At 32.5% G+C, this 57,671-nt stretch carries 58 protein-coding genes, 1 tRNA gene, 1 riboswitch and 2 other annotated features (1 of these 62 running past the window's edge); of the genes, 4 read left to right on the top strand and 55 right to left on the bottom strand.

The window, feature by feature from the left end; all coding sequences use genetic code 11:
* The 39 genes from J2Z35_RS04035 to J2Z35_RS03845 form a co-directional block, all read right to left on the bottom strand.
* Nucleotides 1-1,722, bottom strand: partial view of a peptidase U32 family protein gene (locus J2Z35_RS04035; RefSeq protein ID WP_209659661.1) — the 5' portion only. The gene continues 597 nt to the left of window position 1, outside the view; 1,722 of the gene's 2,319 nt are visible here — the first part of the coding sequence; its start codon is at nucleotides 1,720-1,722; its stop codon lies beyond the left edge, outside the window.
* Nucleotides 1,723-1,809: 87 nt separating this feature from the next.
* The gene (gene zapA, locus J2Z35_RS04030) at nucleotides 1,810-2,325 is read right to left on the bottom strand and encodes a cell division protein ZapA (RefSeq protein ID WP_209659659.1); all 516 of its coding nucleotides are present in this window, start codon (nucleotides 2,323-2,325) and stop codon (nucleotides 1,810-1,812) included.
* Between the two features lie 194 nt (nucleotides 2,326-2,519).
* Nucleotides 2,520-4,892, bottom strand: coding sequence for a phenylalanine--tRNA ligase subunit beta (gene pheT / locus J2Z35_RS04025; RefSeq protein ID WP_209659657.1), 2,373 nt, complete (start codon nucleotides 4,890-4,892; stop codon nucleotides 2,520-2,522).
* Between the two features lie 12 nt (nucleotides 4,893-4,904).
* Complete coding sequence (gene pheS / locus J2Z35_RS04020; protein ID WP_209659655.1) at nucleotides 4,905-5,924, bottom strand: phenylalanine--tRNA ligase subunit alpha; 1,020 nt, start codon at nucleotides 5,922-5,924, stop codon at nucleotides 4,905-4,907.
* Nucleotides 5,925-6,216: 292 nt separating this feature from the next.
* Nucleotides 6,217-6,987: a TrmH family RNA methyltransferase gene (locus J2Z35_RS04015; protein WP_209659653.1), complete on the bottom strand. Its 771-nt coding sequence runs from the start codon at nucleotides 6,985-6,987 to the stop codon at nucleotides 6,217-6,219.
* Nucleotides 6,988-7,638 carry a potassium channel family protein gene (locus J2Z35_RS04010; RefSeq protein WP_209659651.1) on the bottom strand — a complete coding sequence of 217 codons (651 nt, stop codon included), beginning with the start codon at nucleotides 7,636-7,638 and terminating at the stop codon, nucleotides 6,988-6,990.
* Between the two features lie 9 nt (nucleotides 7,639-7,647).
* The gene (locus J2Z35_RS04005) at nucleotides 7,648-8,997 is read right to left on the bottom strand and encodes a TrkH family potassium uptake protein (RefSeq protein WP_209659649.1); all 1,350 of its coding nucleotides are present in this window, start codon (nucleotides 8,995-8,997) and stop codon (nucleotides 7,648-7,650) included.
* Between the two features lie 133 nt (nucleotides 8,998-9,130).
* Entirely contained in the window at nucleotides 9,131-10,141 is a 1,011-nt protein-coding gene (locus tag J2Z35_RS04000) for an electron transfer flavoprotein subunit alpha/FixB family protein (RefSeq protein WP_209659647.1), read from the bottom strand.
* A gap of 37 nt (nucleotides 10,142-10,178) precedes the next feature.
* A complete protein-coding gene (locus tag J2Z35_RS03995) occupies nucleotides 10,179-10,964 on the bottom strand; it encodes an electron transfer flavoprotein subunit beta/FixA family protein (RefSeq protein WP_209659646.1) in 786 nt (261 codons plus the stop codon).
* Nucleotides 10,965-10,976: 12 nt separating this feature from the next.
* Entirely contained in the window at nucleotides 10,977-12,116 is a 1,140-nt protein-coding gene (locus J2Z35_RS03990; protein ID WP_209659643.1) for an acyl-CoA dehydrogenase, read from the bottom strand.
* A 53-nt stretch (nucleotides 12,117-12,169) separates the two neighbouring features.
* Complete coding sequence (locus J2Z35_RS03985) at nucleotides 12,170-12,583, bottom strand: MaoC family dehydratase (protein ID WP_209659641.1); 414 nt, start codon at nucleotides 12,581-12,583, stop codon at nucleotides 12,170-12,172.
* 318 nt (nucleotides 12,584-12,901) lie between these two features.
* The gene (rplT, locus tag J2Z35_RS03980) at nucleotides 12,902-13,261 is read right to left on the bottom strand and encodes a 50S ribosomal protein L20 (RefSeq protein WP_209659639.1); all 360 of its coding nucleotides are present in this window, start codon (nucleotides 13,259-13,261) and stop codon (nucleotides 12,902-12,904) included.
* Between the two features lie 32 nt (nucleotides 13,262-13,293).
* Complete coding sequence (gene rpmI, locus J2Z35_RS03975) at nucleotides 13,294-13,491, bottom strand: 50S ribosomal protein L35 (RefSeq protein ID WP_209659637.1); 198 nt, start codon at nucleotides 13,489-13,491, stop codon at nucleotides 13,294-13,296.
* A gap of 29 nt (nucleotides 13,492-13,520) precedes the next feature.
* Nucleotides 13,521-14,039: a translation initiation factor IF-3 gene (gene infC, locus J2Z35_RS03970; protein WP_209659635.1), complete on the bottom strand. Its 519-nt coding sequence runs from the start codon at nucleotides 14,037-14,039 to the stop codon at nucleotides 13,521-13,523.
* A 26-nt stretch (nucleotides 14,040-14,065) separates the two neighbouring features.
* Nucleotides 14,066-14,198, bottom strand: a sequence feature (ribosomal protein L20 leader region).
* Between the two features lie 50 nt (nucleotides 14,199-14,248).
* Nucleotides 14,249-15,004: a GNAT family N-acetyltransferase gene (locus tag J2Z35_RS03965; protein WP_209659633.1), complete on the bottom strand. Its 756-nt coding sequence runs from the start codon at nucleotides 15,002-15,004 to the stop codon at nucleotides 14,249-14,251.
* Nucleotides 15,005-15,054: 50 nt separating this feature from the next.
* Nucleotides 15,055-16,959, bottom strand: coding sequence for a threonine--tRNA ligase (thrS, locus tag J2Z35_RS03960; protein ID WP_209659631.1), 1,905 nt, complete (start codon nucleotides 16,957-16,959; stop codon nucleotides 15,055-15,057).
* Between the two features lie 50 nt (nucleotides 16,960-17,009).
* Nucleotides 17,010-17,217 (bottom strand) — a binding site (T-box leader).
* 78 nt (nucleotides 17,218-17,295) lie between these two features.
* Nucleotides 17,296-17,943, bottom strand: a complete 648-nt coding sequence (locus tag J2Z35_RS03955) for a CoA transferase subunit B (RefSeq protein ID WP_209659629.1) — start codon at nucleotides 17,941-17,943, stop codon at nucleotides 17,296-17,298.
* Nucleotide 17,944: 1 nt separating this feature from the next.
* Nucleotides 17,945-18,595 carry an acetate CoA-transferase subunit alpha gene (atoD, locus tag J2Z35_RS03950; RefSeq protein ID WP_209659627.1) on the bottom strand — a complete coding sequence of 217 codons (651 nt, stop codon included), beginning with the start codon at nucleotides 18,593-18,595 and terminating at the stop codon, nucleotides 17,945-17,947.
* A gap of 162 nt (nucleotides 18,596-18,757) precedes the next feature.
* A complete protein-coding gene (locus J2Z35_RS03945) occupies nucleotides 18,758-19,708 on the bottom strand; it encodes an ABC transporter permease (RefSeq protein WP_209659611.1) in 951 nt (316 codons plus the stop codon).
* On the bottom strand, nucleotides 19,708-20,799 hold the full coding sequence (locus tag J2Z35_RS03940) for an ABC transporter permease (protein WP_209659609.1): 1,092 nt from the start codon (nucleotides 20,797-20,799) through the stop codon (nucleotides 19,708-19,710). Before J2Z35_RS03940 ends, J2Z35_RS03945 begins: the two co-directional genes overlap by 1 nt.
* Nucleotides 20,792-22,318, bottom strand: a complete 1,527-nt coding sequence (locus tag J2Z35_RS03935) for an ABC transporter ATP-binding protein (RefSeq protein WP_209659607.1) — start codon at nucleotides 22,316-22,318, stop codon at nucleotides 20,792-20,794. The genes J2Z35_RS03940 and J2Z35_RS03935 overlap by 8 nt, the downstream gene beginning before the upstream one ends.
* A 128-nt stretch (nucleotides 22,319-22,446) precedes the next feature.
* Nucleotides 22,447-23,562 carry a BMP family lipoprotein gene (locus tag J2Z35_RS03930; protein ID WP_209659605.1) on the bottom strand — a complete coding sequence of 372 codons (1,116 nt, stop codon included), beginning with the start codon at nucleotides 23,560-23,562 and terminating at the stop codon, nucleotides 22,447-22,449.
* A gap of 179 nt (nucleotides 23,563-23,741) precedes the next feature.
* On the bottom strand, nucleotides 23,742-24,917 hold the full coding sequence (gene grdD / locus J2Z35_RS03925; protein WP_209659603.1) for a glycine/sarcosine/betaine reductase complex component C subunit alpha: 1,176 nt from the start codon (nucleotides 24,915-24,917) through the stop codon (nucleotides 23,742-23,744).
* 16 nt (nucleotides 24,918-24,933) lie between these two features.
* Entirely contained in the window at nucleotides 24,934-26,469 is a 1,536-nt protein-coding gene (grdC, locus tag J2Z35_RS03920; protein WP_209659601.1) for a glycine/sarcosine/betaine reductase complex component C subunit beta, read from the bottom strand.
* A 176-nt stretch (nucleotides 26,470-26,645) separates the two neighbouring features.
* Nucleotides 26,646-27,956, bottom strand: a complete 1,311-nt coding sequence (gene grdB, locus J2Z35_RS03915; RefSeq protein WP_209659599.1) for a glycine reductase complex selenoprotein B — start codon at nucleotides 27,954-27,956, stop codon at nucleotides 26,646-26,648.
* A 19-nt stretch (nucleotides 27,957-27,975) separates the two neighbouring features.
* The gene (grdA, locus tag J2Z35_RS03910) at nucleotides 27,976-28,452 is read right to left on the bottom strand and encodes a glycine/sarcosine/betaine reductase complex selenoprotein A (protein WP_209659597.1); all 477 of its coding nucleotides are present in this window, start codon (nucleotides 28,450-28,452) and stop codon (nucleotides 27,976-27,978) included.
* 49 nt (nucleotides 28,453-28,501) lie between these two features.
* On the bottom strand, nucleotides 28,502-29,788 hold the full coding sequence (locus J2Z35_RS03905; protein WP_209659595.1) for a glycine/sarcosine/betaine reductase component B subunit: 1,287 nt from the start codon (nucleotides 29,786-29,788) through the stop codon (nucleotides 28,502-28,504).
* Between the two features lie 22 nt (nucleotides 29,789-29,810).
* On the bottom strand, nucleotides 29,811-30,128 hold the full coding sequence (trxA, locus tag J2Z35_RS03900) for a thioredoxin TrxA (protein ID WP_209659593.1): 318 nt from the start codon (nucleotides 30,126-30,128) through the stop codon (nucleotides 29,811-29,813).
* Nucleotides 30,129-30,234: 106 nt separating this feature from the next.
* Complete coding sequence (trxB, locus tag J2Z35_RS03895; protein ID WP_209659591.1) at nucleotides 30,235-31,188, bottom strand: thioredoxin-disulfide reductase; 954 nt, start codon at nucleotides 31,186-31,188, stop codon at nucleotides 30,235-30,237.
* A gap of 16 nt (nucleotides 31,189-31,204) precedes the next feature.
* Nucleotides 31,205-31,564, bottom strand: coding sequence for a GrdX family protein (locus tag J2Z35_RS03890; protein WP_209659589.1), 360 nt, complete (start codon nucleotides 31,562-31,564; stop codon nucleotides 31,205-31,207).
* An 82-nt stretch (nucleotides 31,565-31,646) separates the two neighbouring features.
* Nucleotides 31,647-31,747: riboswitch (glycine riboswitch) on the bottom strand.
* Between the two features lie 112 nt (nucleotides 31,748-31,859).
* A complete protein-coding gene (locus J2Z35_RS03885; RefSeq protein ID WP_209659587.1) occupies nucleotides 31,860-32,330 on the bottom strand; it encodes a tRNA (cytidine(34)-2'-O)-methyltransferase in 471 nt (156 codons plus the stop codon).
* 17 nt (nucleotides 32,331-32,347) lie between these two features.
* Nucleotides 32,348-33,160: a Cof-type HAD-IIB family hydrolase gene (locus tag J2Z35_RS03880; protein WP_209659585.1), complete on the bottom strand. Its 813-nt coding sequence runs from the start codon at nucleotides 33,158-33,160 to the stop codon at nucleotides 32,348-32,350.
* Between the two features lie 5 nt (nucleotides 33,161-33,165).
* Nucleotides 33,166-33,759, bottom strand: a complete 594-nt coding sequence (locus J2Z35_RS03875; protein ID WP_209659583.1) for a histidine phosphatase family protein — start codon at nucleotides 33,757-33,759, stop codon at nucleotides 33,166-33,168.
* Nucleotides 33,744-34,508, bottom strand: coding sequence for an adenosylcobinamide-GDP ribazoletransferase (gene cobS, locus J2Z35_RS03870; RefSeq protein ID WP_209659735.1), 765 nt, complete (start codon nucleotides 34,506-34,508; stop codon nucleotides 33,744-33,746). The genes J2Z35_RS03875 and cobS overlap by 16 nt, the downstream gene beginning before the upstream one ends.
* 29 nt (nucleotides 34,509-34,537) lie before the next feature.
* A complete protein-coding gene (cobU, locus tag J2Z35_RS03865) occupies nucleotides 34,538-35,095 on the bottom strand; it encodes a bifunctional adenosylcobinamide kinase/adenosylcobinamide-phosphate guanylyltransferase (protein WP_209659581.1) in 558 nt (185 codons plus the stop codon).
* 51 nt (nucleotides 35,096-35,146) lie between these two features.
* Nucleotides 35,147-36,535 (bottom strand): VanW family protein, encoded by a 1,389-nt coding sequence (locus tag J2Z35_RS03860; protein WP_209659579.1) that lies wholly within the window; start codon nucleotides 36,533-36,535, stop codon nucleotides 35,147-35,149.
* Between the two features lie 11 nt (nucleotides 36,536-36,546).
* A complete protein-coding gene (gene nth / locus J2Z35_RS03855; RefSeq protein ID WP_209659577.1) occupies nucleotides 36,547-37,173 on the bottom strand; it encodes an endonuclease III in 627 nt (208 codons plus the stop codon).
* Nucleotides 37,174-37,182: 9 nt separating this feature from the next.
* Entirely contained in the window at nucleotides 37,183-37,464 is a 282-nt protein-coding gene (locus J2Z35_RS03850) for a DUF503 domain-containing protein (RefSeq protein ID WP_209659569.1), read from the bottom strand.
* A 62-nt stretch (nucleotides 37,465-37,526) separates the two neighbouring features.
* A complete protein-coding gene (locus J2Z35_RS03845) occupies nucleotides 37,527-38,429 on the bottom strand; it encodes an epoxyqueuosine reductase (protein ID WP_209659567.1) in 903 nt (300 codons plus the stop codon).
* A gap of 66 nt (nucleotides 38,430-38,495) precedes the next feature.
* On the opposite strand from J2Z35_RS03845, the gene J2Z35_RS03840 reads away from it, so the two are divergent.
* Nucleotides 38,496-38,900 (top strand): RusA family crossover junction endodeoxyribonuclease, encoded by a 405-nt coding sequence (locus J2Z35_RS03840; protein WP_209659565.1) that lies wholly within the window; start codon nucleotides 38,496-38,498, stop codon nucleotides 38,898-38,900.
* A 145-nt stretch (nucleotides 38,901-39,045) separates the two neighbouring features.
* Here J2Z35_RS03840 and rpmF read toward each other — a convergent pair whose 3' ends face one another.
* The 9 genes from rpmF to J2Z35_RS03795 all read right to left on the bottom strand — a co-directional run bounded on the left by rpmF (nucleotide 39,046) and on the right by J2Z35_RS03795 (nucleotide 47,063).
* Entirely contained in the window at nucleotides 39,046-39,222 is a 177-nt protein-coding gene (gene rpmF, locus J2Z35_RS03835) for a 50S ribosomal protein L32 (protein WP_209659563.1), read from the bottom strand.
* Nucleotides 39,223-39,245: 23 nt separating this feature from the next.
* On the bottom strand, nucleotides 39,246-39,752 hold the full coding sequence (locus J2Z35_RS03830; protein ID WP_209659562.1) for a YceD family protein: 507 nt from the start codon (nucleotides 39,750-39,752) through the stop codon (nucleotides 39,246-39,248).
* A 172-nt stretch (nucleotides 39,753-39,924) separates the two neighbouring features.
* Nucleotides 39,925-41,121, bottom strand: a complete 1,197-nt coding sequence (locus J2Z35_RS03825) for an acetate/propionate family kinase (RefSeq protein WP_209659560.1) — start codon at nucleotides 41,119-41,121, stop codon at nucleotides 39,925-39,927.
* A 95-nt stretch (nucleotides 41,122-41,216) separates the two neighbouring features.
* Nucleotides 41,217-41,313, bottom strand: a tRNA-Sec gene (locus J2Z35_RS03820).
* Between the two features lie 79 nt (nucleotides 41,314-41,392).
* Nucleotides 41,393-43,270, bottom strand: coding sequence for a selenocysteine-specific translation elongation factor (selB, locus tag J2Z35_RS03815; protein WP_209659558.1), 1,878 nt, complete (start codon nucleotides 43,268-43,270; stop codon nucleotides 41,393-41,395).
* A gap of 12 nt (nucleotides 43,271-43,282) precedes the next feature.
* The gene (gene selA / locus J2Z35_RS03810) at nucleotides 43,283-44,686 is read right to left on the bottom strand and encodes an L-seryl-tRNA(Sec) selenium transferase (protein ID WP_209659555.1); all 1,404 of its coding nucleotides are present in this window, start codon (nucleotides 44,684-44,686) and stop codon (nucleotides 43,283-43,285) included.
* Between the two features lie 8 nt (nucleotides 44,687-44,694).
* On the bottom strand, nucleotides 44,695-45,750 hold the full coding sequence (gene selD, locus J2Z35_RS03805) for a selenide, water dikinase SelD (protein WP_209659553.1): 1,056 nt from the start codon (nucleotides 45,748-45,750) through the stop codon (nucleotides 44,695-44,697).
* 133 nt (nucleotides 45,751-45,883) lie between these two features.
* Entirely contained in the window at nucleotides 45,884-46,396 is a 513-nt protein-coding gene (gene tpx, locus J2Z35_RS03800; RefSeq protein WP_209659551.1) for a thiol peroxidase, read from the bottom strand.
* Nucleotides 46,397-46,460: 64 nt separating this feature from the next.
* Nucleotides 46,461-47,063, bottom strand: coding sequence for a helix-hairpin-helix domain-containing protein (locus J2Z35_RS03795; RefSeq protein ID WP_209659549.1), 603 nt, complete (start codon nucleotides 47,061-47,063; stop codon nucleotides 46,461-46,463).
* A gap of 171 nt (nucleotides 47,064-47,234) precedes the next feature.
* Between J2Z35_RS03795 and J2Z35_RS03790 the strand changes: the two genes are divergently transcribed.
* Nucleotides 47,235-48,542, top strand: a complete 1,308-nt coding sequence (locus J2Z35_RS03790; protein WP_209659547.1) for a D-alanyl-D-alanine carboxypeptidase family protein — start codon at nucleotides 47,235-47,237, stop codon at nucleotides 48,540-48,542.
* Between the two features lie 88 nt (nucleotides 48,543-48,630).
* Complete coding sequence (locus J2Z35_RS03785) at nucleotides 48,631-49,062, top strand: hypothetical protein (RefSeq protein WP_209659545.1); 432 nt, start codon at nucleotides 48,631-48,633, stop codon at nucleotides 49,060-49,062.
* 136 nt (nucleotides 49,063-49,198) lie between these two features.
* Here the strand turns inward: J2Z35_RS03785 and sdaAA are convergent, their stop codons facing one another.
* The 7 genes from sdaAA to J2Z35_RS03750 all read right to left on the bottom strand — a co-directional run bounded on the left by sdaAA (nucleotide 49,199) and on the right by J2Z35_RS03750 (nucleotide 56,121).
* Nucleotides 49,199-50,071 carry an L-serine ammonia-lyase, iron-sulfur-dependent, subunit alpha gene (sdaAA, locus tag J2Z35_RS03780; protein ID WP_209659543.1) on the bottom strand — a complete coding sequence of 291 codons (873 nt, stop codon included), beginning with the start codon at nucleotides 50,069-50,071 and terminating at the stop codon, nucleotides 49,199-49,201.
* Between the two features lie 27 nt (nucleotides 50,072-50,098).
* Nucleotides 50,099-50,764, bottom strand: coding sequence for an L-serine ammonia-lyase, iron-sulfur-dependent subunit beta (gene sdaAB, locus J2Z35_RS03775; protein ID WP_209659540.1), 666 nt, complete (start codon nucleotides 50,762-50,764; stop codon nucleotides 50,099-50,101).
* Between the two features lie 21 nt (nucleotides 50,765-50,785).
* Nucleotides 50,786-51,466 (bottom strand): response regulator, encoded by a 681-nt coding sequence (locus J2Z35_RS03770; RefSeq protein WP_209659538.1) that lies wholly within the window; start codon nucleotides 51,464-51,466, stop codon nucleotides 50,786-50,788.
* Entirely contained in the window at nucleotides 51,463-52,740 is a 1,278-nt protein-coding gene (locus J2Z35_RS03765; protein ID WP_209659536.1) for an ATP-binding protein, read from the bottom strand. The genes J2Z35_RS03770 and J2Z35_RS03765 overlap by 4 nt, the downstream gene beginning before the upstream one ends.
* Nucleotides 52,737-53,045 carry an FMN-binding protein gene (locus J2Z35_RS03760; protein ID WP_209659535.1) on the bottom strand — a complete coding sequence of 103 codons (309 nt, stop codon included), beginning with the start codon at nucleotides 53,043-53,045 and terminating at the stop codon, nucleotides 52,737-52,739. The genes J2Z35_RS03765 and J2Z35_RS03760 overlap by 4 nt, the downstream gene beginning before the upstream one ends.
* 81 nt (nucleotides 53,046-53,126) lie before the next feature.
* Complete coding sequence (locus J2Z35_RS03755; RefSeq protein WP_209659533.1) at nucleotides 53,127-54,104, bottom strand: polyprenyl synthetase family protein; 978 nt, start codon at nucleotides 54,102-54,104, stop codon at nucleotides 53,127-53,129.
* Nucleotides 54,105-54,333: 229 nt separating this feature from the next.
* Nucleotides 54,334-56,121, bottom strand: a complete 1,788-nt coding sequence (locus J2Z35_RS03750) for an FAD-dependent oxidoreductase (RefSeq protein WP_209659531.1) — start codon at nucleotides 56,119-56,121, stop codon at nucleotides 54,334-54,336.
* Nucleotides 56,122-56,430: 309 nt separating this feature from the next.
* Here J2Z35_RS03750 and J2Z35_RS03745 point away from each other — a divergent pair, with 309 nt between their 5' ends.
* On the top strand, nucleotides 56,431-57,468 hold the full coding sequence (locus J2Z35_RS03745) for an FAD:protein FMN transferase (protein WP_209659530.1): 1,038 nt from the start codon (nucleotides 56,431-56,433) through the stop codon (nucleotides 57,466-57,468).
* Nucleotides 57,469-57,671: the final 203 nt, after the last annotated feature.

The raw sequence follows: 57,671 nt of genomic DNA, 5'->3' as shown, positions 1-57,671 counted from the left end.
TTTATCTTTAAATTTATCATTTTCAATTGCTAAGTCATATAACTTCCTATCAGATATATATATTCTAGAAACATTTATATTTTCAAGAAAATCGAGATGCTCATTTTTGGTTATTTTAACTGATAATTTTGGTTTGCTTACTATTTTTGTTTTTGCTATATTCTTTTTTGGGATATTCTCATTACTGAAATTATTTCCAACATAATTTATAGTATTTGAAGAAATTCGCTTATAGGAATTAATAATTAGGTTTTCAAATTCACTTATAGCTTCTCTTCTTAAGCTATTGAGAGATTTTATAGGCAAATTTATATCTCTATCTAGAATTACAGAAATTTTTTCTATATAAAATGGAGAATTGCCAGTTTTGGATATCTGAGTAGTAACAGTAAATTCATCCAAAGGCTTGTTACGTGCCTTTTCAACTATTAAATCCATTTCTTTTTCTAGTTGTCTTTCATTATAGTCTCTTATCACTATTTTGGGTTTTTCATTTAACCGTATCTCTACTTTAACATCTATGGGAACTTTCTTTTCTAAGCTTATTCTAGAGTTTAAATCTTCCATAAATAAAAAATCTGAGGTTTTATATATTATTTCTCCGGGGATGTATTTTTTTAAAGAATCAAGTTCTATAACATCTCCCTTAAAACCCTTAGTTAATACTTCATTGTTCTTCAATACTCTACCTACAAACTCTCCTGTACTTAAGCCATCTCCCTTATGAAGGTCATCTAAAAGCTTTAATTTTAGCTTCTTAGTTTTTTTATTATAGGAGATTACTTCACCGAGCTTTGTTCCAATGGGTTTTTGGTAGTTAGAGTTTATTATTTCAGTCCCATTGTCTCCAAGTATATATCCACTTGTAAAATCTCTATTAAAAACTTTATATAAATCTTTATACATATCTTTTTTATCTAAGGATTCTTTCTTGATATAGCTATCTATTGCTTTTCTATAATGGTTTGTCACAAGAAAAACATATTCTGGTCGCTTCATTCTACCTTCGATTTTCAAAGAATGAATATTTGATTCGATTATTTTATCTATTTCAAGTATTGTATTTAAATCTTTAGGACTTAAAAGATATTCTCCTGTAGGCTCCTCAAGACCGATATATTCATATTTCATCCTGCAGGGCTGGGCACACATACCTCTATTAGCTGATCTGCCACCATTCATAGCACTAAACAAACATTTTCCACTGTATGATATACACAGTGCGCCATGAACAAAAGCTTCCATCTCTATTTGAGTTTTTTCTTGTATCGCTTTTATTTGTGTATATGGTATTTCTCTAGACATAACTACTCTTTTCACCCCAAGATTTTTCAAAAAAATAATATCATCAGAGGTATTATTAGTCATTTGAGTAGATGCATGGATTTCCATTTCTGGGAAATATTTTTTGATTAAGGTTATAGCTCCTATATCCTGAACTATTAAAGCATCCCCTCCAATTTTATAAAGAAACTCCACATATTCTATAAAATCAGATAGTTCCTCGTCTGCAATAAGTGTATTTACTGTTATATAAACCTTTACGTTTCTCAAATGGCAATAATCTATAGCTTCTTGGATTTCTTCATTGTTAAAATTTCCAGCAAATGCCCTTGCTCCAAAACTTCTGCCTCCTAAATATATTGCATCAGCGCCACCCCTTACAGCTGCTTTTAATGATTCCATGTTGCCAGCAGGAGCAAGTAATTCAATTTTTTTCATCTAATTCCTCCACTATCCAAAAACTCAGAAAATAGCCTTTCATTTAACCGTTTAAGTTTAATAGAAGGCTATCATGAGATCTTAATACTATTCTTTATTTTCAAGCTTTTCTTCTAGTTCTATTATTTTTAACTGCATGTCATAAAGTCTATTTTGAAAATCATCAACTAAATTTTCTGCTTCCTTTAACTTTAAATCTTTTTCCTCCATTTTTTTTACAACATCATTTTTAGAGTTATTAGTAAGATTTAAACTATCTTCATATTCTTGTATTTTTTGATTGATTTTATCAATTTGTGATTCTTTTTCTAAAACAGCTCTTTCTAAATCTTTTATATGTTTATTTGCTTTGTCTAGTTCTTCAAGAGGCTTGTTAAGATTTTTTCTAAGCTCGTTGTTTTCACTTAACTGTGAATAATATTCATCAGCAATATTAATTGCCGTCAAAACTGCTGTCATAGTCTGACTTAGCTTGGGATTCGCTTTTGAAGTACTTTCGATTTTTTCATCTACATGGGCAGCAAGCTGTAATAAATATTCCTTTTTTTCTTCTCCAACGATTGTATACTCATGGTTTGCAATCTTTACGGTTACTTTGTTCATAACATTTCCCCCAGACAATCTATATTAATATTTCTATTTTACTATAATTACATAATAATAGAAACCTATAAACAATATTTGAAGATTAAATAAATGAAAAAACTCTAGTGATTTATATTAACTCAGCTTTTTCCCTTTAGATAAAAAGAGATTTATAAAAGCCAATTTATATTTTATCACTAGAGTAAGAATAATTACAGTTCTCTTAATTTTCCTTTAAGAACCTCTTCAATCTCATTTAAGATTTTTTCTTGTATTTCTGAAATTTCATTGTCTGTTAATGTTCTGTCTTTAGCTCTATAGATGATTGAATATGCTACTGATTTCTTCCCAGATTCAATTTGATCTCCTGTATATATATCAAATAGGTCTATTTTTTCAATAAGCTTATTACCATTTTTCTTTATTATTGTCTCAATTTCTCTAACGAATATGTCTTCGTCTATTACAATAGCTATATCTCTTTTAATTGCAGGGAACTTAGGAACTGGAGAATAAAGTTTGTTTTTTTCAGATTTTTCCATTAATACTTCAAAATTCAAACTAAATAGATACAATCTTTTCTTAATATTATATGCATCAAGTACAAAGGGATGAATCTCTCCAATATAACCTATAAACGCATCATCTGAATATATCTTAGCACACCTTGTTGGGTGAAATGATGGATCCTCACTTGATGGAATATAATCTCTGTTTTTAAGCCCAATATATTCAAATACTCCCTCAAGTCTTCCCTTCATAGAATAAAAATCTTCTTCCTTCCCATAAAGGCCAGCTATAATAGCTCTATTTTGAACTGGATTTTCATCTTGAAAAAAAACATTTCCGATTTCAAATCCACCAAAGAAGTCTACTTTTTTCGATATATTTCTTGATAATACTTCTATCATTCCCGGAATCAAAGATGTTCTCATTATAGAAGTTTCTTCTCCAAGAGGATTTATAAGTGAAACTATATTTTCTAGGCTTCTTCTTGTTTTTTCCAGCCCTTTAATACTTGTAAAGGAATAATTCATAATTTCAGTAAGACCATTTGCCATCATAGCATCTTTTAAAGTATCTTCAAATTCTCTCTCAGCTGACTTTATTCCTGAGGTGAGTTCTCCAACAATATTTCTAGATTTTATATTATTATATCCATAAAGTCTTGCGATTTCTTCTAAGATATCAGCTTCCATTTCGATGTCAAGCCTAAATGATGGAATTTCTATATTTAGTTTTTCTTTATCGGCCTGAGCTTTAAACTTTAATCTCGACAAGATATCCACCATTTCAGAAGGGGATAATTCTTCTCCTAAGAGAGAGTTTATTCTATCTATGTTCACTGAGATTTTTTTATTTGAAATGACAGTATCTAAAGTATCAATATCTCCCTTTAAAACTTTTCCATATCCAAAATATGAAATCAAGTGACATACTCTATCAACAGCCTCTTTAGCTCTACTTAAATCTATCCCTTTTTCAAATTTTGCAGAAGCCTCAGTTCTTAGTCCTAATTTTTTTGAAGTTTGTCTTATATTATTTGCATCAAATATAGCACTTTCTATAATTATATTTTTTGTTTGAAGAGACACTTCAGAATCTAATCCCCCCATTACACCTGCAATAGCTATAGGGGCATCCGAATCTGTGATAAGAAGCATGGTAGAATCAACAGTTCTCTCAACTTCATCTAAGGTGGTGAATTTTTCTCCATCCATACCTCTTCTTAATGTGATTTTATTTTGTGATGAAAGTTTATCTTTATCGAATGCATGAAGAGGTTGTCCATACTCAAGCATCACATAGTTTGTAATATCGACTATATTGTTGATTGGTCTTATTCCAGATTCTATAAGTCTTCTTTGGATAAAATATGGAGATTCTTCTATTTTCACATCAGTTATTTCTTTAATTATATATCGAGGACAAAGATTTTTTTCTAAAACCTCTACCTTGAAATTTATAGGTTTATCTATTTCTTCATAAGTATTTTCTGGCATTTTGAGTGGTAGCTTAAAAGTTGCTGCAGCCTCGTGAGCTATACCTAAGATTGAAAGACAGTCAGGTCTATTAGATGTTATTTCAAATTCTACAACTGCATCATTTAGCATTAGTGCTTCTCTAATATCTTCACCTATTGTATGGTTATTGTCTAATATAAATATACCATCTCTTAGATCCTCTCTTACATACTTCTCTTCTATATCTAATTCCTGACAAGAACAAAGCATTCCTTCAGAAACTTCTCCCCTCAATTTTCCTTTTTTTATTTTTGTACCATCTGGCAATAAAGCTCCATGCAGCGCAACTGGAACCAAGTCATTTTCTTTTACATTTTTCGCTCCTGTCACAATCTGCAAAAGATTCTCTTTTCCTGCATCTACAGAAACTATAATTAGCTTGTCTGCATCTGGATGAGGTTTTATATCTACTATTTTTCCAACTACTACATTTTCTATACCTTCTCCAATTAATTTATAACCTTCAGCCTTTGTTCCAGACATAGTCATAGCATCACAAAATTCTTTTATTTCCATATTTATATCAACATAATCACGTAGCCATTTTATAGGTACATTCATAATTTAGCCTCCTTAGAATTGACTTAAAAATCTCATATCATTTTCATACATATATCTTATATCATCGATCTCATATTTTGACATGGCTATTCTTTCCACACCCATGCCGAAGGCAAAACCACTGTATACCTCAGGATCTATACCACAGTTTCTTAATACATTTGGATGAACCATACCTGAGCCTAGGATTTCTATCCATCCTTCTCCTTTACATGTAGGACATCCAGTGCCTCCACATTTAAAACAGCTTATATCCATCTCTGCACTTGGCTCTGTAAAAGGAAAGTTATGAGGCCTGAACTTAGTTTTTGTTTTTTCTCCAAAAAATTTATGAGCAAAAATCTCAAGAGTGGATTTTAAGTTTGCAAAATTTATGTTTTTATCAATAACCAGCCCCTCTATCTGATGAAACATCGGTGAATGAGTAGCATCTGGAGTATCATATCTGAAGCATCTTCCCGGAGAAATTATTTTAATAGGTGATTTAGTTTCTCTCATAGTTCTTACTTGAACGGGAGATGTTTGAGTTCTTAGAAGAAGTTCCTCAGTTATATAAAATGTATCGCTCATCTCTCTGGAAGGATGATTCGCTGGAGCATTTAGAGCATCAAAATTGTTCTTTACTGTGTCAATTTCTGGCCCCTCTACAACAGAAAAACCCATGGACATAAATATTTTTTCCATATCCCTGATTACAGAAGTTATTGGATGAATCTTTCCAACAAATTTGGGTTTTACTGGAATAGTTACATCTATTAATTCATTTTTTAATTTATCATTTAATGCTTCAATCTTAAATGCTTCTTTTTTTTCATCAATAATTTTTTCTATTTCTTCCCTTACTTCATTAGCAACCTTACCTATTATTGGTCTTTCTTCTTGACTTAATTTACCCATCTCTTTTAATATTAGAGTAAGCTCTCCTTTTTTGCCCATGTACTGAACTCTTAGATTATCTAATTCTTCTAGTGTTGGTGAATTTTTCAAAGAAGTAACTGCCTTATCTCTAAGGGTTTGTAATGCCTCTCTCATTCATTTCACAACCTTTCGTTTTTTTATAAAAAAAAAGCCATTCATTTCATAGGGGCGCTTACGCACGGTACCACCCTATAAATAAAAGACTCTCGTTGATATTTTATCGCTTTTTCTTGCGAAAAGCCTACTATTGTTTCAGCTTTTAACTCCGAAGTGAATTTCTCATTATTATTTCAGTTAAGCCATCTCAGCAAAAGGCTATTCTCTGTATACTGAACAATAGGATACTTGTCTTCATCACAGTATTATTATTAATTTTTATAAATGTTATAATAACATAGTTTTATTTTCATTTCAATGACTTAGTTTGGTATTCATACATAAGAATTGCTCCTGCAATTGCAACATTAAGTGATTCAGCTTTCCCCAATATAGGTATTTTTACTTTTTTATCTGAAATATTTAAAATTTCTTTTGATATCCCATTTGCTTCATTTCCCAAAACAAGTACAAATTTTTCCTTAACTACTATATCTTTATAGCAACATGAATTTTCAAGGGCAGAAGAGACTATAAAATATCCATTTTCTTTAAGCAAATTTACATCTTCAATAGGAAGTATATTCATATAAAATATAGATCCCATAGCAGCTCTCACTACTTTAGGGGAATACGGATCTGTAGTTCCCTTAGTATAAAGAATTGTTTTTATGCCAGCTGCATCTGCTGTCCTTATTATAGTCCCCAAATTTCCTGGGTCTTGAATTCTATCAAGGAGTAAGATAGTATTTTCATTTAACACATCTCTAGCTTCAGTTTGAGAGATTTTGAATATACCTATAATCCCTTGAGATGTTATAGTTTCACTTAAGTTTTCAAATAGCTTTTCAGAGATGATATAAGAGTTTTCTTCATTTTCTATTAAACCCCTTATTTCTTCATTGTCAATATTTTTCTCATTTAGAAATAAGTATTCGCTCTTATAGCTATAATCCAATGCCAATTTAATGTTTCTAAGACCTTCAACTAAAAACAGGCCATTTTGTTCTCTACCTTTTTTAGTTTTTAAGGATAATGCAATTTTATATTTAATATTATCTTTAGACTCTATTTTATTCATTTATCCACGCTCTTCAATTTTATTTATCTGTTCGTTTTTACCAATTACCACAAGAATATCTCCTGGCTTTAAGGCATCATCAGCAAGAGGAGAAATATTAATCTCCATTCCATGCTTTACAGCCATCACATTAACCCCATAATTCGCCCTTAAATCAAGCTCTCCTATGGATTTTCCTATCCATTTTGCTGGTGTAACTATTTCTACAATCGAATAATGTGGGTCAAGTTCTATGTATTCAAGTACATTTTGAGAAACTAGATTATGAGCTACTCTAATTCCCATATCTCTTTCTGGAAATACTACTCTATCTGCCCCTATTTTATATAAAACCTTGGCCTGAAGCTCATTTTGAGCCTTGCAAAGTACATAAGGAACTCCTAAATCTTTTACAATAAGGGTCGCCATTATAGACGACTGGACATCCGACCCTATGCTTACTACAGCAACATCAAAATTTCTTATTCCCAGAGATTTTAATACGTTTTCATCTGTACAATCTGCTTCTACTGCATGGGTGACCTGATCAGCTATATTTTGTATTATCTCCTCATTTTGATCTATCGCAAGAACTTCATGTCCTAAACTATGAAGAGTCTTTGCAATAGAGCTTCCAAATCTTCCGCATCCTATAACTACATAGTTTTTCATATCATTCTCCTATCCAACAATAACCTTATCTTCCGGAAATTTATATAACACTTTCTTTTCTTTTGTTGCAAGGGCAAGAAGTATTGTTAGAGCTCCAACTCTTCCTGTGAACATTATTAAAATTACAACTAGCCTGCCAAATACTGAAAGCTCTCCAGTAATTCCCAGGGAAAGGCCAACTGTTCCAAATGCTGAGACTGTTTCAAATAAGACATAAAGAAATTCCTTTGAAGGTTCAGTCAAAGAAAGTATCATAGTTCCTGAAATAATCACACTGAGCCCCACAAAAAGGACTGCTAGAGCTTTATTTACAGAACTATAGGATATCTTTCTTTTAAATGCATAAACATCGTCTTTGCCTGTAATCAATGTCCTTACTGCTAAAATAAGAACTGCTAATGTAGATATCTTGATACCTCCTGCAGTGGAAGCAGGAGATCCGCCTATAAACATAAGTACCGTAGTAAGTAGTTTTGAGCTGTTTTGCATACCTGCGAGGTCTATTGTGTTAAAACCAGCTGTTCTAGGAGTTACTGCCTGAAATAAAGAGGCAAGTAATTTTCCTTTCAAAGAAAGCTCCCTTATTGTTCCCTCATTTGAATATTCCATAAAGAAAAACAAAATAAATGGTACTAAAATAAGTATAGCAGATACAAAGAGAACTATTTTAGAGTGAAGGGAAAGCCTTTTAAACTTTCGTTTAGTTGCTACATCTGACAGGACTGTAAAACCTAGTCCACCAAGTATTATAAGACTCATTATCGTCAGGTTTACGAGAGTGTTATTTACATAAGGAGTCAACGATCTTCCTCCACCTATTATATCAAAGCCTGCATTACAAAAGGCTGATATAGAATGAAATATACTATAACCAATCCCTTTTAAAAAACCAAACTCTGGAACAAAAACTATTGCTAAAAAAAAGGCTCCAATTGATTCAATAAAAAATGTAGTGAATATAATTTGTCTTGTAAACTTTACTACTCCAGATAGCTTATGCTCATTAAGGGATTCTTGAATTAAAAGTCTTTCTTTTAATGATATTTTTTTTCCTATAATTAGTGCTCCTAAGGTTGCGAGAGTCATGAATCCAAGTCCGCCAATTTGAATAAGCAAAAGAATTACAGTTTTCCCAAAAGTCGTCCAGTATGTACCAGTATCTACAACTACAAGTCCAGTAACACACACAGCAGACGTAGCTGTAAATAAGGCGTCTACAAATCCTATATTTTCCCCTCTTGTAGATGAGATAGGAAGATTAAGAAGTATTGCCCCAATAAATATAATAATTGCAAATCCTCCCACAATAATCTGTGGTGGAGAAAAATTTAATTTTTTATTTTCTGGTATTTTAATCATAAGACTCTCCTTTTAAATAGGCGATACATATTATTATACTACTAGAAATTTATATTTCAATTGAAATAGCCCAGATTATAAATTTTTTTCAATATAAAAACAGCACATAAAAATATGTGCTGTTTTTATATTATTAGTTCTCTGATTTTATTTTCTTTAGCTCTTCTGTTACTAGCGGAATTATTTTTGCAGCATCTCCAACAATCCCTAAATCAGATACTTCAAAAATAAGTGCATCAGGATTTTTATTGATTGATATTATTAATTCCGACTCTTCCATTCCTGCAACGTGCTGTATTGCTCCTGATATACCACAAGCAAAATATAAGTCTGGACGTACTGTTTTCCCAGTCTGACCTACTTGTCTTTCTTTGTCAAGCCATCCATTGTCTATTACGGCACGAGATCCTGAAACTTCCCCTTTTAATGGTTCTGCTAAATCATAAAGTACAGCCATATTATCTTTTGATCCAATACCTCTTCCCGCTGATATAAGTACCTTTGCATCTTCTATATTAGCTTTCTTTTTATCTTCCTTTACAATTTCTAAGATTTCAACATTTAAATCAGAATTTGATAGCTGAGAATCAAATTCTACTATTTCGCCTTTTCTGCTTGAATCTCTTTCAAGCTTTATCATAACTCCTGGTCTAACAGTAGACATCTGCGGTCTATGGTCAGGACATATGATTGTAGCCATTATATTCCCACCAAAAGCTGGTCTTGTCATAAGAAGATTGTTAGTTTCAGCATCTACATCTAGAGTGGTGCAATCTGCAGTAAGTCCTGTCTTTATTCTAGCTGCTACTCTTGGAGCTATATCTCTACCTATTGAAGTCGCTCCCACTAACACAATTTCAGGTTTTTCGCTTTCAATGATTTTTGAAAGCGCTTTTGTATAAGGCTCATTAGTGAAATTTTTCAGTATTTCACTGTCTGAATAAACTACTTTGTCAGCCCCATGATATACAAGTTCTTCAGAAAGCCCCTTAATCTCAAAACCTAATAATACTGCAGTAAGTGTTGTATTTAATTTTTCAGCAATCTCTTTACCTTTTCCTAATAGCTCTAAGGATACTTTTTGAATTTCTTTATCTCTTTGCTCTATATATACTAAAACACCTTTATAATCAGATAGTATCAACTTTCTAACCTCCTGTCGATTTTATGTTTCAAAATAATTAAGATATTATATATTTTTCTTTTAATTTTTCTACTATGATTTTTGCTGCTTCTTTTGGCTCGACTTCAAATACTTTCCCAGCCGTTTTAGCTCCTTTTGTGAAGGATTTTTTAACCTTTGTTGGAGATCCTTTTAATCCAAGATTGCTATGATCTACCTCTATCTTGTCAACGTTCCAAATTTCTACTTTATCTTCTTTAAATGCATCATAAACTCCAGAAACTCTCATATATCTAGATTTATTCATTTCCTGAAGAGTTGTTACAAGGCATGGAGTATTGATTTTAATTTTATGATATCCATCTTCAAATGATCTTTTAACTATTATGCTTCCAGGTGCTGCTTCTATATCTTCAACATATGTAACAGATGGAAGATTAAGATGTTCAGCTATTTGAGGACCTACTTGAGCCGTGTCACCATCTATAGCCTGTCTTCCTGCTATAATCAAATCAAACTCCATTGTTCTAAGAGCTCCAGCAAGGGCTGAAGAAGTTGCCCATGTGTCAGCTCCTGCAAATGCTCTATCTGTAAGAAGTATTGCCTTGTCAGCTCCCATAGCCAAAGCTTCTCTTAGTGCTGCATCGGCTTGTGGCGGTCCCATAGTTAAAACCGTAACTTCTGCTCCTATAGTATCTTTTAATCTTAGGGCAGCTTCTAGTCCACTTTTGTCGTCTGGATTTATTATAGAAGGAACTCCTTCTCTTATAAGAGTTCCTGTTTTTGGATCTAGTTTAACTTCTGTTGTGTCTGGAACTTGTTTTATGCATACAACAATTTTCATCTTATTTCCTCCTTATTTTAATAGATTTGCTGCTATTACCATTCTTTGAACTTCTGAAGTACCTTCGTATATTTCTGTTATTTTTGCATCTCTCATCATTCTTTCAACAGGATATTCTCTTGTATATCCATATCCTCCATGAAGCTGTACAGCTTTTGTTGTAACTTCCATAGCAGCTTCTGATGCAAACAGCTTAGCCATAGCCGCTTCATTAGAATAAGGTAAACCCATGTCCTTATTGTAAGCAGCCTTATACACAAGTAGTCTTGCAGCTTCAACCTTTGAAGCCATATCAGCTAATTGAAACTGAGTGTTCTGGAAAGCAGATATTGGTCTTCCAAATTGCTTTCTCTCTTTTACATAATTTACTGTCTCATCTAAAGCTCCTTGAGCTATTCCAAGTGCTTGAGCAGCAATCCCTATTCTTCCGCCATCCAAAGTCTGCATAGCAACCTTGAAGCCAAAACCTTCTTTTCCAAGTCTATTTTCAACAGGAATTCTGCAGTTTTCAAATATAAGCTCACAAGTTGAAGAACCTTTAATTCCTAATTTTTTCTCTTTTGGACCAATTGTGAATCCCTCTGTATCAGCTTCTATGATAAATGCAGAAATACCTCTAGTGCCCGCACTCTTGTCAGTCATAGCCATAATTACATATGTATCAGCATAACCAGCATTTGTTATAAATATCTTAGACCCATTTATTATATAATGATCTCCATCTAAAACTGCAGTAGTCTGTTGCGCTGAAGCATCAGTTCCAGCGTTTGCTTCAGTAAGACCAAAAGCTCCAATTTTTTCTCCTTTTGCCATTGGTACTAGAAATTTCTGTTTCTGCTCTTCTGTACCAAACTGATATATTGGATGAGCTCCAAGGGAAACGTGGGCAGAAAGTATTACTCCAGTCGTTGCGCAAACTCTTGAAAGCTCTTCAACCGCCATTGCATACCCAAGGTTATCTCCACCTTCTCCACCATATTTTTTAGGAAATGGTATCCCCATAAATCCAGCTTTGACCATTTTTTCAACAGTTTCTACTGGAAATCTTTCATTTTCATCTACCTCAGCAGCAAGGGGCTTAACCTCAGTTTCTGCAAATTCTCTATACATTTGTTTCAGCAAAGCATGCTCTTTTGAAAAACCAAACTCCATGATTAATTCCTCCTATTGTTAATTATTAATTTAACGAATTTTTTTAAAAAATATTACTTTGGGGGCATTACGGTTGCGTGACCCTCTAATACAATAGTGCCCTCTTGATTAGTACAAGTTGTTTTTAACTTTACTATTTTTTCTTTGATTATTTCAACAACTTCTACCTCAGCCTTTATTGTATCTCCAAATTTCACAGGAGCAGTGAACTTTAATTCTTGGGATAAATATATCGTGCCTGGACCAGGAAGTTGCATTCCTAAAACACCTGAAATAAGACCAGCTGTTAACATACCATGAGCTATTCTTCCCTTAAACATACTATTTTTAGAAGTTTCTTCATCGATATGAGCAGGATTTAAATCACCTGTTATTCCGGCATATAAATATACATCTGATTCTGATATGGTTCTTTGTGTGCTAGCTTTGTCTCCTATGTTTATTTGAGAGATTTTTTTTCCATTCATAATCATTCTCCTTTCGTATAATAATACATTTTATATTAAAGCAATATATATGCCAAATAAATCAAAGTAATTTCTTGAATTGAAACCCAGCCTTTATAAGGCATTTAGCAGATTTAATTCTAAAACGAAAAATATCCAGAATAAAAAATGTCCTATGTTTGAACACTTATTCTTTTTTTTTTCTACAATCAACTAAATGAGCCATAAAAAACAATGTATTTTTTGTGAACATAGTTTATTGTGTGTTCAGAAAAAATACATTGTTGCTTTATTTTATTGAAAAAGCACACGATTTTAAACGTGTGCTTAATATAATAATTATGCATTAAGTGATTCTTTTGCTACATTAACAAGATTTTCAAAGCCCTTAGGATCATTTATAGCCATTTCAGAAAGCATTTTTCTGTTTATGTTTATATTTGATTTTTTAAGACCATTCATAAATCTTGAATAGCTTAATCCGTGCATTCTTGTTCCTGCATTGATTCTAGCAATCCATATTTTTCTGAAATCTCTCTTTTTAAGTTTTCTTCCTACATATGAGTGCATTAAAGCTTTCATTACAAATGCATTAGCAGGCTTGAAAAGTTTACTTCTTCCACCTCTGAAACCTTTTGCTAATTTAAGTACTTTTTTATGTTTTTTACGGGCATTAATAGCCTTTTTTACTCTTGCCATTTTATGTTAACCTCCTTGATAATTAAGATATTTTAAATATATGGTAATAATCTTGCAATTCTTGTTTGATCACCTTTTGATACAAGTCCACTATGTCTAAGATTTCTTTTTCTCTTAGGAGATTTCTTAGTTAATATATGGCTAGTGTAGGCTTTACTTCTTTTAAGTCTACCTGTTCCAGTAGCTTTAAATCTTTTTGCTGCTCCTCTATGAGTTTTCATTTTTGGCATTTTGTTTTCCTCCTTCTAGTTTGTTGTTCTTAAAGATTTTTCTTAGGGTCAAGCATAACAATCATAGTATTTCCTTCTAATCTAGGCGCTCTATCAGGAGTTCCTACTTCTTTTAAGGAATCTACAAACTTTTTAATTACCTCAATCCCTATTTCTTTGTGGCCTAATTCTCTTCCCCTAAATCTAACCGAAACTTTTACTTTATCTCCGTTTTCAAGGAATTTGTAGGCCATTTTTGCCTTTGTGGTCAAATCATGCTCCTCTATAGAAGGTCTTAATCTAACTTCTTTTATAACCACAACTTTTTGTTTCTTTTTAGATTCTTTTTCTCTTTTGGCTGCTTCATATTTGAATTTACCAAAGTCCATTATTTTGCAAACTGGGGGGTTTGCGTTTGGAGAGATCTTAACTAAATCCAAATTCTTTTCATTAGCTAAGTTTTGAGCATCTCTTGATGTCATAATTCCTAATTGAGTCCCATCTTCATCAATAACACGGATTTCTTTATCTCGAATTTGCTCATTAATTTGTTGATCTTTAATATTCATACACCTCCAAATTTGAAAATAAATATTGCAAATAAAAAATGCGGATAGCACAAGCTATCCGCACGAAGATACTAATCAATCTCCTACATAGTAAGAGCCTAGTAATTACCTTATACGCCTTAGCAATAAGGTGAGAAGCGGATACTTCTACTTAATAATCAACTTGTTAATTGTAACAATAAATTTATAATATGTCAAACATTTTATATTTATTTTTTCACTCTATAGCAATAGCCATAAATATCTTCAAAATTCACCTTATTAAAAAGCTTGTTTGAAGGGATATCATCATAAAATACATCAGCGAGAGCAATAGATGCCCCTTGCTTAAAACCATAGCTAAGCATGCTCATTAGGAGCCTTCTGCCATAAGAAAGCCTTCTATATTTGGGATTAATAATAATATTATTTATAATCATAAATTCTTCTTGAAAAGTAACATATCCCTGTCCTAAAAGAATATTTTCTTCAATTAGTGTAAAATATACAAATTTTGAAAGTCCTCCCCTAATAGAATCAGCTAAAGCTTTTGTATCATACTCTCCTATATTCATTAGATAGGAATAGTCTGAAAGCCAGAAATCTTTAAGCTCTTCTTCCACATAAACCCCATTTTGTATGAAGTTTGCAAAGGTAAATAATTCTCTTTGTAAATTAGAAATATCTATTCCTTTTACAGTTCCTTGAGATTCTCTTTCGTAACCGGATTTAAAAAGCTCTTCGTCCAATTTCTTGTAGTCATTTTGAAATACTATTCTATATCTGCTTTCAAACCCTCTGCTTTTAATAATATCTTCACATCTTAATGTTTTTTCGTGAGTTCCCTTATTATCTCTTCCATAAAGAGGGTGTATGCTTTGAGTGAATTTTTCAAATCCACCATAATTAATCATGAAGCCTTCAAAAATCGATGTCAGTGGAGCGGGCTTCGAGTTTAAAAGCATCTCTTCATATTTTATAAACATTAATTTATCACCTTCCCATGGCAAAACTCAATTCTGATAAGTGAAAGTAATTATCTTTTATTTATATCATCCTCTTTGAGCTTATCTATAAAACTATCTATAATATCTGAACCTAAATCACCTAAATCTCTAGATCTTACAGATATAGAACCTTCATTTAATTCTTTTTCTCCTACTATAATCATGTAAGGAACTTTTTCTAATTGAGCCTCTCTTATCTTATACCCTATTTTTTCAGCTCTATCATCTAATTCAACTCTAAACCCTTCATTAAATAATTTATTTTCAATTGACTTAGCATAGTCCATAAATTTATCTGATATAGGTAGTATCTTTACCTGAACTGGAGAAAGCCAAAGAGGGAATTTACCTGCATAATGCTCTATTAATATACCAATGAACCTTTCAATACTTCCAAAAGCAACCCTATGAATCATAACAGGTCTATGTTTTTCTCCATCTTTTCCAATATATGATAAATCAAAACGTTCTGGCATCTGATAATCTAATTGTATAGTTCCGCACTGCCAAGTTCTTCCTAGACAATCTCTTAAATGAAAATCAATTTTAGGACCATAAAATGCTCCATCTCCCTCATTAATCTTAAATGGCATGTCAAGCTCTTCAAGAGCAGATTTAAGATTAGCCTCAGCTTCATCCCACAGAGATATTTCTCCTAAAAACTTTTCTGGTCTTGTAGAAAGCTCTAGATGATAAGAAAAGCCAAATGTCTTGTAGACCTTATCAATAAGAGCTACAACCCCTTTTATTTCGTCTTTTATTTGCTCTGGAAGCATAAATATATGTGCATCATCTTGAGTAAATGCCCTTACTCTCATAAGTCCATGAAGAGCTCCTGATAATTCATGTCTATGAACTCTTCCGATCTCTCCCATTTTTAACGGAAGGTCTCTATAAGAACGCATTTTACTTTGATAAGCAAGCATGCATCCTGGACAGTTCATCGGCTTAATTGCATAATCCTCTTCATCGATTTCTACAGTGTACATATTTTCTTTATAATTAAACCAGTGTCCAGATGTCTCCCATAGTTTTCTATTTAATATAATAGGAGTCTCTATTTCTACATATCCATCTTCTCTATGAATTGTTCTCCAGTACTCGAGTAGTTTGTTTTTTAAGATAGTTCCTTTTGGTAAAAAGAAAGGGAATCCTGGTCCTTCTTCCAGTATTGTAAACAATTCCAGTTCTTTGCCTAACTTTCTATGATCTCTAAGCTTAGCTTCTTCAAGCATATGAAGATGTTCATCAAGGTCTTTTTTCTTTTCAAAGGCAATACCATATATTCTTTGAAGCATTTTGTTGTTTTGATCAGCTCTCCAGTATGCTCCAGCTACAGAAAGAAGCTTAAATGCTTTGACTTTTTTTACAGTAGGTAAATGAGGCCCTGCACAAAGGTCTACAAATTCTCCCTGCTTATAAAAAGAAATTGTACTTCCTTCCTCAAGAGCTTCAATTAATTCAACCTTATATTCTTCTTTCATTTCCTTCATTAATTTTATAGATTCTTCTCTTGAAAGCTCAAATCTTTCTACATCGAATCCTTCTTTTACTATTTTTTTCATTTCCTGCTCTATTTTTTCGAGGTCTTCTGGTGTAAGTCTATGCTCTAAGTCTATATCATAGTAAAATCCATTTTCAATTGCTGGTCCTATAGCAAGCTTAGCCTCTGGAAACAATCTTTTAACAGCCTGAGCCATAATATGAGTTGATGTATGCCAAAAAACATCCTTCCCATCTATGTCATCAAATTTCAAAAACTCAAGTTTGGAATCTGAATCTATTTTTGTCATAAGATCCTTTACTTCACCATTTATTTTTGCTCCTACTACAGCTCTTGCAAGTCCATCACTTATTGAGTATGCAATATCAAGTGCAGTTGTTTGCTGTTCAAATTCTTTTATAGTGCCATCTTTTAATTCAATCTTTATCATTATTTTCCCTCCTATATTAATTTTTTTCAAAAAAACAAAAATCGCCCCAGAAATGGGGCGATTAAAAGTCGCGGTTCCACCCAAATTAATAGAAAAATCTATTATCTTAAGCTAGCTATAACGTGCTAACACGTTTTCCTTTTTATTGGAAAAAGCTCAGAGGTGGTTTTCATGAAAAATGTATGAAGAAGCTTTCAGCTTATGCTTCTCTCTCTGACATACATAAAAATCATTACTCTTTCTCGTCATCACTAAAGTATTATATTATACAAGATTATACTTAAAAATACATATTAAGTCAATATATAACTTAATATGTAAAAGAAATTAAGAAGGTTAAATCTCCATAGTTTTAAGCTCAGAATCAATAATTAAGTTAGCTTCAGTTGCAGCTATAATATCCTCTAAAGTGAACTCAGGTGAAATTTCCTTAAGTATTAATCCCTTTTCTGTAACTTCCATAACTCCCATTTCGGTAATTATTAAATCAACTTGAGCTTTGGCTGTAAGGGGAAGATTACACTTCTTTAGAATTTTTGCTTTTCCTTTAGCTGTATGTTCCATTGCAACGATAACCTTTTTAGCTCCTACAACAAGATCCATAGCTCCACCCATTCCAGGAACCATTTTTCCAGGAATCATCCAGTTTGCAAGATTCCCTTCTTCATCAACCTGTAATGCACCTAATACAGTAACATCAACATGTCCTCCTCTAATTATCCCAAAAGACATTGAAGAATCAAAGAAAGCCCCCCCTTTTCTTACTGTAACAGGCTGACCCCCAGCATTTATTAAATCCTTATCTATATTTTCTTCACTTGGAGCAGGTCCAATACCTACAAATCCATTTTCTGATTGAAGTGTTATATCTATATCCTCTGGAACATAATTAGCTACTAATGTTGGCATTCCAATTCCTAGATTTACTACATCTCCATCTTTCAGTTCTTTTGCTACTCGTTTTGCTATGATTTCTCTAGACATCTTATTTCTCCTTTACAATATAATCTACAAGAATTGAAGGTGTAACTACTGAATCTGGATCTATGTCTCCAACTTCAACAAGGTTTTCAGCATATGCAATCACTGTATCTGCAGCCATAGCCATAAGAGGATTGAAATTTCTAGCAGATTTTGAATATACTATATTACCTTTTGAATCAACTTTGTTTCCTAATATTAAAGCTACATCTGCTTTTAATGGTTTTTCAAGTAAAAACGTATTCCCATCCACTATAATTTTTTCTTTTCCTTCTTCCACAAGTGTACCAATACCTGTAGGAGTCAATACACCACCAAGTCCTGTTCCTGCACATCTTATTCTTTCGATTAGAGTACCTTGTGGCACAAGATCAACTTCCAGTTCCTCTGCAAGCATTTGCTTACCAGTCTCTTGATTGGTCCCTATATGAGAGGTTACTACTTTTTTTACCTGTTTATTTGCTATAAGCTTTCCTAGTCCCTTATCTATAAAAGATGTATCGTTGGCTATTATAGTAAGATTTTGTACATTTCGTTTTACTAGCTCATCAATAAAGATCTCAGGTGTTCCACATCCTAAAAATCCTCCTATCATTAAAACCATTCCATCTTGAATTTTATCCATTGCTGTATCTAATGATACTACTTTTTTCATTATTTTAGACCCTCCTATGTATTTATATAGTCCCATTGATTATGATAATAGAAATTCCTTTTAAAATCTAGTCTATTTATTTTTCTCCCTTAAAAATGATATAAAAAAGTTGGATTTGGCATAAAAATTATACCTAACCCAACTTTTTTAAAATCTCTTTTTTTATCTTTTTCCTGCATCATAAGGTTCTCCAAGCGCTTTTGGAGATTTAGCATTTCTAGAAAACAAAACAAGGGCAATCAAAGTTATAACATATGGAAATGAGTTAAGCACAGCATTTGGAACTATATTGAATGCCGGAATAATGATAGACATGTCGGCTATAGTTTTTGCAAGGCCAAAGAAACTAGCTGCCCATAAAACCCCCCATGGCTTCCATTGTCCGAAAATCAAAGAAGCAAGAGCAAGGAATCCTAATCCACTATAAGTTAATTGGGAAAATTCCCCTGAGTATGTTCCAATAATTATTGCTCCACCAAGTCCTGATAGTATACCAGACATAAATACTCCTATGAATCTCATTATAGTAACATTTATACCCATTGAATCTGCGGCATGGGGATTTTCTCCACACGCCCTAAGTCTTAGTCCAAAAGGCCTCTTGTAAAGAACATACCAGCTCAGGGCCACTATAGCAATAACTATAAAGGTAGTAATATACGCATTTCCAAAAAATAATGGACCAATTATTGGGATATCATAAAAAGGGGCAATATTTCTTCTTGGTACTCCTCTTGTAAGCTGAATATTTGCGCTTCCTGTAAGTCTTCTTGCTAAATAAATTGTAAGGGCGAGAGAAAGCATATTAATAGCTGTACCACTAATTACTTGATTTGCTTTCATTTTTATAGTGGCATATCCATGAAGCAGTGAAAAAATCCCACCTGCCAATGCTCCAACTAACAACCCAACCCAAATTGCAGTCCCTCCTAAGGATGGAAACGTATAGTAAACAAATAGAGCATAAGAAAAAGCACCTATTCCAAGCAAGCCCTCAAGACCTATATTAACTATACCACTTCGCTCACTATATAGTCCTCCAAGCGCTATTATAAGAAGAGGAGCTGTGTATGCTAAAGCTAGAGGGAAAATACTTACTGCTAATTCCCACATTATTTTTCACCTCCATCTTTTTTCAGTGATTTTCCAAGCTGAGAAAGCCAGCTTTTAACCATTAAATTTGCTGCAGAGAAGAATACTATTGTAGCTATTATTACAGGTACTAAATCATTTGGAACTCTTGCAGATGTCTGCATAAATAGCTTTCCTGAGTTCATAAATCCGAATAAGAATGACGAAAAAACAACTCCAATAGGTGATAGAAGTCCTAGTAGTGCAACTGCTATTCCATCAAATCCATGAGGAGGTAAAACTCCAATTTTAATATTGTTTGTAAAACCTAAATAATAAGTCGCTCCTGCAAGACCAGCTAAGGCTCCAGAAATCATCATTGATAAGATTATATTTCTATCAACCTTCATTCCAGCATATTCGGCTGCATCTGGATTGAATCCTACTGCCTTTAATTCATATCCAAATGTTGTTTTTTCTAAAATAAACCATATTATTATTACGGCAATAAAAGCTAAAAATAGTCCAAGGTTTATATAAGAGCCATTAAACATATTGCTCATCCAAGCTGTTCGTAAAGATGCTGTTGATTTTATAACTGCAGACTCAGTATCAAAATTTCCTGGAATAGTAGCTCTTACTAAATCATATACAGTCCAGTATGCAATCCAGTTCATCATTATAGTACTTATTACCTCGTGGACTTTAAATTTAGCCTTCAAAAGCCCTGGTATAAAAGCCCAAAGTCCTCCAAATACTATTGAACTAAGAACAGCTAGAGGGAGATGTATAATTCTTGGAAAATCAAATACTATCCCAATATATACGGCTACGAAACCACCCATTAACATCTGCCCTGAGGCTCCTATGTTAAAAAGACCTGTTCTAAAAGCAAAAGCAACTGAAAGCCCAGTTAGAATAAGAGGAGTCATATTTAGCAAAGTGTTTCCAAATCTCTGTAGGTTTCCATAAAATCCAGCTCCCATAAGTAGGGCGGAATAAGCCTGAATAGGGTTAAAGCCCGAGGCCATCATTATAATAGCACCAACTAAAAAACCAAGAAATACTGATAAAAACGGAATTATAATATTTTGTTTTCCTTCATCCGTTATATATTTTATAAGTTTATTCATGGGTATCTTCACCTCCTGAGCCTGCCATCATAAGTCCTATTTCATTTTCATTAGTCTCTTTTGCATTAACTATTCCCACTATCTTTCCACCATATATTACAGCTATTCTATCAGCTAGATTTAATATTTCATCAAGCTCAAGAGAGAAAAGCATTACAGCTCTACCTTTATCCCTTTCTTCAATTATTCTTTTATGAATATACTCAATAGCTCCTACATCAAGTCCTCTAGTTGGTTGAGCAACAACCATCAAATCTGGAGAATTGCTTATTTCTCTTGCTATTATAGCCTTTTGTTGATTTCCACCAGACATACTCCTTACAAGAGTCTTGGAACCTTGACCACTTCTAACATCAAATTCCGCTATTAGTTTTTCTGAGTTCTTTCTAATTTCATTTCTTTGTAAGATTCCATTTTGCGAGTAGGGAGATTTATAGTAGTTTTGAAGTATCATATTGTCTTCTAAGGTAAAATCAAGTACAAGTCCATGCTTATGTCTGTCTTCTGGAATATGGCCTATACCTTTACTATACCTTTTTCTAATAGGCATTGACTTTAGTGACTCTCCCTTCAATAAAATATCCCCTGACTCTATTTCCGCAAGTCCTGTTATTGCTTGAATAAGCTCAGTTTGACCATTCCCTTCTATTCCAGCTACTCCAAGTATTTCTCCGTAGTTTACTGAAAGGGATAAATCCTTTACTGCATCCAATCCTCTTTTGTCTTTTACAGTTAGGTTTTCTATTTTAAAGGCTACATCTCCAACCTTTGCTTCATCCTTTTCAACTGAAAAACTCACTTCTCTTCCAACCATAAGCTCAGCCATTTCTGCTTTGGTTGTTTCAGCTACGTTTACAGTACCTATTCCCTTTCCTTTTCTAATAACTGTACATCTATCCGCTACAGCTTTAATCTCTTTAAGCTTGTGGGTTATAAGTATAATAGACTTTCCTTCTTTAACAAGGTCTTTCATAATCTTCATAAGTTCTTCAATTTCTTGAGGAGTCAATACAGCTGTAGGCTCGTCAAATATCAGAATTTCGGCATCCCTATAAAGCATTTTTAGGATTTCTACCCTTTGCTGCATTCCAACTGATATATCTTGAATTTTTGCATATGGGTCAACTCTTAGTCCATATTGCTTTGAAAGAGTCTCTATTTTTTTTGCTGCACTTTTTATATCAATAGAAAGACCAGAAGTTTCTTCCATCCCTAAGATAATGTTTTCAGTTACTGTAAAAGTATCGATTAATTTAAAATGCTGGTGTACCATTCCTATTCCAAGTTCAGTAGCTATATTAGGGTTTGAAACTTTTACTTCCTGTCCCCTAATTTTTATTATTCCTTTTTCTGGCTTATATAGACCAAATAAAACTGACATCAAAGTAGATTTTCCAGCCCCATTTTCACCAAGTAAAGCGTGAATTTCCTGTGGTTTTAGTTGGAGTGTTATATTGTCATTGGCCACAATTCCAGGAAATTCTTTTCGAATATTTAGCATTTCGATTATATATTCCATATTTAGCCTCCAAATGTTTTTTAACATTATATCATAAATCAATTTATAAACTATTGCTGAAGTCGCAAAAAAAGTGTGCAAAGCACACTTTTTTTGGCATCTACTTTATAAAGTGTATTTTAAATACTTTATTGTATAAAAGCATCAAGATCTTCTTGGCTAGCTGGAACCACAACAGAACCATCTATTACAAGATCTCTTATTTCTTGAATTTGTTGATAAATTTCACTGCTTAGATTTGGGTTTTCTTCAGGTATTCCAACCCCATTATCTGCAAGTGTAAGAGTTACTATTTCTCCACCTGGGAATCCGCCGTTTATAATTGCATCTATATAATCATAAGCAGCAACATCTATTCTCTTAACTGCTGAAGTAAGAGTAACAGATCTTCCATCTTCCATCATACCTGTTTCATATTGGTCTACGTCAACACCAATAACAAACACATTTTCTCCTGCAGTAGCTCTTTGCTTAGCCTCGTTGAATACTCCAACTCCAACTCCGCCAGCTGCATGGAATATTATATCTACACCTCTATTATACATTCCAGAAGCTATTGTTTGACCTGCACTTACATCTGTAAATGTTCCTTGGAATACGTAGTTGTCGTCAACATTTACATCAGTTCCTAGGTTTTCATTCGCATAATGAACCCCAGCTTTGAATCCCCATCCAAATTTTTGAACTGGAGGAATTTCCATACCACCTATAAATCCAACATTTCCTGTTTCTGTTGAAAGTGCAGCTGCAATACCAGCTAAGAAAGCAGCTTCATGTTCATTAAAGAAAACTGATACTACATTTTCATGTGACACAAATTCAAAATCACCAGTATGGGGATATCCATCAAGTAGTATGAATTTTATATCTTCATGAGTTGCTGCAGCTTCATTTATAGCTGTTTCAAACTTGAATCCTGGAGTTACTATAATTTCATAGTCAGTATCTGCAAGGTCATTTATTGCACTTACATAATATGCATGCTCTTCCCCACCAGGCTGTAGGTAATCAATTTCAACTGCATCTGGATGTTCTTCTTCATATTGAACTATACCTGTCCAAGTACCTTCGTTAAAAGATTTGTCATCAATAGTTCCTGAATCCGTAACTAGTCCAACTTTTACTGGAGACCCTCCATTATCTGTGTCTGTGCCAGTACCTGTTTCATTTGTAGTTCCGCAACCACTAAGAACCGCAGTTCCCATAAAGGCTGCTAAAAGTAATGCTGCAAGTCTTTTTTTCATAGTTTAATACCCTCCTCGTTTAGTATGGAAACGTTATTATAAGGCTCTCTTTTATTTTAACAAAAGTTTTACATTTTACAAGTAAAATTTATATATATTCTATACAAATACTTAACTTGAGTATAAAAACTCAATAGACTAAAAAGGCGGGCCTAAGTTTAAGCCCGCCATTCTTATAATTAACAAATATCCCCTTCTCCAGCTGCATAGCCTGCTGATGTAAGTATTTGCTGGCATTCCTTCACCTTGTCTTCAGGAACTAAAACTATAGGACCTGTACAACCCATACCACTTTCAGCATAAATATTGTTTTTCCATAATACAGCTACCGCATCTTCTAGCTCCATAATGTCTATGCCTGAAATAGAACCTGTAACAACAACTTTGTCAGGAATTTTAATCTCTTCTTTTTCTTCTTTCTTAACTGATTGCTTCTCTGTAGCTTTTGCAACTATACTCATCCAGTTGATTTTGTTCAATATATCAAACTCTTTCGCTGCAATATCATTTATATTATTGTTAGCTATTTCGTGACCATACTTTAAGGCATTTGCAATAACTGGTGCTCCAGATGCTCTAGAAAGTATCAGTACATTTCTATTGTACCCTTCTCCGATTCCAGGTCCATAACCGTAGCCTGAAATTTCATATTGCCCTCCACTTGTAAAGGAAGAAAATAATTTCATTAGTATGTTTCCTGTTAAAGTATCAGTTACGATTACATCTACAGTTCCAAGCAGAAGATCATTTCCTCTTAGTACATTTCCTCCATCACTTCTTTGAGACTCCCCAAAGTTTATGTTATAGCCCTGTGCTTTTATTTCTTTAAGAATTTTTTCTACAGTTCTCGCTCCATCTACATTTAGTATCCCCACTGTAGGATTTTCAATGCCTGAAGCCTTTGCAGCTATAATTCCATATATTGCATTTTTTACCATAGCTTCTATTCTATGGGCAGAAGAAGTCCCTGTTGTGGTAGCTATAAACATTTCCTTTCCTTTCGATGGGGTTACAACCCTTCCTACTGTTGAAACTCCAATTGGAAAGTTATAGTGCATAGTAATGCATGCTCCTATGTCTTTATTGTCTAGCTTTTCTTCCATTATTTTGTACATTTCTTCTTCTGTTTCAGCAACAAGCGTCTCAAGACCTGAATCATTCTTAGGACCTATTAAAACTATCTTTAAATCAGGGTAAAGCTTTGATGCAAGCTTTGCTCCTTCAATCAAAGTATCTTCTCCATGTTCACTTCCTAAAGTAGTTAATGCAACTTTTTTGGTTTTTCCAAAATTTCCAGTTTCAATTGCATCTGCAATTTCCAAAAAGGCATTTCCTATTAACTTATTCAGTTCCATAATTTATGCCTCCTTATTATTCAGAAAGATTTTCAGCAAGCTTTCTCATTGCGTCTGCTATCATTAATTTAACTTTGTCCTCATCAAAAGAGCTTGCTGTTGCTTCCTTAACTCCATCATTTTTTTCAACAACAAATGAGACCCCATCAAACTGGTTAGTCATTCTAGCTAGGAATAGACTTCCTTTTCCAACTATCATAACCTTTTCTATGTTATTATTTTTTATCTCATCAATAGCAAATCCTATATATGGAACTCCAGATGGTATATGCCCTTGAGTAGGAGCAAATCCAGGCATTCCGTGGTCTTTTACAAAGGTTGTAAGACTTGATCTTTCAAGCTCTCCTCTTTTAACCCCAAGTGCTGCAATCATCTTGTAGTTCGCTTCTGGAACATCCCCAGCTCCTGCAGGTTTAGTTATATCAGGATTTTGCATTTCTACAGAGTATTTATTTATGTCTGTTATTTTTAATCCACCTTTATCAAGAGGCATAGTTATTAAAGAAGTAATTACTGCTTGTGGTGATGATCCAGTACCTACAGTATGTCTTCCTACAAGATCTGTGTTTACAACTGGAGATATTCCATCATCTTCAGAAACTAAAACAGCAAATCCTCCAAGAACATCCTCTAATACAGGAATATTTTTCTTAACATGGTCTTTAGCGTTCATTCCAAGTTTTGCAGTTGCTCCACCACCTACAACTACTACATGCTTATATACTCCAGCTTTTACAAGGGCTGCAGCATTTATAAGAGCATGAGTAGGTCCAGCGCAGAATCCTCTTGTGTCAGAACCTGTTGCATTTACGAATCCGCAAGATTCAGCTATTGCTTTAGCAAAGTTTCCTCCACCTCTTTGATTCATATCCCCGCAAGCTTCTTCTGAACATTCAATTACATATTCTACTTCTTCAGGCTTTATTTCTGATTTTGCCATAAGATGTTTAGCAGCAAGAATTCCAGAAGCCTTTACAACTAGATTTTCAAACATTATATGAGCATTTAAGTTAGTATCCGACTCATGAGCTCTTTTAACGCATCCCACTATTTCCCCATTATGATAAAGAGCCTCAGCATGATGTTCGTTTATAGATGTCATTATAGAATCTAAATCTTCACCTTCTTTAAAAACAGCAAGCTCTTGGTCAGTAAAAAATCCTCTTTCTTTAAATCTTGCAATAACTGAAGAAGTAAATTCCTTAGTTAATTTTACAAGATCAAAGGAATCAGACATTTTAATCATTCCAACAAATTCATCTTGAGGCATAATTTCCCCAAATTTTCCATCTCTAGATCCATTCACTGGATTTTCAAACCATGGAACTGGTACTTCATTTAAAGACTCTGGAGCATTGTTTCCTATAAACACCTGATTAGGAGCATAGTTAACCACATCTTCATAAGATCTTATAGAGTTTCCAAGATTTTTTAAAAACTCGGAATCTGGGTTTGAAAGTTTTTCCATTTGAGCAGTTGTTCCATTATGAAGTATCATATCAGGAGTGTGTACAAGTATATAGCTTGCATTTTTTAGTACAGGTTTAGTCATAAAGCACCTCCAAGTAAATTCTGATATATAGTACAGAGGAAATTACACATAACATATGAATCATATATATATGAATAAATTTAGTTTTATAAGGTTATGTAATTTGCTCTATAGTTAACTTTTCATATTAAATTAGATGGGAAAGCTCCCATCTAATTTAATATTTTTATATTTAACTAATCTTCAAATACAGTCTGTCCATGAACTTCTGTTTCTAAAGCTCTTAAAGCTTTTTCAACAAGTTTTCTTCTGATAGATTTTTCCTCACTTGGATCAAGCGCAGGGTTTCCAAGTGGATGAGGGATAGCTATCGTAGGGATTATTCTATTTGCTCCAACTGTAAGTGAAATTGGAACAACTGTGCACATATGAACAACTGGAATTCCAGCTCTTTCTATTTCCTTAACCATCGTTGCACCGCAACGAGTACACGTACCTCAGGTAGATGTTAAGATAACAGCATCAACTTTGTTATCAAGAAGATCTTTTGCTATTTCAGCTGCAAATTGCTTAGAATTAGCAACTGAAGTACCATTACCCACTGTAGTATAGAAATACTGGAATAATTCGCCTATTTCGCCATTTTTTTCCATTTCTCTAAGAACATCAACAGGTATTACTCTATCAGCATCAAGATTTGCATATACTGGATCATATCCACCATGTGCTGTCTCATGATCTGCTTCAGTTAAATCAGCAAATCCAGAAATATCATACTTTCCATATTTGGAAGCAGAAGATGATTCTATACGATCAGGGTTGCCCTTAGGAACTATTCCACCTGATGTAACTATAGCAATTTTTGCTTTAGTAACGTCTTTAATTGGCTGATTAGGAGCAACTCTATCAAAAGCTGGCATAGGATACTCAGTTACAAACTCTTCTCCCTTTAGCTTTTGAATAAGCATTCTAACTGCTCTCATAGAACCTCTCTCTTCAGCAGGTGCATTAACTCTTATTCCTCTTTCGATATATCCTTCTTCAGCAGGACTAAGAATTTCTTCGCCACTTATTAGTTTAAGAGCAAATTTTGCAACTGCTGGAATAGCTGTTCTCATACCAGCTGCTGAATCTTTAGTTCTTACTATATATGCATCTTTTTTAAATACATCTACTCCAGGGTTTTCATCATACATAGCAGTAAATGCTTTTATGCCTAATTCTTCTTGAACCATTTTTACTACAGCACCGCAAGCCATTCCATATCTTCCTGCATTGAAAGCCGGTCCAGCTATAACCATATCTGGCTCAAAAGATTTAATCATATCTAAAACTTCAACTTTAGCTTCATCAAGGTTTTCATTGAAATATGAATCTCCGCATACAACTGTTCCAACAATTTCTACTTCTTCTCCTAGAGCTTTGTCTAGTTGAGCAGAAACTGGAGGTAATTCATTAAGTATATGAGGTTTAGTGTCAGCTTTCTCTTCGCCACCTATTCCAGCAAAGAACTGGTTGATATAATGGACAACCTTAGCTTTTCCCATAGGTACGTCCCCCTTTCATCTAATCGTTAAATTTGCAAAACTCAGTTCTTATATTTTTCATTTCTTCTATTATTTCATCTACATTAAGAACCATTTCCATCATACCGATTTGATCATCATATGTTTGAGCATCAACTTCGTCTTTGAATTCTGGTTCTACTGCATGATAAACTCTTAATCCTAGCTCAACACCTGCAAGTGGTCCTGCGAATGTAGGATCTCCTGCTGTAACTGTTTCAGCTGCTAGACCAGCAGCTTCGGCTTCTGCAGCACCTATTAAAACCACTAAGTTTTCAGCACCATACTTCTCTGATGCATCTTTAACTCTCTTTTGGTTTTCTAGGTCCATAGCCCCCGCAGCGGTTCAGACAAAACACTCTGTTGATGAAAAAATAACTTCACAATCTATCGGCTTTAGGCATTCTTCAATAGCTGGGCCTGGAATACCATCACGATCGCCGATTATAACAATTTTCTTACCTTCAAAACGGCTCATATTCATCCTCCTTAGTCATTTTTATTTGAATCAAAGTATTTTTATTTAATTAATAAGTTTTTGCAGTTCTTTTATTGAAGCCAACTTCACTTGTTGCTCCAGTTATAGCTTGAATTTCAACTTCGATGCTTCCATCTTCTCTAAGAGAACCATCGAATCCTCCAGCTATTACATCTACAACTTCTATATGTCCTATAATTCTATCTAGCTTAGGTAGAACTATAACCATATTTGCATTTCCTCCAGTAACGCAAGCGTCTCCTGATGGATCAGAATCTGCAAGTGATTGAGATGCTCCATCTCTTCCTGCATATTCATCAGTTAATATTACAGTTTTGATTCCTTTAGCTGTGATTTTCTTACAATTCATCATAAGGTCAGTATCTGGATTTCCGAAACCTTCCTCAGAAATAATAACACCATCAAGACCTAAATATTCAGCCATTTTAGCTGTCCAGTTAGAAGAACGCTCTTTGTCAGCAAGATAAACGTTTTCATTTGTGATAATAACTCCAACAAAGTTATACTCCTTACCATGAAGCTCGTAAAGGTCATGTATAACTGGGTTGTTCATATGAACGAAAGTAGGGTTTTTATCACAAGCAGAAACGCAGTTTCCAGATACAATAGCTCCATCCATAACTTCAGTTGGATAAATCATTGTAGGTATTATTTTCTTTGCATCTACTCCATATACATAAGTATCATGTAAAAGTCCTTGCGTTTGTAGCATATATACATATGCAACCTTAGGAAGGTCAGGATATTCTTTTACAGATTCGAATATAGGTTTAGTTTCATATGTTTTTATTTCATTTGGTTCAACATTTCTTCCAGCCTCACCTAAATATTTTGCAGCCTTAAAGCCAACTATTCTAACAGCTTCTTCATGCTCATGTTGCTTTAGAGAATCTATAGGATCAGCGATAACAACAACGTTGCATGTTTCAGAAAATGGAGTGTACTCAGCTCCAGGGCCAGTCATATCAATGATTCCCTCTTGGAAACCAACAATTTTACCTGTAGTAACTACAGCCGCTCCCTTAAGAACATGAGTTCTACCTTCTCCAACAGTATCAACCTTGCTAAGGAAACCTGGGAATATTCCACCATTTCCTTCAACCTTAACTCTTGGCTCAATTACATCTTTTACAGGTGTAATTCTAACACTTTCTCCTGGTCTTACGATATCGATATCAATAAACTTGATATGATCATCGTTAGAAATTTCTTTAATCATTTCCTCTTTATTAATATAAAGAGTAGAATTTTCAACTTTAGTTACATCACCAAATTGAATATCTTTAATAAAGATATTTCCTATTTCAAGACGCATAGAGTCACCTCCTCATTATTTGTTAGATATATTTCTTAATCATAGCTTCTACATTTGCTTTTGTAGCATCTTCCTTTGTAAGTTCGTCAATTTTTTGACCATCTTTGTAGATAGCTATGGTAGGAAGACCAAGTACTCTCTCTTTAATCGCAAGTCTTCTTGCTTTTGTAGTGTCTAATTTTGTGAATTTTATTGATTCCCCATATGCTTTTTCTAATTCTTCAATATCTGGCATAAGAGCTTTACAAGGTTCGCAGCCCTCACTCCAAAAGTCTACTAAAACAGGTCCTTCGCTTTTTTGTACTTCTACTTCAAAAGTATCTTTATCTACTGGTAACATAATTAAAAGCCTCCTTAATTTTATATTTAAACCAAGAAAAACTACACTTTCTTGGTTTATATAAATTTTGTCATAAAAACTCGAATCTTTAAGTTATTCTTATGGACTATGCTTCCTCAAATACATGCTCATCAACATATTTTTCAGCCATTACTGCTGCTATTGCCCCATCTGCTGTTGCTGTAACAACCTGTCTTAATATTTTTTCTCTTACGTCCCCCGCAGCAAAAACTCCTTCGATTTCAGTTTTCATAAGATCGCAAGTCTTTATATATCCAGCTGGGTTGAGATCCATTTTACCTTGGAACACGTGAGTTTGAGGGATATATCCTGTAAACACAAATATTCCAAAAGTTCCTATTTCTTCATCTGCAAAGTACTCAGTAATTTCTCCGCTTACTGTATTTTCAAATACAACAGATTCTACTATTCCTTCGCCTTTTATTTCATTAATTTTTGTATCCCACATAAAATCAATCTTAGGATTTGCAAATGCCTTTTCCTGGATAGATTTAGCAGCCTTTAATGAATCTCTTCTATGAACTATAGTAACTTTTTCTGCAAATTTAGTTAAGTATATAGCTTCTTCAACTGCAGAATCTCCTCCACCTACTACAAACACTTGCATATCAGTAAAGAAATCAGCATCGCAGGTTGCGCAATATGATACACCTTTTCCTGTAAGCTCTTTTTCCCCAGGAACATCTAATTTTCTTGGACTTGCTCCAGTTGCAACTATAACTGACTTAGCTCTATATTCAGCTTTTTCACCTTTTATTACTTTTATTTTCCCAGTAAAATCAACATCAAGAATATTATCTTTTACCTTTTCTGCTCCAAATTCATCTACTTGCTCAACCATTCTTGCAACAAGAGACGGTCCAGAAGCATCAGGAATAGATCCTGGATAATTTGCAACTTCTTCCGTAGTTACTATTTGTCCTCCAGTTCTGTCCTTTTCAATAATTAAAGTGCTCATTTTTGCTCTTGCTCCATATAATCCTGCTGAAAGACCAGCAGGTCCTGCCCCTATAATAACTAGGTCGTATAATTTTGACATCTGGTTCACTCCTTAACTATTTTTTTAATGCATTTTTTATTAAGTCGAAATCAATTACCATGAAATCCTCTTTTATTCTATCTGGCCAGACAGGCGTTGCAATATCTTTTTGAAGCTTAACATATGTGTCTATAGCTTTTTCGACTAACCCAAGGGAATCAAAGTCTAACTTATCTGACTTTTCAATCGCTATTGATTTATAGGGTGTCTCATTTGGCTTAATACTACCAGAAAGAGGGTGAGTCAATAGTACATAATTTTGATGAACATAATCCCTGACTCTTAATAGGACATCATAATAACTTCCACTTAGTAATTCTACCCGTTCAGTAGAAAAATAATCTTCAACTTTAGGGTTGTTTGAAATAATTAGCATAATTATAACCTCGCAAATGTTTTCCTATGAATAAAAAAAACAGGGAAACAATAGCCTTGTTTCCCTGTTTAGTCCAGAGCTCTGTCGAAGCAAAATCCATTTGCCTGAGAATTTCATCCAAAACTTGGCATGTTTGGACTTGTCCCTTCGGCGCTCAAAATGAGACTCTCTTTTGCTCTTCATTCAGAATTTATTAAATTGTTTTATCTTTTCTATAAGCATATTCTATACTATAAAATTCCAGAATGCAATAAAAAAATTCAGTTTTTTTCATTAATTGTTAAAAAAATATTTTTCACTTTAAAAAATCCAGATTTTGCTGTCTTATAACTTCATAAAGTGCTATTGCTACTGTGTTAGATAAATTTAATGACCTTACCCTATCATTTATTAACATTGGCATTCTTAGATTATTTTCAGGATTTAGTTTCAGGATTCTTTTTTCAAGCCCCTTTGTTTCTTTACCAAAAATCAAAAAAACACTATCTCCAAACTCTGCATCTGTATATTTTTTGGAAGCCTTTGTCGTAAAAAAATACATATCTTTCAGATTTTTGTTTACTAGAAATTCATCAAATGATTCATAAATTTTAATATTAGCTAAATCGAAATAATCTAGTCCCGCTCTTTTTAAGCTTTTTTCATCTAATGAAAATCCAAGGGGTTTTATCAGATGAAGCACTGAGTCTGTACAAACACAGGTTCTGATAATATTCCCAGTATTTTGAGGAATTTCCGGTTCTACAAGAACTATATTAATTGACAAATTTATCTTTCCTTTCCTTAAATATATTTGTATATAGCACTAGCTACTCCATTGTCATCATTACTGTCTGTAATATCAAAAGCTAAGTCTTTTAATTCTTTTTCTCCATTTTTCATGGCAATCCCATAGCCTACAGTTTTTATCATGCTTATATCGTTCATATGATCTCCAATGGCCATTATGTTTTCAGGCATTATTTCTAACCGTTTTGAAATAAGCTTTAGGGCATTTCCTTTTGATACAGATTTTGACATGATTTCTATATTGTTTACCCATGACTGACTTATTTCTATATTATCAATTTCAGATAGCTTTTGTTTTATTGTTTTGAGTTTTTTAATATCATCATCAATAATAATAAATTTGAGGATGTTTAAATTAGCTTCAATTATCCTTTCTATATCATCAATTAGCTTTATATCTATGCGCTCATCTTCTTTTAGATTTTCATTATTGTTCATATAATAAAGAGCTGAATATTTGAGTTCACTTGTGTAAAAATGTTTATCTGTATAGAAATAGTAATAAAGATTGTTTTCTTTAAGCAGCTCAAACAACCTTTTATATAGATTTTTTTTAATTGGTTTTTCATAATATTTTTCCTGAGTTAAATAATCTTGTATTAGAGCTCCGTTACATGCAATTATAGAAGGGTGAAGATTTAGTTTTTTAGCAAATAATTTAGCAGATGTATAAATTCTTCCTGTAGCTAGCATTACAAGAACATCCTTTTCCATGGCATACTTTATAGCCTTAAAATTTTCATCGCTGATTATTTTGTTAGAATTTAAAAGAGTTCCATCCATGTCACATACAATCATTTTAATCATTTTTTTCACCTCAAGTGTTCTGTTAAATTCAAATAGTTTATAGTCGCAAAATTTTCTTTATATGTTATTTTCGTTATGCTACAATTATCTATTTGGAAGCTCCATTTTAATGAATCATCTTTGGAGATAAGATAGGATATTATTTCTCTTATAACCCCCGAGTGAGACACTAAAGCGATATTATCATCCTCAGAGGAGCTTGAGATTATATCTTCTAAAGTTTTTTGTATCCTTGCACTAAACCCAAAAGTGCTTTCTCCATTTGGAAATCTATAGTTTGAATCTTGACAAATAAATTTTTCGTATTCTAAAACAGATGACGTTTTTATTTCATTTAAAGTTTTTCCTTCAAAATCTCCAAAATTAATTTCCTTAAACCCTTCATCTATAATCACATTTCCTGTTATTTCTTTTGCAGTAATTAAGGCCCTTTGAAGAGGAGATGAGTAAACTTTATCAAATCTATAATCTTTTAGTCTATCCGATAATTTTTTAATTTGAGATTTTCCAATATCACTTAAGGCGCTATCTGTATGTCCACAGAATTTTTTTTCACTATTGTCTACTGTTTCACCATGTCTTATTAAATAGATAACCATATTTTTACTCCTAAAAATAGTACAATTAAGTAAAGAGTTTCTGATAGCTCACAAATCGCACCTAATATGTCACCCGTAATTCCATCTATTTTTTTATATACGTGGTTTCTATAAAAATATACGATTGTCACTACAATCAAAGCAGAAATTGCTGTTAGGAAAAATATCATAAGATTATAAAAAGAAATGGTATATAAAAAAATAAATCCAAATCCACTTATCATAGTAATTATAAAATCCTTTTTTTGAATTTTCCCTATAAATACATTTCCCATACCTTGCTCTCTTGCAGGTTTTCCTTTATAGCACGAAAGGCAAAGAGCTAACCTTCCAACAATAGGCATAATTAAAATCACATAAAGCATATTGTTTTTTACAAGCAAGTCAATCATTCCAATTTTTAAAATAAGGTTAATCATAATCCCTAAAAGTGCATTAGTTCCCAGTCTAGAATCTTTCATAATTTCAAGTATTCTTTCTTTATCTCTATTACTGTAAAGGCCATCAAAAGTATCTCCAAGTCCATCAAGATGTAATCCACCTGTTAAAAAGACAGTTGCAGTCACAGTAAATATCCCTCCAACAAATGATCCAAAAATAATATTCCCTATGTAGAGTGTCATGAAATATATAATTCCTAATATTAATCCTACAAATGGAAAATAAACAATAGATTTGTTGAAGTTAGGATCAAATTTCGAGCTAGTTTTTACTGGAATCCTAGTTAAAAAACCAATAGTACTAATCATTCTGTCCAATTTGAAATCCTCCTGATTGATTATTTTATTTTTATATTTATCCCTGATACAATAAGATGAACTTCGTCACTTTGCTTTGCTATAAACTGATTTGCTCTTCCTACTATGTCTCTATAAATTCTTGTATATCTATTTCCTGGCACTATGCCAAGTCCAATCTCATTTGTTACAACAACTAGGTCAATTGGATTGCTTTTTACTGCTATTAGCATATCACCTATTTCTTGAATTACTCTTTTTTCAAATTCATTGATAATATCTAATGTATCTTTTTCAAAATCAATATTTGAATGAAACATTAGATTATTAATCATCACAGTTACGCAATCTAACATAGCTAAATCATATGAGCTAGAAATAGAGTTTATTATAGGTCCTAAATTTTTATAAGCTTCTATAGTTTCCCAGTGAGAAGGTCTTTGAGCTATATGCTTTTTAATTCTATCTTTCATTTCGTCATCAAATGACTCACTGGTTGCTATATAGCAAATCTTTTCGCTTCTCATATCTGATAACTGTTCTGCAAATTGGCTTTTTCCTGATCTAGCCCCTCCAGTTACAAGAGTAATTTTTCCCATATTTGCCCCCTTTATTTTTTAAAAATAAATGAGTGTGATATCACACTCATTTTAGTCGTTAAATATAACTTCTTCACTTAATCCCTCATCTTGATTTTCAGGAGTTTCTATAATAGCAGTTTCAGGAGTTTGAACTACAACAGGACCCGTTCCTACTTTAATTACTTTCTTTCTTGTTGGATAATGATCTCTAGAAACAACTTTTCTTTCTCCATTTAAAACAGAATATGTCACTGATTTTATTCCATCTCTTCCTGGTTCTTCTACAACTTCTTTTCCAATTGGAATGCTAGGATCATTTTTATATTCAACCTGTCTTGGAATTACCTCAACTATTTCTGAAGATAGAGTAACTTTACTATGATTTGTAGTATCTCCATAAACTGCAGCTCTTACTTTATTGCCTGATACATAAGTCTTTATATAAACCGGAAAATCATGAGTATTTTTAAACTTCAAATCTAAAACTCCGTGAACTACAACTGCATCTCTTCCTATATTAACATAGGTTGAAGGAATTGAATGTGCTCTTCTTTGCACAACGTCAAGTCCTGCATAAAGTACTGAATTATATAAAGTAGAAGAAACTTGACAAACTCCTCCACCTACTCCTTCTTGAAGAACACCAGCAACAATAACAGGTGCATTTTTATATCCATTTGCAATAGTAATCCTTCCAGTTGCATCATTAAAGCTAAACTCCTGCCCTGGAAGAAGAAGTACATCATTTACAGAGCTTGATGCTAATCTTATATTTTGAGACCTGCCGGCTACATTTGCATTAAAAGTAGTTGTGTATTCTCCAATTATGCCGTTGATTCGTCTAAGCATTTGAGATGTTATAGCTGGAGCTTTAGTTTCTATCGGAATCTCAACAACTGGGGAGTTTTCATTAGCTAAAGATGTCTGAACTATATTTTTGAGAGATTCTTTGTCAACTTTAAAGCCCTCAATCCCTTCTTGTATATTGATTTCAGAATTTATTGATATAGTTGCATTTTGAGGATTTTGATCTATTGCCTGAGTTATTTCTTCAAATATAGGTTCAAAAGAATCAAAATTTTCATTCCTAGTTAGTAGAATATTAATATCTGATCCAGCTCGTAAAGATATAATTTCTGATAAATTTTTTATAAAACCATGGGTTCTGCCTATATTATAGGCTTCATCTACTGCTTTTTGTAATTCATAAAAAAAACCAAGCTCTTTTAAATCATATTCCCAATCCTTGTCTTCATGGATAAATTTTATTTTTCCAAAGCTGAATGTGGATTCCACTAGGTTAAGCGCTTCGCTTTTAGTCAAATCTGAAACTGAAACCCCTTCCACATATATGCCTTTATGAATAAGATTAGATTTTACAATCTTGTTTGCATAAATAACTCCGGATGAAGCTATTAATATTACACTAATTAAAAATAAAATTATTGCTTTTTTCAACTTTAATCCTCCTAATCCAACCCCTTATAATAATAACAAAAATTTTTCACTTCACAATTATCACATAGAGGATTTCTAGCTTTACAGGTTCTTCTTCCGTGAAAAATAAATACATGATGGGAAAGAGACCAGTCTTTTTTTGGTATTTTTTTCATCAGGTCTATTTCTACAAGCTCGGGTGTATTTCCCTTTGAAAAGCCTAACCTATGAGATACTCTATATACATGGGTATCTACAGCAATCGCCGGAACGTCAAATGCATTGCTAAGGACTACATTGGCTGTTTTTCTTCCAACTCCAGGAAGAGACAGCAAATCTTCCATATTATCTGGAACCTTAAAATCAAATTTTTCAATTAAAATCCTTGACATTTCTATAATGTTTTTTGCTTTACTGTTATAAAAACCAATAGATTTGATTAACTTTGCAAGTTTTTCCTCTCCCAAAGCTACCATATCATCTGGGGTATTATATTTCTTAAAAAGATCAGAAGTAACTATATTTACACGTTTATCAGTTGATTGCGCACTAAGTATAGTTGCAACCAAAAGCTCATATGCATTAGAATGATTCAGTTCACAAGTTGCATCAGGATACATGTCTTTTAAAATTTCTAAGATTTTTTTATATCTAGTCATTCAATACTCCTATACAATTTCTATGTCTGTTGAAATTATTTCTACTCTTTCATCATTTTCAATAAAGTTGAATACATTACTTATTACTGATTCAATATGCTTCTTAGAATTAGAAACACAACTGAATCCTAGCAGACTCTTTTGCCATATATCATTGTCTCCTACCTCTGCTATAGAAATATTATATCTACTTTTTAATCTCTCTATAATACTTTTTATTACTTGCCTTTTGCTTTTGAGTGATATGCAATTATATACTCTTAATTCCACCTGACATATCCCTACTATCATTATATCACCTATGACTTTCTTTTACTTTTATTTTATCACAAATACCTCGATTGCCCAACTGCCTAATCCTTTTTAAAGTCTTTAATAGCAGTGAAGTTTCTTTCTAGTATTTTTTTTCCTCTCCATGAAAAACTTCTATCCCCATATTTTTTTTTAAATTCTTTATTTGAATTACTGCAGATATCCTCTGTAATATCTTCCATAATTATGTCTTTTCTTTTCGATATAGTTATTTCTTTATTCATAGGACATACCATTTGACAAATATCACAGCCATAAACTTTTCCTGATTTTTTTATTATCGTAGCTTCATCTATAGTAAGCTCTCCTTTTTTTTGAGTTATATATGAAGCACACAACTTAGGATTAAATTCTCCATTTGAACTCAATGCCTTCCCAGGACATATGTTAATACACACTCTGCACTTAATACACCTTTTTTTAACCGTTTTCTTTTCTCTAAGTCTTATATCGCTTGCTAATATTCCTAAGAAGCCATAACTTCCATATACTTTGTGTATAAGAAGCCCGTTTTCTCCCAAAAATGCTAGTCCAGAAATATATCCAAAAAATTTTTCATCTAAAGGTCCATTATCTACTTGAACAAAAGTATTTGCCCCTGGAAATTTTTTAATGAATAATTCTTCTATTTGTTCAATCTTTTCCTTTACCCAGATATGATAGTCTATCCCTTGAGAATATATTGATATATTTCCCTTTGGATTATGTCTTTTAGTGAGATACGGAAAGAAAAAAATAATTAAAGATTTTGCATTTTCTAAACTGGTTTCTGGAAATATTTTTTTTTCTATATCCTGTTCTTCAAACTCACTTGCTAGTTTTTTTTCTTTTCTCTTTTTTAAGAAATTCAAGCACTCTAATTGCTCATTATATATATTATTTAAATCAATTACTCTATATTCAACATCTATAAAGCTTTTCATTATTTCATCTATATGATTCATTTTATTTGCTCCTTTTAGTTATCACTAGTATAATACAATAAAGAATAAAAAAAATGAAGGTGAATAATGCTAAAATTTATCATACCAGGAAGACCTATAAGTAAATCTAATTTTAAGCTCAGTAATATTAAGGGTAAAACATGGATGCCCCACAAGGGAAAATACTCTAAATATGTCGCTTATGAAAACCTTATCGCAGGAATAATAAATGAAACATATAAAGACGTCCCACTCGAGGGCAATATAATAACTGTATTGAAACTTTATTTCCCAAATAAAGTTATGGGAGATGTTCATAATTATCCCAAAAGCATCTGTGATGGAATAGAAAAAAGCGGCATTATAAAAAATGATAAACAGCTAAAGCCTTTTCTTATTTTGGATTTTATTGACAAGGAAAATCCCAGAGTGGAAATTGAGCTTTATCCTCAACATGAATATCATTTTGACTTTACTTTATCTAAAAAATAAATAATGGGATGCTTTATAAAACGTAAATTTTATAAAGCATCCCATTATTTATTTTTGAAATCATTTTATTGTTTATGTATTTATAAGATATTTCCCTTGGACCCTTAAGCCCATAAAAAAGCATGTAGAAATCTACATGCACTTTTTATTTAGATACAGCTTCTCTTCCTTTGTAGTGTCCGCAATCAGGACAAACTCTATGAGGCAATTTCGGCTCATGACATTGTGGACATTCTACTAGTCCATTAGCAGATATCTGCATGTTTGCAGCTCTTCTTGAGCGAGTTGCAGACTTGGCTGTTTTTCTCTTTGGTACTGCCATTTAGTGCACCTCCTTTAAAATAATCATTTTAAAATATCCTTAAGCTTTTCAAGTCTTGGATCAACGTCATATTCTTCACTATCGCATATGCATTCATCCAAATTTAGATTGCCACCACAGGTTTTGCACAATCCTTTACAACCTTCATCACATAAAGTTTTGATGGATGTGTTTTCTATTAGGGCAATCTCTAATATTTGAGTTAGATTCACTTTTTCATCTTCAATAATAATGCTTTCAAAGTCCTCATATTCAAGGTTTTCGTCAACAAGTACTCCGTCAACCTGAAACTCATATGAATTGTGAAGCTCTTTAAGACATCTTGAGCACTGTTCTTCAAGAAAAACATTTATTTCAAACTCTCCAATTATTCTGGATTTGTCCTTAGATAGTTTTCCTCTTATTTCAGGCTTTTTATAAAAGTGATACTCTAAATTGCCTATTTTCTTGTAATCTATTGGCAAGACTACATTTTCTATTGCCATAGTGGTCTTACTTAATCCCTTGAACTCTTTTATGGATATTTCCATTTATAACACCTCAATAATCAACAAAACTAATTATACAAACAGGCTAGTGTTTTGTCAAGTAAAATAACTTGATAGAATAAGGAGGCATAAAGCCTCCTTGAGTTTTTATAGCATTTCAATAAAATTCTTAATAGTTTTAAGAAGCTTTCATCTAGTCTTCTAGCTGTTTTCTTTATTTGTTAAGTACTTCTAAAGTCTCTCTTGCAATCATTAGCTCTTCATTAGTAGGAATAACTAATACTTTTATCTTAGAAGCATCCGAAGATATTATTTGCTCTTTTCCTCTAACATTATTTCTCTCAGAATCAACCTCTATACCAAGTGCCTGCATATCTTTACAGATTTCAGCTCTAGCCTCAGAAGAGTTTTCTCCTAATCCTGCTGTAAATATTATAGCATCAAGACTTCCCATTTCTGCCATATATGAACCGATGTATTTTTTTACAGTCTTGTAGTATGTTTCTAGAGCAACTTTAGCTCTTTCGTTATTGTCAGCAGCAGCTTGCTCTATATCTCTAAAGTCAGAGCTTACTCCAGAAATACCTAACACTCCAGATTTTTTATTCATAACATCATTAATCTGAGATATGCTAAGATTTTCTTTTTCCATTAAAAAAGTTACTATAGCTGGATCTATATCTCCGCATCTAGTTCCCATTATAAGACCTTGAAGTGGAGTTAATCCCATTGAAGTATCTACAGACTTTCCTTTTTCTATTGCAGTAACACTCGCACCGTTTCCTAAGTGGCAAGTTATTATATTGATATCTTCTGGGTTTTTCCCAAGAAGCTCCGCAGTTCTTTGCGATACATACTTATGAGATGTTCCGTGGAATCCATATTTTCTCATCTTATATTTTTCATAGTACTCATACGGAAGTCCGTATAGATAAGATGATTTTGGCATAGTCTGATGGAATGCAGTATCAAAAACTCCAACCATAGGAACTCCAGGAAGTATTTCTTCACATGCATTTATTCCTATTAGGTTTGGAGGGTTATGTAATGGAGCTAGCTCTATACACTCTTCAACAGCTTTTTTTACATCTTCATCTATTTTTACAGATGCTGAGAATTTTTCTCCTCCATGTACTACTCTATGTCCAACTGCTGTTATCTCGCTTATATCCTTTATTGCTCCATGAGCTGGATCAAGTATAGCTTTAATAACATGCTCAAGTGCAATCTTGTGATCTTGCATCTCATCTTCTATTGTTACTTTTTCTTTTCCTGTTGCTTCGTGTTTAAGTACAGATCCTGGAATACCAATTCTTTCAACAAGCCCTTTAGCTAAAACGTTCTCATTTTCCATATCAATTACTTGATACTTAAGTGAAGAACTTCCGCAGTTAATAACTAAAACCTTCATAGATAAATTCACCCCTATAATATTTTTTTAGTGCATATAATAAAGTTGATGACAATTTAAGTTCTTTACATGTGGATTTAATTTTTCAAAAAAATTGGCGGGAGTATGTGGGAATCGAACCCACCTAAGAAGCTCCTAACCCCTCAAACTGGTTTTGAAGACCAGAGGGCACACCAGCACCCATCTACTCCCAATTAAACTACCTATGGATTATAACATAACTTTATGTTTTGAAACAAGATGTATTTTCAAAGACTTTATCTTCATGTAATTAATTGTACTTTATTCTAAAATCTCCATCTCTTTTAGTGATTTTATTGTTGTCAAAGTATTCAAGTATTGCTATTGTATATTTTCTGCTAAGCCCTGTCATATCTTTAAAGTCTTTAACTGTTATTTTTTCATTTTCAGCTAAAAAATTCAACAAATCATTCTTTATCTTTTCCATAAGACTTATATCGTATATTAAATCATCGCTTATTCTTTGAAGCTTGATTCCTATTAATGAGTTTAAGATTTCTTCCTTTAGACTATCTTTTTCAGTTACTTTATCTGTCTGAAGTGGAGACATATTATTTAGATAATGATTTTCAAGTTCTTTTTTTACAGCTGCTCCCTTTCCTTCATATGTGATTTCAAAGTCTGTTAAAGAAATTATATTTTCTTTTATTTTTACTTCTTTTGATATATTTAAAAGCTCAAGTACTTTATCAAAATCTTTTGGCTTAAATGATTTATATACTCTAGACCTTAGTTCTTCTTTTGATATTCCAAATCTATATGGGAAAGTTTTGTGATATTTACTTATTACGTCTATGGCCTTTATGTTTAATTCAGCTAATTTATCTTTACTAAAATATCCCTCATTAATTTTAAGAGCTCTCTCTTCTTCTATTAGAATCTCTAATCCTTCTTCGACTATTTTTTTATCTTCATTTAGTTCTTGAGTTATAACTTCAGATAAAAGAGGTGAGCTTGATTCCATAAGAACTTTTTCTATTTTATCTTCTAATCTTCCCTCTTCTTTTATTCTAAGATTCTCCACAATATCTAGATTGATATTATGCTTTGGAGGATTCGGGTCAAGGATAGTTCCTCCACCTATTGTTTCCATAGGCGAATAGAATCTCAGTATTATTTTGTCCATAGATTTTGATGCTAAAACCTCTTCTAGTCTTATTTGTACATAGCCTTCTTCACCTTTATTAATCCTATTTTTCTCAAGGGGAACAACCCTACCTAGTATCTCTCTTGCTCCATGATAGACTCTAACTCTATCCCAGTGTTCAAGGTCCCTTGATGCATTTTTTAGAATTTTTATCTTTGCATCTATCATCATGCTCTTTGGAATACTGTTTGAACTTGAAAGAATATCTCCTCTTTCAACTTCATCAACTGAAATTCCAGAGACATTAACTGCCACCCTCTGCCCTGCATAACCAGAGTTTACACTCTTTGAATGTACTTGAATATTTCTTACTTTTGAAGTGATTTTTTTAGGATATATCGTTACTTCATCATCCACATTCAAAGTCCCTTCTATTAGAGTTCCTGTAAGCACAGTTCCGAAGCCTTTTATTGAAAATACTCTATCAACAAACATCCTTGCAGGCACACTTAAGTTTTTGGGTTCTACTTCATCTGTCATGTTATCAATTTTTTTCACAAGATCATTAATTCCAAATCTTGAAATTGAGTCTACTGCTATTATTTCGCTATTTTCTAAAAATGTTCCTTTTATTTCTGAAATTATATCTTCTTTTATAAGTTCAATAAATTCCTTTTCTACCTTTTCAGCTTTTGTTATTACAACAATTCCTTTTTTTATTCCAATTAAATTTAATATATCTAGATGCTCCCTAGTTTGAGGCATGATTCCCTCTTCTGCAGATACTACTAGTAAAATCATATCCATACCAGCTACACCAGCAAGCATATTCTTTAAAAATTTTTCATGCCCTGGAACATCTATGATTCCAGCACTTTTATTTTCATTTATTTTAAAGCTTGTAAACCCTAAATCTATAGATATTCCCCTTTTTTTCTCTTCCTTTAATCTGTCGGTATCCGTTCCAGTAAGAGCTTTTATTAGGGTGGTCTTTCCGTGATCTATATGCCCAGCAGTTCCAATTATTATATTTTTATTCATCTAAAGATACCTCTAATTCAAATATTTTTTTAACTCACTTGCTATCTTTTCAATATCTTTTTCAAATATTGTTCTTAAATCTATAAATATCTTATCCTCATTAATTCTTGTTATTATATTATAATCTCCAAGCCTTAATTTTGATTCAAGTTTATTTACACTTGTAGATTTTGGTTTTATAGTTAATGCAAAGCTTTCCATAAATTCATTAGGCAAAGAACCTCCTCCAACTTGAGATAGGCACTCCTCGATGGATATATCCGCTATATCTTCAGGAATATCAAGTAGATTTTTAAGACCTTGTGCACGCTCTTTTATGGTTTCAGGTTTTTCAGATAGCATTTTCAATATTGGGATTTCAGCTACCGCATTATCTTCATTTAAATATGTTCTTAGAGTGTTATACAGTAGGGATATTATTACCTTGTCCACCCTTAATGCCCTTAAGAGTTGGTTTTTTTTCATCATGTCTATATATTTCTTTTTTCCTACAATAATCCCTGCTTGAGGTCCACCTAAAAGCTTGTCTCCGCTAAATGAAATTATATCTATTCCTTGCTTTACTGCATCTTGTACCGTTGGTTCATAGCTTAAACCAAATTTTCTTAAATCAATTAATACTCCGCTTCCTAGATCTTCAACCACTGGAATATCATATCTTTCTCCTATGTCTTTAAGTTCAAAACCCGATACTGATTTTGTAAATCCTAAAATTTTATAATTGCTTGTATGGATTTTCATCAAGAGTGAAGTTTGTGGAGTTATTGCATTTTCATAATCATGAATATGAGTCTTGTTTGTGGCTCCAATCTCAACAAGTTTAGCCCCACTTTGCTCCATTACACTAGGAATTCTAAAAGAACCCCCTACTTCTACAAGTTCTCCTCTTGAAACTATAACTTCTTTATCTTGTGAAAATGTTGAAAGAATCAAAAGTACAGCCGCTGCATTGTTATTAACAACTATAGCATCTTCAGCTCCTGTAATTTGAACTAGCAAATCTCTGAGATGATCATGCCTTGATCCCCTTTTGCCTGTTTCTATGTTGAATTCCAAGTTACAATAGTTTTCTATAGTTTTTAGGGAATCATCTAATATTTTTTTTGATATAGGAGATCTTCCAAGATTTGTATGAACCACTATCCCAGTTCCATTAATAGTTTGTCTAAGCTTTCTATTTGACATTTTTCTTTCGATTTCTTTGAGCTGCTCCACTATACTTGAAATAGAAATCATTTTTTCATCAGTGATATCTCCATTTAGTATTTTTTTTCTAAAATCTACTAATACTTCTCTAATATTTTGTACAGTTTTTTCTCTTCCATCTTTTTCTTCTTGTTTTTTCACGTAACTATCTTGAAGAATCAAGTCAACAGAAGGAATTTTTTTTATGATTTCCAAATTAGTTTTACTCATAATATTATCTACTCCATTATTAGATATTTTTCTTTTTTATCATGCACTTTGCCTATTATGCTATAGGACAGGCAACCATTTTTTTTGAGAGCTTCAACCATTTTTCCCCCATCTTTTTCCGGTAAGGATAGTAATAACCCCCCTGAAGTTTGAGGATCATAAAGAAGATCGCAAAGAGGGGTATTTTTTATTTTTTCATTTGCATAATGTACATCATCTTCAAAGTAATCTCGATTATTATACATCCCCGCTGGAATTATCCCCATAGCTGCATAATCAATAGCACCACTGATTATAGGCACCTGTCCTGAAAATACTTCAATAGTAGTTTCCGAGCCCTTAGCCATTTCCACAAGATGTCCCACTAATCCAAATCCTGTAATATCTGTAGCTGCATTAATTGTGAAGTCATGAAATACCTCTGCAGCATATTTGTTCAAACTTGACATCACCTTTATAGCTTCATTATAATGCTCTATTTCTATTACTTCTCCTTTTATTGCAGTATTGAGTACTCCAGTTCCTATAGGTTTAGTGAGTATAAGAACATCTCCAGGCCTTGCTCCAGAGTTTTTTAAAACCTTATTAGGAGAAACTATACCAGTTACAGATAAACCGTATTTAGGTTCGTTGTCTTCCACAGAATGTCCCCCTACAAGGAGTGCTCCTGCTTCTTGAACCTTGGCTTGTCCTCCTTTTAGGATTTCACCAAGTACTGACATATCAAGACAGTTTGGAAAGCAAACTATGTTCATGGCTAAAATGGGCTTTCCTCCCATAGCATAAACATCAGAAAGAGAATTTGCTGCCGCTATTTCCCCAAAGACGTAGGGGTCATCTACAACTGGCGTAAAGAAATCCAGAGTTTGAATAATAGCCTTTTGTTCATCTATTTTATATACTGCAGCATCATCTGATTTTTCATATCCTACAATTAAGTTTTCATGATTCATCTGGGGAATATTTTCAAGTGCTTTAGCCAAATCCTTTGGCCCTATTTTAGCAGCTCAACCAGAAGATGTAGTCAGCTGAGTAAGTCTTATTTTATCCAATTTTCCAACCATCCTTTCGTTTACATAAAAACAATATAACATATTTAGGGATATATAATAAAGACTGAGAGGTTATATATTTGAAAAATGAAAAAGCTTGCCTCTAAGGCAAGCTCTTATACTTTTTAAAAGTTTATAATAAAATTTATATTAATTTCTTAGCTTCTTCAATAGCCTTATCATAATCTGGATGCTCAGTTACCTCTTTTACATACTCAACGTATTTTACTATTCCTTCTTTATCTACAACAACAATACCCCTAGCTAATAATCGGAGTTCTTCAATTATAAATCCATATTCCTTTCCAAATGATAAATCTCTATGGTCAGAATATACCTTTACTTTGTCAATTCCTTTTCCTACACAAAATCTTTTTTGAGCAAATGGCAAGTCTACACTGATAGTCAAAATTACAACATCTTCAATCTCAGATGCTCTTTCATTAAATGATGTGGTCTGAAACTCACAAACAGAAGTATCAAGAGAAGGCACTACACTTATTATGACTTTTTTTCCTTTAAAAGTTTCAAATGAAACCTCATTCATATCATTGTCTATGACTTTAAAATTGGGAGCTTTGTCTCCAACTTTTATCTCTTTACCTGCTAATGTTACAGGGTTTCCCTTCATTGTTATTATTCCGCTTCTTTTTTCCATGATTTATTTTCTCCCTTCATTTTCAAATATTATCATTAAACCTTTATACCCTTTGCTTTGTATATTATTCAGTTGAAATCTTATCTTTTATATCATCATATTTTTTATCTCCTATACCTGATACCCCTTTTATATCCTCAATGTTTTTAAACCTCCCTATCGAATCTCGCTTTTCAATTATTCTGTCTGCTAGAACATCCCCTATCCCTGGAAGGCTTTTAAGTTCATCCTTTGTTGCAGTGTTGATATTAATTTTCAAGGATTTTATACTTCCAGCTTCACTAAAATTTGTATTTGTTGCTTCTAGAACATCTCCAATCTTAGGTATTATATAATGACCTTCCTCTTCAAGAACAAGTGATAAATTTATTTTATTGAGATCAGCATCTTCAGTAAGACCACCACATTCCTCTACAGCATCTATAAGCCGCTTTCCTTTTTCCATGGTTATTACTTTTGGACTATTTATCTCTCCACTAATAAAAACAGTCACTTCAGTATTTTCAGATGTATCTTCAAAAGTGATTTCTTCAATATTTTCTATTTCATCATTTTTGTCTTTATCTATTATGTATTCCTTTTCTCTTGGGTAAATCCTGTAAACCCCTAAAAGCAAAGCAAAAAGAACAATAACAGCAACTATGTATTTTTCTTTTTTATTTTTCATAACCCACCCCCGAAGTTATTTTTGAAATCTTTATTTACTAATAGAATATATATCCATTTATTTAATCCGCAACCTAGATAAATATATTTACTAAAGATTCTTAATTCAATGGATTCTAAAATAACTATTATGATATACTATTTACGAAATTAAATTTATGGAGGTTTATAAATGAACTGTCTTTCCATTTTCAAAAAAATATTTTTATTTATTTTTATATTTAACAGCTTAGCTAGAGCATCATACGCAAGTTCTTCCTTTACAGAGCTGCCTATCTCTGCAGAAGGAGCTGTCTTGATTGAATATGAAACAGGAAAAATCCTTTACTCGAAAAATGCAGATAAACCTATGTATCCAGCTTCAACAACAAAGGTTCTCACAGCTCTTTTAGCTTTAGAACACCTTGACCTTAATAAAGTCATAACAGTCCCAGAAGATATGGGGCCAGCTGAGGGAAGTGCTATGTACCTACTTCCTGGAGAAAGATTTACCGTAAGAAACCTACTTGATGCTTTGATGGTAAAGTCTGCAAATGATGCGGCTGTGCTATTGGCAAAAGAGATATCGGGAAGTGTAGAGAGTTTCTCTGTTCTTATGAATGAAAGAGCAAGGGAATTAGGAGCTAAAAATTCAAATTTTAAAAATCCAAATGGTCTCCCAGATTCTGAGCATGTGGTCTCTCCACATGATATGGCCTTGATTACAAAAGAAGCAATGAAAAACAATGTATTTAGAGAATTAGTTTCTCAAGTAAACGTAACTCTAGATGAAACAGAGCAAACACCTGAAAAAAGATATTTTAGAAATACAAATAGGTTTTTATGGTCTACAAGTAAAATCATCTATAACAATGAATACATACCAATAAAATATGATTATATTGACGGAGTTAAAACCGGCTATACTGGTGAAGCAAGAAATTGTCTTGTAACCTCTGGTGAAAAAAATGGAATAAGATTTATTGCAGTTGTTTTTAAAGCAGAAGGATACGAAGTATATAGAGATTCAAGAATTCTTATGGATTATGGATTTGAAAATTTTTCTCTGAAAAGTATTATTCAAAAGGATAATGTTTTGGGAACAGAGGAATTTCCTAAAACTATCCAAGGGTCATTAGATTATGGAACAACTAAAGATATGATTGATGTTTTTAATCAAAATGAGTCTCCAGTTTATAATACAGAAATAATAATTAATAATTTACAATTTCCTGTATATAAAGGGGATATTGTGGGTAAAGTAATAGTAACAAGGGATAGTTTTATGGAGGAACTAGATCTAATAGCTTTTAATGACTTGGAATCAAAATTCACAGTATCATATGCTATGACTGTATTTAGTGATAATATTCCAAGATTTCTTTTTTACTCCTTTATATCCTTTGTAATTTTTATACTTAGTATTTTTGCCTTGAGGCTAATTATGCTAAGAAAAAGAAGAAAAAGGATGAGAAGAAAAAAATATAAAAATATATATTAATTCTCTTTCCTTTTAAAGGTTTTTTTGGTTAAATATATATAAGTACAAAAATTCAAACATTTCAAAATTTTACGAGGAGGTAATTCCAATGGTAAAATTATTGGTTGGTGAGGCAGGTAGTGGAAAGACAAAGGCTATGATTCATATGGCAAATGAAGCGGTGGATCTTGCGAAAGGTGAGATAGTGTACATTGAATCAAGCAGTAAACATATGCACCAGCTCCATAGAAATATAAGATTTATCTCCACTCAGGATTTTGCGCTTAATACATTCAATTCCCTCTATGGATTTTTATGTGGTCTTGTAAGCGAAAATTACGACATAGAAAAGATATATATAGACGGAATGGATAAGGTTGTAGGAAATATAACTCCTATAATGATTGACTTTATGAAAGATATAAATAAGTTTACAGATAAGTACGAAATTGATATGATTATCTCTTCAAGCATTGATGATCCAAGCTTGGAACAAGAATTAAAGGATTATTTTATTACTTTTGATAAAGTAACTGTTTAGAAAACTACTGAGGCTCAAAATATAAACCCACCCATAAGTGCAATCAAAGATTGCCAATGAGGATTGGGAATTTTTCTTAATTCACAATAAAAAAGACCATATTTCTATATATAAAATAGAGATATGGTCTTTTATTTTATCCAAATATCTTACTGCATAAATTGCATCCAGTTTCAGATGCAGCAACTCCTCCAAGTGCAGTCTCTCTCAATTCCATAGGCATTGATTTTCCAACCTTATACATCGCAGCCACTACCTCATCAAAAGGTATAAGACTATCAATACCTGCCAGAGCCATCTCTGCACTAATAAAAGCATTGGCTACTCCTATGGCATTTCTTTTTTGACAAGGGGCTTCTACAAGCCCAGCGATAGGATCACATATAAGTCCCATTATGTTTTTTATGCTTATTGCAGCTGCATCAAGGCACTGCTTTGGACTGCCACCCATTATTTCGCAAACTGCTGATGCAGCCATAGCCGCAGCTGAACCTGTCTCAGCTTGACATCCACCTTCCGCTCCAGAAACTGTAGCATTTCTTGAAATAATCATTCCAATTGCTCCAGCATTAAAAAGCCCTTCAACCATAATCTCATCATCGAGATTATATTCTTCTTGTAAAGCCCTAAAAACCCCTGGAATTATACCACAAGATCCTGCTGTAGGAGCCGCAACAATAAGTCCCATCGATGCATTTACTTCCAGTACTCCCATTCCATAAGCCATAGCTTTAGATACAAGACTACCACATATATTTTTTTTGTTTTTTATATTTGAGTAAAGAGTTTTTGCTTCTCCACCTATAAGTCCTCCCATAGATTTTAAATCTTCTTTTAGGGATTTTTCTATTGCTTTTTTCATTACTTCATAAGATCTATTCATCTCTTTTATTATGTCTTCTTCATTCTTGCCAAAAGTTAATGATTCTGATTTTATCATTAAATCAGATATTTTGTATTTATGCTCTTCACACATATTTAATAAATCTTTTCCAGAATAAAATTCCATAAGTCCTCCTTAATTTTCGTAATTATATTACATTTCAACCAAAAAAACATCGTTTATGTTTGGGCTGTTTTTTAATTCATCTAGTAAATCTGGTTTCATTTTTTCATCAAGTTCTAGAACCGTAAAAGCCTTTTCTCCCATTGACTCTCTAAATATACTCATAAAGGCTATGTTTATACCTTGCTCTGTCAATACCTTTGTGATATGTGCAGCAACTCCAGGTTTATCAATTTGCTGAACTATGACTGTAGTATACTCTCCTGTAAATTTAACATCTATTCCATTAATCTTTTTTATTATTATTGCTCCTCCACCTATAGATTCTCCCATTATAGATAGAGTTTTTTGTTCTCCTTTTAAATCTATTTCAACTGTGTTTGGATGCATATCGGGATCCATTTCACCTATTTCAAAACTTATACTAATACCTTTTTCCTTAGCTAATTCAAATGAATTTTTAATTTTCTCGTTTTCTGTGTTAAATCCCAAAATCCCTCCGATTAAAGCTCTATCTGTACCATGACCCTTATAGGTCTGGGAAAAAGATCCATAAAGGGTAAAATTCGCTTCTTTTATCTCATCTTTAAATATTTTGTATGCTACTTGTGATATCCTTAATGCTCCCGCTGTATGGGAACTAGATGGACCAATCATTATTGGACCTATTACATCAAATACACTAATCTTTCTCATATTTCACCTCTTAGTTTTTAATTATTTTTCTCTAAACCTGTAGACATTTTTGGGTCTTCCAACCGTTCCATATTCGAAATGAAGATCTAAATATCCTTGTTTTTCTAAAACATCTAAATATCTTCTTGCTGTAATTCGTGAAAAACCAAGTACATCTGCTATCTCCATAGCAGTGTATCCAGTCTCCTTATTTTCTTTAAAAAATTCCATAACATGTTCAAAAGTGTTGGAATTATTTTTCTTTTTATCTTGATGAAATAATTCTCCCTTTTTTTCATTTAATAGATATTTATCTATATCCTCTTGATCTACAGTTTCTATATTGAGTATAGCTTCACATCTTTGCCTATATTTTAATAAAGATTCGCTAAATCTCTCATAGGTAAATGGTTTTATTAAATAATCAACAACGCCTATTCTAAAGGCATCTTCTACAGTTTTTATATTCTTGTCTGCAGTTATCATGATTACATCCGTATCTAGATGGTTTTCTCTCATCCATTTTAAAAGCTCGAGGCCTTTTTCTCCAGGTAAAAAAACATCCAAAAGAACAAGGTCTGCAGAATTAGTTTCAAGAAATTTTTTAGCATTTTTTACATTATCTACGCTGCCTATTAAATCAAATCCTTCAACTTTTTCTAAAAATTTTTCATTAATCATCCTAACCATAGGATCATCTTCTACAATCAAAACCTTAATCATAAGGTTCCCCCCTTCTCAATCGGAATACTTATGTCCCATGTCACGCCCTCATTTGAGCTAAGCCTGATGGTTCCTTCCGATTTTTCAATTAATGTCTTAACTATCCAAAGACCGTATCCTCTTTGTCCCTCTTTATTCGTAAATCCTTTGGAAAAAATATTTCCAAGTATTGATTCATCAATACCTCTACCATTATCTTTAATTATTATATTAACTTTTTTATTGTCTGAATTCAACTTGATTGAAAGAACTCCATTTTCTACATTACTTAACTCCTCAATTGAGTTTTCTAGAAGGTTCCCAATAATTGAGGTTATGTCATCTTCGCTTAGCGTAGCAGGAAGTTCTTTTAAATTTGACTCTTCATCTATATGAAAAGAAATTTTATTTTCAAGAGCTTTATTATACTTTGATAAGAGTATAGCCGCAACATGAGGGTGAATTATTTTATTGGTAATATTATTGAAAAAATCTGCTCTATCACTAGCTACCATGTCAATATATTCTAAAGCTTTTTGGTGCTCTTCAAGTTGTATAAGTCCAGATATAGTATGAAGTTTATTTTGGAACTCATGATTTTGCGCTCTGATATTTTCTATTATTTCTCTTGAGTTGTTTAGTTCTTTGGCCAGGTTGGCCGCTCTATCTTTTTCATCAAGAAGTTCGGCTATTTCATAAGGCTCTAGTCCAAATATCTGTTTTTTGATACTTACTGTTAAAATCCCAGAACCTACTATCCCTAAAAATAAGATGGAAAGAAATAAAAATTTCAATTCATTTTCATATCCCTTTACTTCTTTATTCACGCTATCATTTACTGTAGCAACTAAAACAGCCCCTACCTGTTCTTTGTTTAAATAAATTGGAACAAATGCTCTAATATTGGAAAAAATATTACTTCTAGACGTTAAGACATAGCTTTTTCCATATTTTAAGACTTCATGTTCTCCTCCCCTTGAATATTTTTTGCCTATCTCTGATTCATTAGGATGAGAATATTGAACAGAGTTCTTATCCAATACTATTATATACTGAAATCTTGTTTTGTCTCTGAAAAGCTCTATTTCCTTTTGTATTAGATAATCATTCTCTTCATATAATGCATACTGTATTTTTTGATTTTGACTGACAATATGAGCTACATCAATAGCAGAAGAAGATATCTGATTTTCAAGTGTCTGACTTAGATGACTTACAACCATAAAGCGAATTAAAAAAACCAAAGCTGTTATCATTATAATAAAGAATATGGAAATTTTATTTCTCAGCTTCATTCTTTTAATCCTTTCGCCTTACTAAGAGCCTCTTTTAGTGCATCAATAAACCCCTGACTAGTTAAAGTCGCTCCAGTAATCACATCTATATTTTCTCCATTATTAGTTTTAGCATCTGCAATTAAAAGAGGATATACTATGTTCCCTATTTCAGGATTTTCGTTTTCTGATACCACTTCAATCTCTAATATCTTTCTGCTGTCTGTTTCAACCTTTAATATAATCTCTGAAGTATATCCCTCACCAGTTCCTATATATATTCCTTCATTAAAAATTGACTCTTTTCTAAATTGATATAAAATCATAGAAAATAGGATTAATATTATAAAAATTATATATTTCTTTTGGATTTTCATTAAATCACCTTTTTTGAATTTATATAGTCTCTAATTTTTTCTATAAAGAAGGTTTTCAACTAGTTTTTTAAGTATATCTTTATGTTCAATATTATCCAGCTTGTTTATTAAGCTAAGTACTTTATTTGTATGTCTTGTTGCTATAGCTTCTGATTTTTCTATCCCTTTATGCTCTTTAATAAAATTAAAAATCAAATCAACATCCTCTTTAGTTTTTTCTTCTTTTTTTAGCAAATCTTTTAAAACTCCAGCCTCATCTTTTTGTAGCGCAAATATTACAGGAAGTGTATAATATCCATTTAAAATATCGATTTGTGAGGTTTTTTTGAGGCCTTTATCATCTTCAGTAATATCTAGTATATCATCTTTTATTTGAAATGCTACACCTAAATAATATCCAATTTTTCCAAGTATCTTTGAGGTTTTTTCATCTGCACCACTTTCATAAGCTCCTATATAGCATGCTAAAGAAATGAGAGCTGCAGTCTTTCCTGAAATAACCTTGAGATATTTTTTATAGGAAGCATTTAGATCATACCTGGAGTGAAACTGCATAAGTTCTCCTGTACATATTCTCGATATCACATTTGAAATATTTTTCATAGTATCCATGTCATAGCTTCCAGATAACATAGAAAAACATTTTGTAAATATATAATCTCCTATATAAACAGCATATTTTTTCCCGTACTTATACTGTAGGGTATATTCACCTCTTCTTGTCTCACTTTCATCAATGATATCGTCATGTACAAGAGTAGCCATATGAAACATTTCTATAATGGCTGCAAGTTGTAGTATTTCCTCTTTTTTATATTTCTGGTTTTTTCCAAATTCCGAAGAAATTAGTAGTAAACCAGGTCTTATCATCTTTCCTCTTTTATTAATCATTGCTCCTAGAGTTTCATTTAAATAACTCTCTTTTGATATCAGAGTATCATGCATTATATCTTGTACCTTATCTAAATCTTCTTTATAGGAAGGATAGTTTTCCCAAAAATTACTCATTTTATAGATACCACCTTATCTTTTATTATATTTACTAAAAATTATACTATATATTAACACAAAAATTTAAGAATTTAACTCTTTGTTTCACTTTCTGATGTCTATGGATTTAATGCTTTGCTAAGATTCAAATAGAATCTATAACTAAAAGTTTTACTACAAAAATAAGCCCTTAGCAAAGGTTTCTTTGTAAGGACTTATTTTAAGTAAAAGTGTTCTAATTTTATTATTAGTCAGTATATAAATACCATTTCTTGATTAGCGGTATTTTTTTATATATTTTCTTTAAATATGGATAAAGATAATAATCCAATCCAAAGGTTGAACCTGATCCTCCTATTAAAGCTATACTTGCAAAAGTATACCAAAGAACTTCAAGTCCTGCCATAGCACTTAAAATAAATACAAAAGTCATAATTGTGCTTATTCCTGCTGCAACAACTGTAAATAGTCCTACTATAAGCATTACTCCTATTACAAGTTCTGTAATAACTGCCATTGCTTGGAACTGAAACGCAAACGGAGCTACGATTGTATCAAGTCCCCATTGTACTATTGGCCATGGTTGTGAAAGAAGAGGTTCAACATAATCTGCTGATTCAGCCCAATCCGTTGCAGCCGATGTTGCAGTTTGAACAATATATATATTTTCTGGATTAAGCCACCCATCACTTATCTTATTTAGAGCTTCATATATCCACATTCCTCCCAAGAATAATCTAAGGGGAACTAACCAAAAGTTTGGAGATGATTTAGAAAAATGTCCTCCTACAAATGATCTTTCTTTCTTTATATGGAAAAACTCATGCATCATATAAGTCCATATTCTATTAAAGCCAGCAACTTCTAAAAGATAATGGATGTTCACAAGATGCTTCATAAGCATTGCCATAAATCCGGAAAGCTTGATATTTAGGTTATTGTTTGATCCAAGGTTAGCTACTGCATATCTTCCACCAATAGAAACCATATATCCATGATAATTTGATTTAAATGCCTTTTTACTCCCTTTTGTCACATCTGCATGAATATTATGAGCTATAACCGCTCCTGTCTGGATTGCAGTCTCAACTATTTGAGGTATCCCTTGAGGACTTTTCTCTTCTTCTAGATATGCATTGTCTCCAACTGCATATACTTCACTATGTTCAATAGTCTGAAGAAATTCGTTTGTCTGGATTCTACCTCTTTTTCCTAATGTTAGTCCAAGCTTAGAAGAAAATCCTGATGCCTGAACCCCTGCGTTCCATATAAGAGTTTTAGTAGGTATTACTTTACCTTCTCCAAGTTCTACAGATTCTTCATTTACTTTAGTAATACTTACATTATTTAATATCTCTACTCCAAGTTTTTTTAGTCTGTCTTCCGATTTTTTTATAAGATCACTTGGAAGCATTGGAAGTATTTTAGGAAGCATATCCACAACATAAAGCTTTACTTCTGACTTAGATACGTCATATATTCTGCAAAGCTCTTCTTTATATTCGCCTAGCTCTCCAGCCATTTCTATTCCTGTAAAGCCTCCTCCTGCTACTACAAAAGTAAGAAGCTTTTGTCTTTCCTCTAATGAGGATTTTTTTTCTGCAAGTCTAAACATGTTATGTATGTGTTCTTTAAGATTAACTGCATCTTCATACGACCATAGAGTATGTCCAAACTCCTGAGCACCCTCTACTCCATAAAAAGCAGGTTCACTTCCAGCTCCAATGACAAGATAGTCATAGTCATAGATTTTTGTATCTGAAGTAAGCTGTTTAGCTTTAAAATCAATATTTGTTATCTCATCCAGTACTACATCGACTTTTCTTCCTTCAAATATTGAATTTAAATCAATTCTTATAGAATCTTCAGGAGTTCTTCCTGCCGCTACTTCATGAAGCTCTGTCATTAAAGTATGATATGGTTTTTTGTCTATAAGCGTAATCTGAATATCATTATGTTTTTTAAAATATTTATGAAGCTTTTTTCCTGTGGCTACGCCTCCGTAGCCTCCTCCAAGTATAACTATTTTTTTCATAGAAATAAATTCCTCCTACAACTTTTTGTTAAATCTTTAAGTTTTATATGCTAATATTATCACAAACTTAGTCTTAGAATACTATTACCCCTTTTTTGTTCAAAATAAATATTATTTGTTCATTATGTTCATTATTATTTTATATATAATCTTCTTTATAAATGATAAATTATTAATATCTTAACATACTTCATGTTAACTTCGACAAGATAGTCTAATTTCATACTAAACAATATCTATATTTCAAACTAAGAGGTGATTGAAATTTTCTGGAAACAAAAAAAAACCATTTTTATTATTTTAATATTATTGGCTTTAGGAATATCTTACTTTTTTTTCAAAATTTCTCAAAATGAATTATACAACTTAAATTCTAAAACTGAATTTGTTTTAGGCTCTACCTTTAAAATATCTATATATGGAAAAAATTCAGATAGACTTATACAAGAATCCATCGAAATAGTTAACGAAATCGACAATAAAATGAGTCTTAACAACCCTGAAAGCGAAATAAATAAAATTAATAATAATGCTGGTATAGAATTTAGCAAGGTATCAGACGATACTCTTTATGTTGTATCCAAAGCAGTAGAATATGGGTATATATCAAAAGGACATTTTGATATATCAATAGCTCCTTTAGTTAATCTTTGGGGGATTACATCAGATTCTCCTCAAGTTCCATCTGAATCAGAGATAAACCAAGCTTTATCTCTGATTAACTATAAAGACATAGAGTTTGAAGATAATGAAATCAAACTAAAAAGAGAGAAAATGGGAATTGACTTAGGAGGCATAGCAAAGGGTTTTGCTGCAGACAAGGTTTATAATCATTTAAAGGAAAAGGGAGTAAAAAGTGCAATGATAGATGTTGGGGGCAATATTTCCTTACTTGGCACAAGGCCTGATGGCTCTGAGTACACTATAGGAATACAAAACCCATTCGAGAGCAGAGGAAATCATTTTGCAACTGTAAAGATAGCTGACAAAACGATTGTAACTTCTGGCAAATATGAGAGATTTTTCACATATGAAAATAAAGATTATCATCATATCTTGTCCCCATTTGATGGATACCCTATAGAAAATAATATTGAATCAGTAACAATCATTTCAGAAAATTCATTAGAAGCTGATGCTCTTTCAACTACAGTACTTCTTTTGGGAGCTGAAAAGGGTCTAGAGCTTATAAATTCATTAAAGGATTCTGAATGTATTATTGTGGATAGTAATAAAAACGTTTTTTTATCAAACAGTCTAAAAAATTTTGAACTTAAAAATAATGATTTTAATTTAAAAACAAAAGGGGCTGTCGGGAAAAGGCGTTTTTTGAACGATGAACCCTAAAAATTAAAAATCCTAGATTATTAAAGACATTCAGAAATGTAAATGTTTTAAAATAATCTAGGATTTTTAATATCTATAAATATTTATTGCATGACAAAAAAGCCATGCTATATTTTTTCATGACTTATTTCATTTTAAACTAGCTACGCTATTTTTCTCTCATATTTCTTGATTTTTTTATTCGCGAAGCGATGATATTTATT

This window comes from Acetoanaerobium pronyense, from assembly GCF_017874355.1.
GTDB lineage: Bacteria > Bacillota > Clostridia > Peptostreptococcales > Filifactoraceae > Acetoanaerobium > Acetoanaerobium pronyense.
The sequence above is the reverse complement of the archived record's forward strand: the minus strand, read 5'-3'. Positions and strand labels throughout refer to the sequence as shown.

Coding starts and splice junctions, on each gene's coding strand:
- zapA (WP_209659659.1), bottom strand. CDS start 2,325: ATGAACAAAGTAACCGTAAAGATTGCAAACCATGAGTATACAATCGTT.
- pheT (WP_209659657.1), bottom strand. CDS start 4,892: ATGAATGTACCTATAAAATGGCTACGTGATTATGTTGATATAAATATG.
- pheS (WP_209659655.1), bottom strand. CDS start 5,924: ATGAGAGAGGCATTACAAACCCTTAGAGATAAGGCAGTTACTTCTTTG.
- J2Z35_RS04015 (WP_209659653.1), bottom strand. CDS start 6,987: ATGAATAAAATAGAGTCTAAAGATAATATTAAATATAAAATTGCATTA.
- J2Z35_RS04010 (WP_209659651.1), bottom strand. CDS start 7,638: ATGAAAAACTATGTAGTTATAGGATGCGGAAGATTTGGAAGCTCTATT.
- J2Z35_RS04005 (WP_209659649.1), bottom strand. CDS start 8,997: ATGATTAAAATACCAGAAAATAAAAAATTAAATTTTTCTCCACCACAG.
- J2Z35_RS03995 (WP_209659646.1), bottom strand. CDS start 10,964: ATGAAAATTGTTGTATGCATAAAACAAGTTCCAGACACAACAGAAGTT.
- J2Z35_RS03990 (WP_209659643.1), bottom strand. CDS start 12,116: ATGGAGTTTGGTTTTTCAAAAGAGCATGCTTTGCTGAAACAAATGTAT.
- J2Z35_RS03985 (WP_209659641.1), bottom strand. CDS start 12,583: ATGAATGGAAAAAAAATCTCTCAAATAAACATAGGAGACAAAGCTAGC.
- rplT (WP_209659639.1), bottom strand. CDS start 13,261: ATGGCAAGAGTAAAAAAGGCTATTAATGCCCGTAAAAAACATAAAAAA.
- rpmI (WP_209659637.1), bottom strand. CDS start 13,491: ATGCCAAAAATGAAAACTCATAGAGGAGCAGCAAAAAGATTTAAAGCT.
- infC (WP_209659635.1), bottom strand. CDS start 14,039: ATGAATATTAAAGATCAACAAATTAATGAGCAAATTCGAGATAAAGAA.
- J2Z35_RS03965 (WP_209659633.1), bottom strand. CDS start 15,004: ATGTTTATAAAATATGAAGAGATGCTTTTAAACTCGAAGCCCGCTCCA.
- thrS (WP_209659631.1), bottom strand. CDS start 16,959: ATGATAAAGATTGAATTAAAAGATGGCACTATAAAAGAATTTGAACAG.
- J2Z35_RS03955 (WP_209659629.1), bottom strand. CDS start 17,943: ATGTCTAGAGAAATCATAGCAAAACGAGTAGCAAAAGAACTGAAAGAT.
- atoD (WP_209659627.1), bottom strand. CDS start 18,595: ATGAAAAAAGTAGTATCATTAGATACAGCAATGGATAAAATTCAAGAT.
- J2Z35_RS03945 (WP_209659611.1), bottom strand. CDS start 19,708: ATGTGGGAATTAGCAGTAAGTATTTTCCCTCTAGCTTTAGCATACACA.
- J2Z35_RS03940 (WP_209659609.1), bottom strand. CDS start 20,799: ATGAATAAACTTATAAAATATATAACGGATGAAGGAAAACAAAATATT.
- J2Z35_RS03935 (WP_209659607.1), bottom strand. CDS start 22,318: ATGGAATATATAATCGAAATGCTAAATATTCGAAAAGAATTTCCTGGA.
- J2Z35_RS03930 (WP_209659605.1), bottom strand. CDS start 23,562: ATGAAAAAAAGACTTGCAGCATTACTTTTAGCAGCCTTTATGGGAACT.
- grdD (WP_209659603.1), bottom strand. CDS start 24,917: ATGGAACTGAATAAGTTAATAGGAAATGCCTTTTTGGAAATTGCAGAT.
- grdC (WP_209659601.1), bottom strand. CDS start 26,469: ATGACTAAACCTGTACTAAAAAATGCAAGCTATATACTTGTACACACT.
- J2Z35_RS03905 (WP_209659595.1), bottom strand. CDS start 29,788: ATGCGTCTTGAAATAGGAAATATCTTTATTAAAGATATTCAATTTGGT.
- trxA (WP_209659593.1), bottom strand. CDS start 30,128: ATGTTACCAGTAGATAAAGATACTTTTGAAGTAGAAGTACAAAAAAGC.
- trxB (WP_209659591.1), bottom strand. CDS start 31,188: ATGTCAAAATTATACGACCTAGTTATTATAGGGGCAGGACCTGCTGGT.
- J2Z35_RS03890 (WP_209659589.1), bottom strand. CDS start 31,564: ATGCTAATTATTTCAAACAACCCTAAAGTTGAAGATTATTTTTCTACT.
- J2Z35_RS03880 (WP_209659585.1), bottom strand. CDS start 33,160: ATGATTAAAATGATTGTATGTGACATGGATGGAACTCTTTTAAATTCT.
- J2Z35_RS03875 (WP_209659583.1), bottom strand. CDS start 33,759: ATGGTTATCTATTTAATAAGACATGGTGAAACAGTAGACAATAGTGAA.
- cobS (WP_209659735.1), bottom strand. CDS start 34,508: ATGATTAGTACTATTGGTTTTTTAACTAGGATTCCAGTAAAAACTAGC.
- cobU (WP_209659581.1), bottom strand. CDS start 35,095: ATGGGAAAAATTACTCTTGTAACTGGAGGGGCTAGATCAGGAAAAAGC.
- nth (WP_209659577.1), bottom strand. CDS start 37,173: ATGACTAGATATAAAAAAATCTTAGAAATTTTAAAAGACATGTATCCT.
- J2Z35_RS03850 (WP_209659569.1), bottom strand. CDS start 37,464: ATGATAGTAGGGATATGTCAGGTGGAATTAAGAGTATATAATTGCATA.
- J2Z35_RS03845 (WP_209659567.1), bottom strand. CDS start 38,429: ATGAATCATATAGATGAAATAATGAAAAGCTTTATAGATGTTGAATAT.
- J2Z35_RS03840 (WP_209659565.1), top strand. CDS start 38,496: ATGCTAAAATTTATCATACCAGGAAGACCTATAAGTAAATCTAATTTT.
- rpmF (WP_209659563.1), bottom strand. CDS start 39,222: ATGGCAGTACCAAAGAGAAAAACAGCCAAGTCTGCAACTCGCTCAAGA.
- J2Z35_RS03830 (WP_209659562.1), bottom strand. CDS start 39,752: ATGGAAATATCCATAAAAGAGTTCAAGGGATTAAGTAAGACCACTATG.
- J2Z35_RS03825 (WP_209659560.1), bottom strand. CDS start 41,121: ATGAAGGTTTTAGTTATTAACTGCGGAAGTTCTTCACTTAAGTATCAA.
- selB (WP_209659558.1), bottom strand. CDS start 43,270: ATGAATAAAAATATAATAATTGGAACTGCTGGGCATATAGATCACGGA.
- selA (WP_209659555.1), bottom strand. CDS start 44,686: ATGAGTAAAACTAATTTGGAAATCATAAAAAAAATTCCTTCTGTTGAC.
- tpx (WP_209659551.1), bottom strand. CDS start 46,396: ATGGAAAAAAGAAGCGGAATAATAACAATGAAGGGAAACCCTGTAACA.
- J2Z35_RS03795 (WP_209659549.1), bottom strand. CDS start 47,063: ATGAAAAATAAAAAAGAAAAATACATAGTTGCTGTTATTGTTCTTTTT.
- J2Z35_RS03790 (WP_209659547.1), top strand. CDS start 47,235: ATGAACTGTCTTTCCATTTTCAAAAAAATATTTTTATTTATTTTTATA.
- J2Z35_RS03785 (WP_209659545.1), top strand. CDS start 48,631: ATGGTAAAATTATTGGTTGGTGAGGCAGGTAGTGGAAAGACAAAGGCT.
- sdaAA (WP_209659543.1), bottom strand. CDS start 50,071: ATGGAATTTTATTCTGGAAAAGATTTATTAAATATGTGTGAAGAGCAT.
- sdaAB (WP_209659540.1), bottom strand. CDS start 50,764: ATGAGAAAGATTAGTGTATTTGATGTAATAGGTCCAATAATGATTGGT.
- J2Z35_RS03770 (WP_209659538.1), bottom strand. CDS start 51,466: ATGATTAAGGTTTTGATTGTAGAAGATGATCCTATGGTTAGGATGATT.
- J2Z35_RS03765 (WP_209659536.1), bottom strand. CDS start 52,740: ATGAAGCTGAGAAATAAAATTTCCATATTCTTTATTATAATGATAACA.
- J2Z35_RS03760 (WP_209659535.1), bottom strand. CDS start 53,045: ATGATTTTATATCAATTTAGAAAAGAGTCAATTTTTAATGAAGGAATA.
- J2Z35_RS03755 (WP_209659533.1), bottom strand. CDS start 54,104: ATGAGTAATTTTTGGGAAAACTATCCTTCCTATAAAGAAGATTTAGAT.
- J2Z35_RS03750 (WP_209659531.1), bottom strand. CDS start 56,121: ATGAAAAAAATAGTTATACTTGGAGGAGGCTACGGAGGCGTAGCCACA.